This window comes from Humibacter soli (genome assembly GCF_054779035.1).
Genome location: NZ_BAAGYX010000001.1, coordinates 1,535,745 through 1,591,909, shown reverse-complemented (window position 1 = coordinate 1,591,909; position 56,165 = coordinate 1,535,745). Strand labels below are relative to the sequence as shown.

General features: G+C 67.2%; 55 protein-coding genes and 1 tRNA gene (2 of these 56 cut by a window edge). 38 read left to right on the top strand and 18 right to left on the bottom strand.

Features of this window, described 5'->3' with window-relative positions:
* Nucleotides 1-318, top strand: the 3' portion of a protein-coding gene (locus tag ACYVDN_RS07465; RefSeq protein ID WP_460569956.1) for a hypothetical protein. Its footprint begins 999 nt before the window's first position; the window shows 318 of its 1,317 coding nt (coding positions 1,000-1,317); its start codon lies off the left edge, out of view; the stop codon is at nt 316-318.
* An 18-nt stretch (nt 319-336) separates the two neighbouring features.
* Here ACYVDN_RS07465 and ACYVDN_RS07460 read toward each other — a convergent pair whose 3' ends face one another.
* On the bottom strand, nt 337-1,347 hold the full coding sequence (locus tag ACYVDN_RS07460) for a hypothetical protein (RefSeq protein WP_460569954.1): 1,011 nt from the start codon (nt 1,345-1,347) through the stop codon (nt 337-339).
* Nucleotides 1,344-1,727: a PadR family transcriptional regulator gene (locus ACYVDN_RS07455; RefSeq protein WP_460569952.1), complete on the bottom strand. Its 384-nt coding sequence runs from the start codon at nt 1,725-1,727 to the stop codon at nt 1,344-1,346. The genes ACYVDN_RS07460 and ACYVDN_RS07455 overlap by 4 nt, the downstream gene beginning before the upstream one ends.
* Before the next feature lie 207 nt (nt 1,728-1,934).
* On the opposite strand from ACYVDN_RS07455, the gene ACYVDN_RS07450 reads away from it, so the two are divergent.
* The 6 genes from ACYVDN_RS07450 (at nt 1,935) to ACYVDN_RS07425 (ending at nt 9,302) form a co-directional block, all read left to right on the top strand.
* The gene (locus ACYVDN_RS07450) at nt 1,935-3,575 is read left to right on the top strand and encodes a fibronectin type III domain-containing protein (protein WP_460569950.1); all 1,641 of its coding nucleotides are present in this window, start codon (nt 1,935-1,937) and stop codon (nt 3,573-3,575) included.
* The gene (locus ACYVDN_RS07445) at nt 3,572-5,524 is read left to right on the top strand and encodes a gamma-glutamyltransferase family protein (protein WP_460569948.1); all 1,953 of its coding nucleotides are present in this window, start codon (nt 3,572-3,574) and stop codon (nt 5,522-5,524) included. Before ACYVDN_RS07450 ends, ACYVDN_RS07445 begins: the two co-directional genes overlap by 4 nt.
* A 49-nt stretch (nt 5,525-5,573) precedes the next feature.
* Nucleotides 5,574-6,572, top strand: a complete 999-nt coding sequence (locus ACYVDN_RS07440) for an aldo/keto reductase (protein ID WP_460569946.1) — start codon at nt 5,574-5,576, stop codon at nt 6,570-6,572.
* Between the two features lie 140 nt (nt 6,573-6,712).
* Nucleotides 6,713-7,141 (top strand): GntR family transcriptional regulator, encoded by a 429-nt coding sequence (locus tag ACYVDN_RS07435; protein ID WP_460569943.1) that lies wholly within the window; start codon nt 6,713-6,715, stop codon nt 7,139-7,141.
* Nucleotides 7,141-8,253, top strand: coding sequence for a DUF1648 domain-containing protein (locus tag ACYVDN_RS07430; RefSeq protein ID WP_460569941.1), 1,113 nt, complete (start codon nt 7,141-7,143; stop codon nt 8,251-8,253). The genes ACYVDN_RS07435 and ACYVDN_RS07430 overlap by 1 nt, the downstream gene beginning before the upstream one ends.
* Complete coding sequence (locus ACYVDN_RS07425) at nt 8,250-9,302, top strand: lysostaphin resistance A-like protein (RefSeq protein ID WP_460569939.1); 1,053 nt, start codon at nt 8,250-8,252, stop codon at nt 9,300-9,302. Before ACYVDN_RS07430 ends, ACYVDN_RS07425 begins: the two co-directional genes overlap by 4 nt.
* A gap of 52 nt (nt 9,303-9,354) precedes the next feature.
* Here ACYVDN_RS07425 and ACYVDN_RS07420 read toward each other — a convergent pair whose 3' ends face one another.
* Nucleotides 9,355-10,560: a Na+/H+ antiporter NhaA gene (locus tag ACYVDN_RS07420; protein ID WP_460569937.1), complete on the bottom strand. Its 1,206-nt coding sequence runs from the start codon at nt 10,558-10,560 to the stop codon at nt 9,355-9,357.
* A complete protein-coding gene (locus ACYVDN_RS07415) occupies nt 10,557-10,910 on the bottom strand; it encodes a VOC family protein (protein ID WP_460569935.1) in 354 nt (117 codons plus the stop codon). Before ACYVDN_RS07415 ends, ACYVDN_RS07420 begins: the two co-directional genes overlap by 4 nt.
* 67 nt (nt 10,911-10,977) lie before the next feature.
* Here ACYVDN_RS07415 and ACYVDN_RS07410 point away from each other — a divergent pair, with 67 nt between their 5' ends.
* Complete coding sequence (locus tag ACYVDN_RS07410; RefSeq protein ID WP_460569933.1) at nt 10,978-11,637, top strand: nucleoside triphosphate pyrophosphohydrolase; 660 nt, start codon at nt 10,978-10,980, stop codon at nt 11,635-11,637.
* Nucleotides 11,638-11,657: 20 nt separating this feature from the next.
* On the opposite strand, the gene ACYVDN_RS07405 is transcribed toward ACYVDN_RS07410, so the two are convergent.
* Nucleotides 11,658-13,136, bottom strand: coding sequence for an MDR family MFS transporter (locus ACYVDN_RS07405; protein ID WP_460569931.1), 1,479 nt, complete (start codon nt 13,134-13,136; stop codon nt 11,658-11,660).
* A 147-nt stretch (nt 13,137-13,283) separates the two neighbouring features.
* Between ACYVDN_RS07405 and hisS the strand changes: the two genes are divergently transcribed.
* Nucleotides 13,284-14,567 carry a histidine--tRNA ligase gene (hisS, locus tag ACYVDN_RS07400; RefSeq protein ID WP_460569929.1) on the top strand — a complete coding sequence of 428 codons (1,284 nt, stop codon included), beginning with the start codon at nt 13,284-13,286 and terminating at the stop codon, nt 14,565-14,567.
* Between the two features lie 33 nt (nt 14,568-14,600).
* On the opposite strand, the gene ACYVDN_RS07395 is transcribed toward hisS, so the two are convergent.
* Entirely contained in the window at nt 14,601-15,578 is a 978-nt protein-coding gene (locus tag ACYVDN_RS07395; protein WP_460569927.1) for an N-acetylglucosamine kinase, read from the bottom strand.
* Between the two features lie 94 nt (nt 15,579-15,672).
* Between ACYVDN_RS07395 and ACYVDN_RS07390 the strand changes: the two genes are divergently transcribed.
* The 10 genes from ACYVDN_RS07390 (at nt 15,673) to ACYVDN_RS07345 (ending at nt 24,928) form a co-directional block, all read left to right on the top strand.
* On the top strand, nt 15,673-16,701 hold the full coding sequence (locus ACYVDN_RS07390; protein ID WP_460569925.1) for a MurR/RpiR family transcriptional regulator: 1,029 nt from the start codon (nt 15,673-15,675) through the stop codon (nt 16,699-16,701).
* The gene (locus ACYVDN_RS07385) at nt 16,698-17,456 is read left to right on the top strand and encodes a sugar isomerase domain-containing protein (RefSeq protein ID WP_460569923.1); all 759 of its coding nucleotides are present in this window, start codon (nt 16,698-16,700) and stop codon (nt 17,454-17,456) included. The genes ACYVDN_RS07390 and ACYVDN_RS07385 overlap by 4 nt, the downstream gene beginning before the upstream one ends.
* 66 nt (nt 17,457-17,522) lie before the next feature.
* Complete coding sequence (gene ngcE / locus ACYVDN_RS07380; RefSeq protein WP_460569921.1) at nt 17,523-18,899, top strand: type 2 periplasmic-binding domain-containing protein; 1,377 nt, start codon at nt 17,523-17,525, stop codon at nt 18,897-18,899.
* Nucleotides 18,900-18,991: 92 nt separating this feature from the next.
* Nucleotides 18,992-19,894 carry a carbohydrate ABC transporter permease gene (locus ACYVDN_RS07375; RefSeq protein WP_460569919.1) on the top strand — a complete coding sequence of 301 codons (903 nt, stop codon included), beginning with the start codon at nt 18,992-18,994 and terminating at the stop codon, nt 19,892-19,894.
* Nucleotides 19,891-20,793, top strand: a complete 903-nt coding sequence (locus tag ACYVDN_RS07370; RefSeq protein ID WP_460569917.1) for a carbohydrate ABC transporter permease — start codon at nt 19,891-19,893, stop codon at nt 20,791-20,793. The genes ACYVDN_RS07375 and ACYVDN_RS07370 overlap by 4 nt, the downstream gene beginning before the upstream one ends.
* Nucleotides 20,794-20,970: 177 nt before the next feature.
* Nucleotides 20,971-22,251, top strand: a complete 1,281-nt coding sequence (gene eno / locus ACYVDN_RS07365; protein WP_460569915.1) for a phosphopyruvate hydratase — start codon at nt 20,971-20,973, stop codon at nt 22,249-22,251.
* 39 nt (nt 22,252-22,290) lie between these two features.
* Complete coding sequence (locus ACYVDN_RS07360; RefSeq protein ID WP_460569913.1) at nt 22,291-22,740, top strand: FtsB family cell division protein; 450 nt, start codon at nt 22,291-22,293, stop codon at nt 22,738-22,740.
* Between the two features lie 4 nt (nt 22,741-22,744).
* Nucleotides 22,745-23,260 carry a DUF501 domain-containing protein gene (locus tag ACYVDN_RS07355; RefSeq protein WP_460569911.1) on the top strand — a complete coding sequence of 172 codons (516 nt, stop codon included), beginning with the start codon at nt 22,745-22,747 and terminating at the stop codon, nt 23,258-23,260.
* Nucleotides 23,261-23,299: 39 nt separating this feature from the next.
* Nucleotides 23,300-24,691, top strand: a complete 1,392-nt coding sequence (locus ACYVDN_RS07350) for an NAD(P)/FAD-dependent oxidoreductase (RefSeq protein WP_460569909.1) — start codon at nt 23,300-23,302, stop codon at nt 24,689-24,691.
* Nucleotides 24,692-24,854: 163 nt separating this feature from the next.
* Nucleotides 24,855-24,928: transfer RNA gene (locus tag ACYVDN_RS07345), tRNA-Leu, on the top strand.
* A gap of 5 nt (nt 24,929-24,933) precedes the next feature.
* On the opposite strand, the gene ACYVDN_RS07340 is transcribed toward ACYVDN_RS07345, so the two are convergent.
* Both ACYVDN_RS07340 and ACYVDN_RS07335 read right to left on the bottom strand, forming a co-directional pair.
* Entirely contained in the window at nt 24,934-25,692 is a 759-nt protein-coding gene (locus ACYVDN_RS07340; protein WP_460569907.1) for a potassium channel family protein, read from the bottom strand.
* 90 nt (nt 25,693-25,782) lie between these two features.
* Nucleotides 25,783-26,460, bottom strand: a complete 678-nt coding sequence (locus ACYVDN_RS07335; RefSeq protein ID WP_460569905.1) for an amidase domain-containing protein — start codon at nt 26,458-26,460, stop codon at nt 25,783-25,785.
* A gap of 161 nt (nt 26,461-26,621) precedes the next feature.
* Between ACYVDN_RS07335 and ACYVDN_RS07330 the strand changes: the two genes are divergently transcribed.
* From ACYVDN_RS07330 to ACYVDN_RS07295, 8 genes are all read left to right on the top strand, one after another.
* Nucleotides 26,622-28,022, top strand: coding sequence for a DUF2252 domain-containing protein (locus ACYVDN_RS07330; RefSeq protein WP_460569903.1), 1,401 nt, complete (start codon nt 26,622-26,624; stop codon nt 28,020-28,022).
* A 2-nt stretch (nt 28,023-28,024) separates the two neighbouring features.
* The gene (locus ACYVDN_RS07325; RefSeq protein ID WP_460569901.1) at nt 28,025-29,611 is read left to right on the top strand and encodes an efflux MFS transporter permease; all 1,587 of its coding nucleotides are present in this window, start codon (nt 28,025-28,027) and stop codon (nt 29,609-29,611) included.
* Between the two features lie 138 nt (nt 29,612-29,749).
* Nucleotides 29,750-30,430: a TetR/AcrR family transcriptional regulator gene (locus ACYVDN_RS07320; RefSeq protein ID WP_460569899.1), complete on the top strand. Its 681-nt coding sequence runs from the start codon at nt 29,750-29,752 to the stop codon at nt 30,428-30,430.
* On the top strand, nt 30,427-31,704 hold the full coding sequence (locus tag ACYVDN_RS07315; protein WP_460569897.1) for an MFS transporter: 1,278 nt from the start codon (nt 30,427-30,429) through the stop codon (nt 31,702-31,704). Before ACYVDN_RS07320 ends, ACYVDN_RS07315 begins: the two co-directional genes overlap by 4 nt.
* A complete protein-coding gene (locus tag ACYVDN_RS07310) occupies nt 31,704-32,975 on the top strand; it encodes a type III PLP-dependent enzyme domain-containing protein (RefSeq protein WP_460569895.1) in 1,272 nt (423 codons plus the stop codon). Before ACYVDN_RS07315 ends, ACYVDN_RS07310 begins: the two co-directional genes overlap by 1 nt.
* Nucleotides 32,972-34,303, top strand: coding sequence for an FAD-binding oxidoreductase (locus tag ACYVDN_RS07305; RefSeq protein WP_460569893.1), 1,332 nt, complete (start codon nt 32,972-32,974; stop codon nt 34,301-34,303). The genes ACYVDN_RS07310 and ACYVDN_RS07305 overlap by 4 nt, the downstream gene beginning before the upstream one ends.
* A gap of 176 nt (nt 34,304-34,479) precedes the next feature.
* Complete coding sequence (locus ACYVDN_RS07300) at nt 34,480-35,046, top strand: LemA family protein (RefSeq protein WP_460569891.1); 567 nt, start codon at nt 34,480-34,482, stop codon at nt 35,044-35,046.
* A gap of 69 nt (nt 35,047-35,115) precedes the next feature.
* A complete protein-coding gene (locus ACYVDN_RS07295; RefSeq protein ID WP_460569889.1) occupies nt 35,116-36,024 on the top strand; it encodes a M48 family metallopeptidase in 909 nt (302 codons plus the stop codon).
* 170 nt (nt 36,025-36,194) lie between these two features.
* Here ACYVDN_RS07295 and ACYVDN_RS07290 read toward each other — a convergent pair whose 3' ends face one another.
* Nucleotides 36,195-37,418: a winged helix-turn-helix domain-containing protein gene (locus tag ACYVDN_RS07290; protein WP_460569887.1), complete on the bottom strand. Its 1,224-nt coding sequence runs from the start codon at nt 37,416-37,418 to the stop codon at nt 36,195-36,197.
* Nucleotides 37,419-37,459: 41 nt separating this feature from the next.
* Between ACYVDN_RS07290 and ACYVDN_RS07285 the strand changes: the two genes are divergently transcribed.
* Together ACYVDN_RS07285 and ilvA are read left to right on the top strand one after the other, a co-directional pair.
* Nucleotides 37,460-38,704: an AI-2E family transporter gene (locus ACYVDN_RS07285; protein WP_460569885.1), complete on the top strand. Its 1,245-nt coding sequence runs from the start codon at nt 37,460-37,462 to the stop codon at nt 38,702-38,704.
* Nucleotides 38,705-38,785: 81 nt separating this feature from the next.
* On the top strand, nt 38,786-40,051 hold the full coding sequence (gene ilvA, locus ACYVDN_RS07280) for a threonine ammonia-lyase (protein ID WP_460569883.1): 1,266 nt from the start codon (nt 38,786-38,788) through the stop codon (nt 40,049-40,051).
* Nucleotides 40,052-40,054: 3 nt separating this feature from the next.
* Here ilvA and greA read toward each other — a convergent pair whose 3' ends face one another.
* Together greA and ACYVDN_RS07270 are read right to left on the bottom strand one after the other, a co-directional pair.
* The gene (greA, locus tag ACYVDN_RS07275) at nt 40,055-40,546 is read right to left on the bottom strand and encodes a GreA/GreB family elongation factor (RefSeq protein ID WP_460569881.1); all 492 of its coding nucleotides are present in this window, start codon (nt 40,544-40,546) and stop codon (nt 40,055-40,057) included.
* A gap of 133 nt (nt 40,547-40,679) precedes the next feature.
* Nucleotides 40,680-41,141 (bottom strand): DUF4307 domain-containing protein, encoded by a 462-nt coding sequence (locus ACYVDN_RS07270; RefSeq protein ID WP_460569880.1) that lies wholly within the window; start codon nt 41,139-41,141, stop codon nt 40,680-40,682.
* 133 nt (nt 41,142-41,274) lie between these two features.
* Between ACYVDN_RS07270 and mca the strand changes: the two genes are divergently transcribed.
* Both mca and ACYVDN_RS07260 read left to right on the top strand, forming a co-directional pair.
* The gene (mca, locus tag ACYVDN_RS07265) at nt 41,275-42,138 is read left to right on the top strand and encodes a PIG-L family deacetylase (protein WP_460569878.1); all 864 of its coding nucleotides are present in this window, start codon (nt 41,275-41,277) and stop codon (nt 42,136-42,138) included.
* Nucleotides 42,139-42,399 (top strand): hypothetical protein, encoded by a 261-nt coding sequence (locus ACYVDN_RS07260; RefSeq protein ID WP_460569876.1) that lies wholly within the window; start codon nt 42,139-42,141, stop codon nt 42,397-42,399.
* Between the two features lie 35 nt (nt 42,400-42,434).
* Here the strand turns inward: ACYVDN_RS07260 and trhA are convergent, their stop codons facing one another.
* Complete coding sequence (trhA, locus tag ACYVDN_RS07255; protein WP_460569874.1) at nt 42,435-43,238, bottom strand: PAQR family membrane homeostasis protein; 804 nt, start codon at nt 43,236-43,238, stop codon at nt 42,435-42,437.
* Between the two features lie 234 nt (nt 43,239-43,472).
* On the opposite strand from trhA, the gene ACYVDN_RS07250 reads away from it, so the two are divergent.
* The 4 genes from ACYVDN_RS07250 (at nt 43,473) to ACYVDN_RS07235 (ending at nt 47,839) form a co-directional block, all read left to right on the top strand.
* Complete coding sequence (locus tag ACYVDN_RS07250; RefSeq protein WP_460569872.1) at nt 43,473-44,261, top strand: isoprenyl transferase; 789 nt, start codon at nt 43,473-43,475, stop codon at nt 44,259-44,261.
* Nucleotides 44,262-44,393: 132 nt separating this feature from the next.
* Nucleotides 44,394-45,506: an aminotransferase class V-fold PLP-dependent enzyme gene (locus ACYVDN_RS07245; RefSeq protein ID WP_460569870.1), complete on the top strand. Its 1,113-nt coding sequence runs from the start codon at nt 44,394-44,396 to the stop codon at nt 45,504-45,506.
* A gap of 265 nt (nt 45,507-45,771) precedes the next feature.
* Nucleotides 45,772-47,139 carry a PhoH family protein gene (locus tag ACYVDN_RS07240; protein WP_460572285.1) on the top strand — a complete coding sequence of 456 codons (1,368 nt, stop codon included), beginning with the start codon at nt 45,772-45,774 and terminating at the stop codon, nt 47,137-47,139.
* Between the two features lie 133 nt (nt 47,140-47,272).
* Nucleotides 47,273-47,839: an A24 family peptidase gene (locus ACYVDN_RS07235; protein ID WP_460569868.1), complete on the top strand. Its 567-nt coding sequence runs from the start codon at nt 47,273-47,275 to the stop codon at nt 47,837-47,839.
* A gap of 125 nt (nt 47,840-47,964) precedes the next feature.
* Here ACYVDN_RS07235 and ACYVDN_RS07230 read toward each other — a convergent pair whose 3' ends face one another.
* From ACYVDN_RS07230 to xseA, 5 genes are all read right to left on the bottom strand, one after another.
* Nucleotides 47,965-49,383 (bottom strand): class II fumarate hydratase, encoded by a 1,419-nt coding sequence (locus ACYVDN_RS07230; protein ID WP_460569866.1) that lies wholly within the window; start codon nt 49,381-49,383, stop codon nt 47,965-47,967.
* A 92-nt stretch (nt 49,384-49,475) separates the two neighbouring features.
* On the bottom strand, nt 49,476-50,102 hold the full coding sequence (locus ACYVDN_RS07225; RefSeq protein WP_460569864.1) for a carbonic anhydrase: 627 nt from the start codon (nt 50,100-50,102) through the stop codon (nt 49,476-49,478).
* The gene (locus ACYVDN_RS07220; protein WP_460569862.1) at nt 50,099-50,749 is read right to left on the bottom strand and encodes a DUF4245 domain-containing protein; all 651 of its coding nucleotides are present in this window, start codon (nt 50,747-50,749) and stop codon (nt 50,099-50,101) included. Before ACYVDN_RS07220 ends, ACYVDN_RS07225 begins: the two co-directional genes overlap by 4 nt.
* A gap of 3 nt (nt 50,750-50,752) precedes the next feature.
* Complete coding sequence (locus tag ACYVDN_RS07215; protein WP_460569860.1) at nt 50,753-51,037, bottom strand: exodeoxyribonuclease VII small subunit; 285 nt, start codon at nt 51,035-51,037, stop codon at nt 50,753-50,755.
* A 33-nt stretch (nt 51,038-51,070) separates the two neighbouring features.
* Entirely contained in the window at nt 51,071-52,303 is a 1,233-nt protein-coding gene (xseA, locus tag ACYVDN_RS07210; RefSeq protein WP_460572283.1) for an exodeoxyribonuclease VII large subunit, read from the bottom strand.
* 58 nt (nt 52,304-52,361) lie between these two features.
* Between xseA and ACYVDN_RS07205 the strand changes: the two genes are divergently transcribed.
* Together ACYVDN_RS07205 and ACYVDN_RS07200 are read left to right on the top strand one after the other, a co-directional pair.
* Nucleotides 52,362-53,393 (top strand): 4-hydroxy-3-methylbut-2-enyl diphosphate reductase, encoded by a 1,032-nt coding sequence (locus ACYVDN_RS07205; protein ID WP_460572281.1) that lies wholly within the window; start codon nt 52,362-52,364, stop codon nt 53,391-53,393.
* Entirely contained in the window at nt 53,390-54,043 is a 654-nt protein-coding gene (locus tag ACYVDN_RS07200; RefSeq protein ID WP_460569859.1) for a DUF6264 family protein, read from the top strand. The genes ACYVDN_RS07205 and ACYVDN_RS07200 overlap by 4 nt, the downstream gene beginning before the upstream one ends.
* Nucleotides 54,044-54,112: 69 nt before the next feature.
* Here ACYVDN_RS07200 and fbaA read toward each other — a convergent pair whose 3' ends face one another.
* Nucleotides 54,113-55,141 carry a class II fructose-bisphosphate aldolase gene (fbaA, locus tag ACYVDN_RS07195; RefSeq protein WP_460569857.1) on the bottom strand — a complete coding sequence of 343 codons (1,029 nt, stop codon included), beginning with the start codon at nt 55,139-55,141 and terminating at the stop codon, nt 54,113-54,115.
* A 254-nt stretch (nt 55,142-55,395) separates the two neighbouring features.
* On the opposite strand from fbaA, the gene glpX reads away from it, so the two are divergent.
* A protein-coding gene (gene glpX / locus ACYVDN_RS07190; RefSeq protein WP_460572279.1) for a class II fructose-bisphosphatase crosses the window boundary here: on the top strand, nt 55,396-56,165 show its 5' portion. It continues 187 nt past the right edge of the window; the window shows 770 of its 957 coding nt (coding positions 1-770); its start codon is at nt 55,396-55,398; its stop codon lies beyond the right edge, outside the window.

Here is a 56,165-nt window from a genome sequence, read left to right as displayed (position 1 = left end):
GTCTCGGCTGCAGCGCTCGGTGTGGAGCGGCGGCGCTCGGCGGATGACCGGGCATCGGTGGTCGCCACGGCACGGGCATCCGCGTCCCTGCCGGCCCGTGCCGTCGCCGCCCTCGCAGTCCTCGGCGTCGTCGCCAGCCTCGTGGCCTTCTACGTTCCGTCGTCGACGCGCAGGTCCGACGGGCCGGCCTGGTCGCCCCAGGTCGCCGCCGGGACCCAGACGTGCGAGCTGAATCCCCAGTTGCCGGCTGTCGACCTGCACGAAACCCTCGGCTGGTTGGTGCCCGTGCAGTGCGACCGGCTCGCCGCGGACGACTGAGTTGCTGCCGCGGGAGAATTACCCCTGGACTCGCTCGGGTTGCCGTGACCCCCGCATCCCTAATGCGAACGCGATCGCCGCCGCATAGCACCCGGAGAGCAGGATCAGTCCCGCTCCTGATCGGAACTCGGATTCGCCCAGCAACGCCACGACTGACCAAGGCAGAGTGCTGACGACGATAGTGGCGGCGGTTGAACGTCGTCGCGCGATTCGCACTCCGGTGGCGACAAGCAACGCGACGAGCACACCGTAGTAAGCCATCGACGCGGGAACGACGCGGAAGAAGAAGTCAGAGACCGTGGCGAACCCATCGAAAACCTTTGTCGGGTCCCACCAGTGCGGGCCGCCGAAGCCCACCGCGCTAGCGAAGACGAACGATGCGGTGAAGGCGAGCATCCAGAGCACTGTGCTGATGCCCGTGCGACGCGGGGTCGGCCGCGGCGCCATCAGCGCCATCGCGCCGACGATCGCGATGAAGAGGCACGGCAGAGGGCGCATCCATGGGGTCGGGGGAGCGAAATGCGCAATCAGACCGATTACGATCGCGGCAACGATGGTCGCGCCGAGCATGCTCCGGTACAGCAACGTAGGGCCGGCGAAACATGTCACGCAGCAGGCGAGCGCCAGCACCGCGACAATCACGTATGGGCTCAAGAACGGCCCGAAGGTCAGGTCGCGCAGCGTCGCACCGGGTGCGTCGGAAAGCTGCAAAAAATATCGGGCCCGGGCGGATGCCGCCCACGGGGCCCATTCAAAGCACACTGCGGAGACCAGGCCGAATGCCCCGAGTAGTCCGATCATGACGGTGGCGGCTCGGGCGCGTATCTCCCCGGGCACGACTGCGTCGAGTCGAGCGTTGAGTCCACCTCCGAGCAGTGCAGCCTTCTCTGCCGTACTGAGCTGTTCGTGGCCCTCCTCTTCAGCAACGTCGAGGTAGGTGCCCAGCATGGCGCTGTTGTTCCGCTCACGGAATTGCTTCGGGTACCACCGAGACCAGCGCTGGAACTCTAACCGCAGTTTCTGGCTCATGCGATGACACCTGTCGCGACGGTGCGAGCCCTTGCATGAGCGACCGCCTGCACGGCCGCATGTCGAAGCGCGAGCCGCTCATGGGCAATCCTTGCTCGGGCCTCTAACCGGTCGGCCTCCACGCGGAGCGCATCCTCTCCGGCATCCGTGATCTCGAAGTAACGACGCAACCGGCCGTCGACCGCCTCGTCGCCGGCGCGTTCGACAAGGCCATCAGCCTCCAAACGATCGAGAGCGGCATAGAGAGAGCTGACCTTCAGCGTCACCCGTCCGGTCGTGAGGTCAGCCGCCTCCTTGATGATCGCGTAGCCGTGACGTCGTCCGCCGGCGAGCACAGTGAGGATTGAAAGGGCCGGATCGCGCAGTTCGGAAGATGCCATGTCTCCAGTTATATTCCGACAAATGGAATATAACAAGCGAGTTGGGTTCGGAAACGTCAGCCTGGGTCGGGCTCCCGACATCGTGGCTGGCGACCACGCGGAGCGTCATTGTTCCGGCGATTCGCGGCGGAGTAGCCTCGACGCGGCGTCGCGCGCCGCCGGTTCGGGGCCGGTGGTCGCGACGGCGCACTACGGGTGGGGTTGGTCGTGAACAGAGCATTCACTCGGGGTCGGGTGTTCGGGGGAAGACTTCTCGCCGGGATGGCGGTCATCGGCGCCATCCTCGCGGCGGGTACCGGGTTCGGTGCAACGCCCCAGGCGCATGCCGCTGAGCCCCCGGCCGCGACCGCTCCGACGATTCCGGTGGACATCATCTCCGCCGTCGACGGCGGCTACCTGCCGACGGTCGAGGTGTCGATCAACGGGAGCACTCCCGTGCGGATGATGATCGACGAGGGCACGAGCTTTCTCGTCACCTTTCCCGGATCGATCATCGATCCGACCACTCCGATCGACCAGACCGGCATACCGCAGAGCATCCAATACGACGGCACCGCTGCCTCCGGCCAGATCGGTCTCGCGACCGTGACCGTGACGACCACGACGGGCAGCGTCTCGACCCCGCAACCGACGGCCTTCCTCGATGCATCCTCGTGCACGCCGCAATGCCTGGGCTACAAGGACGACATCCAGGGTGTCATCGGCATCTCCCAGTCCAAGGATGCGACGAAGAACATCGAACCCGTCGACGGCATCTATTCGGTGCTGGCGCAACTCGGACAGCCGCTGTCGAGCGGGTACACGATCGACTTCACGTCGAGCCAGCCGAACATCCAGCTCGGCGAGCCCACCCCGGGTTCCGCCGGTGACACCAGCATCCAGCGGGCCGATCAAGACGGACTGACGTATCCGAACGGACAGTCCATCTTCAAGCCTCCCGTCATCTGCTGGTCGATCAGCCTCGGGTCCGCCGCGGGTACCAAGTGCGAGAACACCGTGCTCGATACCGGGCAGAGCTCAGGCATCCTCAACGGCGACGTCTTCGATCCCGTGGTGACGCCGCTTTCGCCGCCACCCAGCAACGGCGCCATCGCGCGGGTGGCCGACGGGGCGGTGATCGGCTTCAGCACGTCGAAGACCGCAATCCCGTTCGCGCGACTGGTCTCAACGGCAATGGTGCCGCATCTGTACAACCAATTCACCGTCAAGCCGAACAAGGCGGTGGCCAACTACTTCAATGCGGGCAACGACTTCTACCTCAGCCACGTGATCGGTTTCGACAACCAGGCGGGTGCGGTCATCATCCATGCTGCGGTCGGCGCTCCGGCGCCCACACCCGGCGTGAACGCGGCGGCGGGCGACGGCACGATCTTCGTCGCGTGGGCCCGACCTGCCGGCGGTGGGCCGAAGCGGGTCGGCTACCTGGTCACGATCCGGACCGCCGACGGAGCCATGGTCTCGACCACAACAGTCGGCGCCGATGCCACGGAGGCGACCATCGGCGGACTCACGAACGGCACACCGTACGACGTGGCTGTCGCCACGATCAACGAGCTCACCATCGGACCGGACGCGTCCGTTCCCGGCACGATCACCCCGGAAGGGCCGGTCTCGACCGGAACGCCGACGCCCAGCCCCGGCGCAGGAGGATCGTCAACGACGAGCGGCGTGCCGGACCCAGACGCGAGCGCTCGCGCGACCGGGGCGCTTGCAGCTACCGGTTCGGATGTCCCGCCCGAACTGATCCTCGCTGCGGGGCTCGTCGCGCTGGGCGTCGCCGTGCTGGCCATCCGAGCCGGCGGAAGGCGCACCAAGCCTCTTCGGCGTGAGGCTAGCGTGGGGGAGTGACCTTCGCCGCAGCCCCCGCCTTCACAACCCGTCCCACCCTCCGCGGCACCTTCGGCGTCGCGGCATCGACGCACTGGCTCGCCACCGCTGCGGCTCAGTCCGTGCTCGAGCGCGGCGGCAACGCCTTCGACGCCGCGGCAGCAGCGGGCTTCGTGCTGCACATCGTCGAGCCGCATCTGAACGGGCCGGGCGGCGACCTCACCGGGCTGTTCCGCACGGCAGGGGGAGACGTGCGGGTGCTGATGGGCCAGGGCCCAGCTCCGGCCGGTGCGACGCTCGAGCACTACCGTGACGTCGAGGGGCTCACCGAGGTCCCCGGTGCCGGTGCGCTCGCTGCAGCCATCCCCGGATCGGTGGATGCCTGGCTCTGGCTGCTCGCCGAGCACGGCACGTGGGAGCTGAGGGACGTACTGGCCTACGCGATCGGATACGCCGAACACGGGCATCCGGTGCACCAGGGTGTCGTCGTGACGCTGGAGCGCATTCGCGAGCACTTCCTCGAGCACTGGCCGACGTCTGCGGCGCTCTGGCTGGACGACGAGGGCAACGCGCCCAACCCGGGCGACCTGATCGTGAATCCCGCCTACGCCGCCGTCTTGGCGCGGCTGGTGGTGGCGAGTGAGGGCCGCGACTGGGTGGCCCCGGCCGACGGCACCGACCGCAAGGAGCACGTGCCGAGCACCCGTGAGGAGCGCATCCAGGCGGCACGGCGCGAGTGGAAGAGCGGCTTCGTCGCGCAGACGGTCGACGCCTTCGTGCGCATGCCGCACCGGCACAGCGACGGGCGCGACCACGCCGGCGTGCTGCGGGCATCCGACTTCGGATCTTTCGACGCAGGAACCGAGGATGTCGCCGCTTACGACTTCCGTGGGTTCAGGATCGCCAAGACGGGGCCGTGGGGGCAGGGTCCCGTGCTGCTGCAGATGCTCGCCATCCTCGACGCCTACGGGCGGCTCCATGGACTGACCGACGAGCATCTCGATCCGTCGACCTCGTTCGGCATCCACGTGATCGTCGAGGCCGTGAAGCTCGCGCTCGCCGACCGGGATGCCTGGTACGCCGACCCTCGATTCGCCGATGTTCCGCTCGCAACGCTGCTGTCACCCGCCTACGCGGACGAGCGTGCCGCCCTGATCGGCGACACGGCCAGCGCCGAGCTGCGCCCGGGGTCGCCGGACGGTCGCGCTCCCTATCTGCCGACAGTGGGCACCGGAACCGGAAAGGACGGCCTCACCGACCTCGACGACGCAGAGCACGGCGAGGACGCGGGGGCCGCCGACACCCCAGGCGCCACGCCGCTGCCCGCCGGCATCGGCGAGCCGACCGTCGACCGCAACGGCCAGACCCGCGGCGACACCTGCCACCTCGACGTCGCGGACCGGTGGGGCAATGTCGTGACCGTGACGCCGTCCGGTGGATGGCTGCAGTCGTCACCGACCGTCCCCGAACTCGGATTCTGCCTCGGCACCCGACTGCAGATGGCATGGCTCGACGAGTCGTCGCCCTCGATGCTGCGGCCGGGCGCCCGCCCTCGCACGACACTCTCGGCGACGCTCGTCACGGCATCCGACGGTCGCGTCTTCTCCCTCGGCACCCCGGGAGGCGACCAGCAGGACCAGTGGCAACTGCCCGCTCTGCTGAGGATGCTCGTGGGCGGCTGGGACCCGCAGGCGGCGATCGACGCTCCCGCGTTCCACACCACGAGCCACGTCTCGAGCTTCTGGCCCCGCATCTGGGAGCCGGCAGGGCTCGTGATCGAGGACCGTGTCGGTGACGACGTGATCGCGGAGCTGGAACGACGAGGACACCGCGTCACGGTCTCCGGGCCGTGGACCCTCGGCCGGCTCAGCGGCGTCGGCATCGAGCTGGACTCGACCGGCACCGAACCGAGGCTCCTGTGGTCAGCAGCCAATCCGCGCGGCATGCAGGGTTACGCGTCCGGGCGCTGAACGGGCGCAGCAGTCCGCGCACACCCGGCATGCCCGGTAGCGTCGAGGCATGGCGAAAATCGATGACCGCACCGTCGGCAACCACACCGTGAACTACCGCACCCTGGGGCCATCCGGCCTCGTCGTCTCGACGGTCGGCCTCGGCTGCAACAACTTCGGCAGGGCCGGAACTCTCACCGAGACTCAGGAGGGCACCAACGCGGTCATCGACGCCGCCATCGACGCGGGGATCACGTTCTTCGACACCGCCGACATCTACGGCAAGGAGCGCGGACTGAGCGAGACCCTGATGGGCGTCGCGCTGCAGGGCAAGCGCGACGGCATCGTGCTCGCCTCGAAGTTCGGCATGGACATGGGCGGCGCGAACGGTCCCGACTGGGGTGTTCGGGCGTCGCGTCGGTACGTGCGGCTCGCTGTGGAGGCGTCGCTCCGTCGGCTGCAGACCGACTGGATCGACCTCTACCAGCTGCACACGCCCGACCCGGTGACGCCGATCGAGGAGACCCTCGATGTGCTCGACGACCTCATCTCCGAGGGCAAGGTGCGCTACATCGGCCACTCCAATCTCGCCGGCTGGCAGATCGCCGAGGCGGAGTACACCGCCGTGCTGCACGGGCACCCCAAGTTCGTCTCCGCCCAGAACCGCTACAACCTGGTGAACCGCGAGGCCGAGGCGGAGGTGCTGCCGGCCGTGAACGCCTACGGTCTCGGCTTCCTGCCGTTCTTCCCTCTCAACAACGGGCTCTTCACCGGCGCCTACACGCGTGATGGCGGCCCGGACGGCCGCATTCTTCGTGAGCGCCGTCACGTGCTCGACAACGCCCCGTGGGACGCGATGGATGCCTACCAGCGGTTCTGCGACGACCGCGGCATCTCCATGCTGGAGGCCACCTTCGGCTGGCTCCTCGCACAGCCGGGGATGACGAGCGTCATCGCCGGCGCCACCAAGCCGGAGCAGGTGACGGCCAACGCCGCGGCCGGCTCGGCTTGGAGTCCGACGGAGGCCGAGGTCGCGGAGATCTCCGACCTGTTCCCCGTCGCAGGCTGAACCGTCCCCGCAGGTCGAGAGGCTCGCGAAGCGCGAGCCGTTCTCGCGGGTCGAGGAGCCCGCGAAGCGCGCGTCTCGAAACCCCACCATTGTGTCGCTTGTGCTATAACTACTGATACAAGCGACACAAGGGGTGAGCGATGCAGATCGAGATCGATCCGGCCTCCGAGATCCCGCTGTACCAACAGCTGCGTGATCGCGTCGTCGAGGGGATCGCCGCGGGACATCTGCGTCCCGGCGACAAGCTCGCGCCCGTTCGAACGCTCGCCGGGCAGTTCGGCATCAACGTCGCGACGGTCGTCAAGGGGTACGACCTGCTGCGCGCGGAGGGGCTCGCGAGGAGCAATCGCACGGCGGGCTCGGTGATCGCGCGCGGCCCACTCAGCGATCGGGCTGCAGTCGACTCCTCGGGCGAGAGTCGATGGGATGCCGCAGCCATGGCCGGCTGGACGGCACGGCTGAGAACCGTGCTCGCTGAGGGTGTCGCACAGGGGGAGAGCGACGACGACCTGGAGAACATCGCGCGTGACATCCTCGCGACGTTCGCAGCGGAACGGAAGGGCTCCTGATGGACGCCGCGGTCTTCGTCACCATGCTGCTGACACTCGTGGTCGTCGCGGCGATAGTCTTCACGCTGCCGAGTCTCATGCCTCGCACGGTGCCGCTCGGGGTCAACGTGCCTGCGGCGCACATCGACGAGCCGATCATCCGCACGTCGCTGCGTCGGTTCCGACTGCTGGTCGGCGCCTCCTGGCTGCTCGCCGTCATCCTGCTCGTGATCCTCGTCTTCATCGCGCCACTCGCCGCCGCGCTCGTGAGCATGCTGTTGTTCATCGCTGGCAGCACCATCGCCTACATCGTCGCCAGGCAGGGCATCGTGCGAGCCAAACACGAGGGCAAGTGGTATTCGGGAGCGACGGTGCGGCTCGCGGGCAACGTCACCGCCGAACCGGTCCGCACGCCAATCCCGGTCGGCTGGTTCGCCGTCTCCATGCTGCTGCTGGGGCTCGTCACGGTGATCGGGGCAGCGGTCTATCCGACGCTGCCGGCGAGCATCCCCGTTCACTGGGGCGCCACCGGCGTCGCCGACCGCTACGAGCCGAAGAGCGTGTGGGCGGTCTTCGGGCAGCTCATCATCATCGCGATCGTGGTGGTCGGCCTCTTCGCCGTCTCGTTCGTAGGTCGCATCGTCTCGATCCGCGCGATTCCCTCCGCAAGCGCCGAGCAGAACGCGGCTCGTGAGCGGGGTATCCGGTCGGTCATGTCGTCTCTGCTGGGCTGGATGATGTTCGCGATCACGCTCGGCCTGTGCTGGCTGACGCTGGTGTCGTGGTTCCTTCCGAGCGATCGCGTGCTCATCACCCTCGGCGTCGTCGTGCTGCTCGTGATGCTCTTCGGAGGGATCGTCGTCTTCATCGTCAGGTGGCGCCGCGCCGCAGGCCGGGGTGCCGCGATCACCGGCGGTGATACGGGAGCGGATGCCCCCGACGACGACCGCTTCTGGAAAGCGGGCATCTTATACGTGAACCGAGACGATCCCGCCATCATGGTTCCGCGCCGCTTCGGCGCAGGATGGACCATGAACCTCGGACATCCCGCCGGCATCGCGATCGGCGTCGTGCTCCTGTTGATCATCGTCGGAGCGCTGATCTTCGCATTCACAGCAAGGGCGAACCGATGAGTACCGAACCGATGAGCACCGAACCGATGAGCAGCGCGTCGACCAACACCGAACCGAGCCCCTTCCCGACCCGGGTGCCATGGCCCGCGGTGGCCGTGTTCATCGTCATCGCCTTCGGACTCTCCTGGCTCGTCACTCTGCCGCTCTGGCTCAGCGGCAAGGGGCTGGCGACACCCGGTGCGATCTTCTTCATCGTGCTCATGATGTACACCCCGGGAGCCGCCGCGCTGGTCGTGTCGTTCTTCGTGCAGCGCCCGCGTCCCCGCCCGCTTCCGGAGTATCTCGGACTCTGGCCCCTGCGGCCGGCGAAGCGCGTGATCTGGATGACCGTGATCGGGCTCCTCGGCAGCATCCTGCTGGTCATCGTTGCAGTGTTCGTCAGCGCGGCGCTGGGCTTGGTCCCGCTCGACCTGGTGCACTTCTCCGGCTTCGAGCAGACCCTGCGTGCTGCATCCGGCGGCGTCGCCATCCCGATCCCCACCACGCTGCTCGTCGTCATCGAGGTTGTGTCGTTGCCGTTCGGGTCGCTCTTCAACGCCTTCGCCACGATCGGCGAGGAGCTGGGGTGGCGCGGTTGGCTGCTGCCGAGCCTGCGCCCGCTCGGAACCTGGCCGGCCCTGATCGTGACGGGGGCCGTCTGGGGGCTCTGGCACAGCCCGATCATCCTGCTCGGCTATGACTTCGGCCAGCCGAACGTGTTCGGTGTGCTGATGATGGTCGGCGGATGCGTGTTCCTGGGCATCCTGATCGGGTGGCTGCGACTGCGCTCGGGCTCGATCTGGCCGAGCGTGTTCGCTCACGCCGGGTTCAACGGCGCGGCCGGCTTCCTTGCACTGGTCATCGCAGCAGGCGCGAAGCCGAACCTCGTCGTCGTCGGCGCGCTGGGGCTCGTACCGTGGGCGGTGATGGCCGTCATCATCGTGGTCCTCGCGGTGACCGGCCAATTCCGAAAGCAGCCTCGGCTGGAGAGGCGCCGACGTCCAGCGCTGGACTTCCCGCCTCCCGCGTCGCCGCCTGTCGGGCCTCCGACCGCCACGTCAGCAGACTGACGCTCCACAGGCTGACGCTCTCTGAAGACTGACGCTCGCGGCAGACGGGCGCTCACAGACTGACGTCACCGTGCGGACGGCGAGGAATGCCACCCTGCGGATGGGAGCCTCCGTGCGGATGCCTGCGGCGATTCCGTCGCGCCAGGAGAGCGACGGCGATGGACCCCGCGACGATGGCGATCGCCGAGCCGAGAAGCACGGCGATCGTGCCCTCGTCGCGCACCGTCGCGCTGCTCCTGAACGCCAGCTCGTTCATCAGCAGTGAGACGGTGAACCCCACTCCACCGAGCGCCGCGACCGCGAGGGTGCTCGCGATTCCCGTCTTCGCGCGCGAGCTCTTCGGCCCCACCTTGCCGCCGAGCCAACCGCCGAAGGTGATGCCGATGAACTTGCCGACGGGAAGTGCGACGAGGATGCCCCAGAAGGCCGGAGACAGCTGATCGATCGGCACGGCCGGGATGACCACGAGGGCCGCGGAGAAGGCGAACAACGGCAGCACGACCCCGTTCGACCACGGCTCGAGCGCGTGGGTCGTCTTTCTGGCCGGTGCTCGCGACATCACCAGTCCGAGCGCCACGCCGGCGATCGTCGCGTGCACGCCGGAATCGTGAACGAGCGCCCAGGTCAGGATGGCGAGCAGCACCATCAACACGGCGATCGGTCCGCGCATCCTGCCGCGCAACAGTCTGCTCAGCAGCCCGAAGGCCGTGGTCGTGACCGCGGCGAGCCCCAGGTCGAGAAAGTTGGGATCGGCGGTGAAGAACACCGCGATGATGATGATCGCGATCAGGTCGTCGAGCACGGCGAGAGCGAGCAGGAACACCCTGATGCGCTTCGGCAGTCCCCGTCCGAAGATGGCGAGCACCCCGAGGGCGAACGCGATGTCGGTCGCAGTCGGAATCGGCCAGCCCTCTTCCAGGCCGCTTCCCGCCGTGAACGCGAGATAGATCCCGGCGGGAACGAGCACGCCGAAGACCGCCGCGATCGCCGGGTGCAGCGCCTTGTGGAGCGAGTCGAGCTCGCCCACGGTCAGCTCGTGCCTGAGCTCGACGGCAACGATGAAGAAGAAGATCGCCAGAAGGCCGTCACTGATCCAGTGGCCGATCGACAGGTCGAGATGCAGGGCCGCCGGACCGATATGAGTCTCCTGCAGTCCGAGCAGTGCGGGGCCGATCGGCGTGTTGGCGAGCACCAGACCGAGCACGGCAGCGCCGAGCAGTATGCCGGCGGCCGCCCGCTCCGACCTGATCAGGCTCACGGCGTGTTCGCTCTCGGCCCGACGATGCAGACGACGTGCCCGTCGGGGTCGTGCAGCACGGACTGCCGCTCGCCCCACGGCTCGTCGCCTGGACCGCGAACGATGCTGCAGCCCGCGGCGACAGCCTCGGCTGTCGCCCTGTCGACATCCTCGACGGCGAACGAGGCCGTGACGCCGAACTCGCCGGGCGTGGGCTGGCGCTGGTGCAGCATCAGCTCGACGCCGCCGGCATCGAGCCTGGCGAGCTCGTCGTTCGACCAGGTGACGGGGAGGCTCAGACTGCCCGAGTACACCGCGAGTGAACGTTGCAGATCTGAAACCGACACGATGATCCGTCGCACACTGGTCACCGTCCAAGCCTAGGGGCCGGGCGTGACACGATGAAGGCGAACGATGAGCCCGGCGAGGGGAGACGCGATGTCCGATGAGCGACACGACGAGCCGGGGATGTCGCGACTCGACGCCTTCGCCGACGCCATGGCCTCCGTGCTCGATCGATGCGTGTGGTCGCAGACCATGACGCACGAGACGCTGGTGCCGTACCTCATCGAGGAGACGTACGAGCTGGTCGACGCGATCGAGGCGGGGACCACCGACGAGATCATCGAGGAGCTCGGCGACGTGCTGTGGCAGGTGGCGTTCCACTCGGAGATCGCCTCCCGTACGGCGGGCGAGCGGTTCGACATCCAGGATGTCGCGGCACGCGTCACGGCGAAGATGGTGCGCAGGCACCCGCACGTCTTCGGTGACGAGGTGGCTGAAACCCCTGAGGAGGTTCTGCGGCTGTGGACCGCAGCGAAGGCCGCGGAGAAGACGCAGCGGCGCAGCGTGCTCGACGGCATTCCCCAGGGGATGCCGGCACTCGCGCTGGCCGACAAGGTGATCGGCCGCGCCAACCGTGTCGGTGTTGCGGTCGTCGCGACGGACGCCGGCCCGACGTTCGACGACGAGGACGAGCTCGGCGCACAGCTGCTCGCCATGGTCGCCGCAGCGCGCGCCAAGGGGATCGACGCCGAACGATCACTGCGGGTCGCGGTTCGTGCGCTCCAGTCCGACATTCGAGTCGCCGAGGCCTGATCGCGCGGAACGCGCCAGGCTCACTGCGCCGGAACGGCCCCTGTCGACGCCGCGATGCCGCTCAGCTGCTGGGCGCGTCTCGTCGGCATCAGCAGCACGGCGAACAGGAGGACCACCGCGACGATCGCGATCGCGAGGAACACGAGGTGCGTTGCGACCGCCAGCTGGGGTCCATGCGGTGCGCCATCCGCACCGATCGTCGCGTTCGCGTTCACGATGGCACCGAACACGGCGACACCCACGGCAGACCCGATCGACCTGGCGAACATGTTCGTGCCGGTCACCAGGCCGCGCTCCTGCCACTCGACCGAGCTCTGCGCGGCGATCAGCGTCGGCACGGCCGTGAGCCCCATCCCGGCACCGATGACGAAGCAGAACAGGCCGACCAGCCAGATGTTGCTCCCCGCGCCGAGCAACAGCAGCAGTGCAGTGCCGAGCACGACGATCGATGAGCCGATCACGGCGGTCATCCTGAACCCGATGCTCAAGTAGAACCGGCCGGCGATCGACGCGGTGAGCGGCCATCCGACGGTCAGCGCGGCGACGGCGAAGCCGGCGATCAGCGCGCTCACCCCGAGCACGTCCTGGGCGTAGATCGGCACGTAGGTCGTGAGCCCCAGCACGATCGCACCGATGATCAACGAGGCGATGGTCGAGGCCCAGATCACCCGGCGCTTCAGAACGCCGAGCGGAATGATCGGATGCCTCGCCTTGCGCTCAACGAGCACGAAGGCCACCAGCGAGGCCGCCCCGAGGGCGAAGATGACGATCGACGTCGGCGAGTTCCACGCCCACGCCGTTCCACCCTCGAGCAGCCCGAGGATGACGAGCCCCGTTCCCACCGTCAGCAGGAGTGCGCCCGCGTAGTCGATGCTGGGCTTGACCCGCTCGCCCTGGCGCTTCTCCGTGAAGTTGCGCCACAGCATCCATGCGGCGATCAGCGAGAGCGGAATGTTGATGAAGAAGATCCACCGCCAGCTCAGGAACTCGCTGAACACTCCGCCGAGGGTCGGTCCGACAACGGCCGAGATGCCCCACACGCTGGCGAGATACCCCTGGGTCTTCGCGCGCTCCTGAAGTGTGTAGATGTCGCTGGCGATCGTCATGCTCATCGGCAGCACCGCGCCGGCGCCGAGACCCTGCACGACGCGCGACGCGATCAGCACGGGCATCGACCATGCGAACCCGCACAGGACGGAGCCGAGGAGGAAGAGGCCGATCCCGATCAGCATCAGGTGCTTGCGGCCGAAGAAGTCGGCAAGGCGGCCGTAGATCGGCACGGAGACCGCCTGCGCCAGCACGTAGATGGAGAACAGCCACGGGATCTGCGCGAAGTGGCCCAGCTCGCGCGCGATCGACGTCGACGCAGTCGCGATGATCGTGGAGTCCAGGGCGACCAACGAGGTCGCGAGCATCAGGGCGAGTAGAATCGGCCCGCGTTCGGAACGGAGACCGACACTGCTGCGGGTCACGGTCGGGTTCGGCGAATCGTCAGACATCCCTCACTGCAATCCCGAGCCGGCTGCGGCTATTCCCGCTGGGCGTTTCGCCCCCGTTGGTTGAGGAGCTCGCGGCGTAGCCGCGCGCGTCTCGAAACCCGCGGGGGCGTGCGCCGGAGCGCGAAAAGCCCTGGAAGAATGACAGGCATGGCCCAACAGGTGAACCCGCCCCGCGGCATGCGAGACTTCCTCCCAGCAGACAAGGCCCGACGCGAGCACGCGCTGGGCGTCATCCGCGGCAGCTATTCCGCACAGGGCTTCGACGAGATCGAGACCCCGGTCATGGAGGATGCCTCGCGCCTGCACTCCGGTCTCGGCGGCGACAACGAGAAGCTCGCGTTCGGCATCCTGCGAAGGGGTCTCAGCCCCGAGGCCGTCGCCGAGTTCGCGGCGGTGGGGGATCTCGAGTCCCTCACCGATCTCGGGCTGCGCTTCGACCTCACCGTGCCGCTCGCCAGGTTCTACGCGAGTCACCGCGCCGCGTTGCCCAACGTGTTCAAGGCCATCCAGATCGCGCCGGTGTGGCGTGCTGAGCGGCCCCAGAAGGGCCGATACCGGCAGTTCGTGCAGTGCGACATCGACATCATCGGCGAATCGGGCACGGCGGCCGAGATCGAGCTCCTCGTCGCGACGATCGCGACCCTCGAGGCTCTCGGCCTCACGGGGTGTGCCATCCGCATCAACCACAGGGCGATCCTGCGCGGGCTCATCGCGTCGTGGGGAATCGCGGAATCCGACTACGAGCGCGCGATGATCACCATCGACAAGGAAGACAAGATCGGCGTCGAGGGCGTCGTCGCCGAGCTCGTCGACCTCGGACTCGTCGACGCCTCCACGTCGGCCGTCGTGGCCGAGAGTCTCTCCGGGCTGCCGGACGACGGCTGGAACCTCGACAGGGGAGTTGTGCCACCTCCCGCGTGGCTCGACACGGATGCCTACCGCAGCCTGCACGACATCCGCGACGCCGTGCACGCGGTCGCTCCCGGCACCCCGCTGGTGTTCTCGCACAACCTGGTGCGTGGCATGGGCTACTACACGGGCGCCATCTTCGAGATCCAGCACCCCGAGCTGGGATACTCGCTCGGCGGAGGCGGACGCTACGACGGCATGATCGGGCGCTTCCTCGGAACGGACGTTCCCGCTGTCGGGTTCTCGCTCGGCTTCGAGCGCATCGTCGACCTCGTCGAGGTACCCGAGCAAAGCGCAGCCGACTCCGTCGTGCTCGTCTACGACCGTGAGGTCGAACCCGCGATCCTCTTCCGACTGAAGCGCGACCTGGTGACCGGAGGCGCGCGTGTGCGCGTCGAGAAGCGCGTGAAGAACCTCAAACCGCTGCTCGAACGGCTCGCGGATGCCGGCTACACCCAATTCGCGACGGTCGGCGCCGGCCTCGAGCACGTCTCCGAGCTGCAGTTCCGCGACCTGGGCTGATCCCGGCGGTCTACCCGGGCGTCGACAAGCGCATCATCGAGCCGGCTGCGAGCGCAGCGCGATCAGCGTGGCGTTCACGCGGTCGAACACCGCGCGATCAACGGTGACACCACCGAGACGGAGCGCGAGCACAGCGGCGCCCGCGGTCCCGTCGCTCACCGAGCGAACCTCGGTGACTCCGGCGAGCCCATCGACATCGAGACCCAGCGAGCTCAGCACGCCTCCTCCGCAGACCACGGGCCCCGGCACCTGCGCGGAGGCCACCGCTCGCAGCGTCGTCTTCAGCGCAGCGCGTCCGTCACGGATGATCGCCGCCGCGACGTCATCCCCTGCCGCGGCGAAGACGAGCGGGGCGAAGCGGGCCAGCTCGATGGTGCGGAGGGAGTACACGGCGTCGAGCAGGAATCGCAGCGACTCCGGGCGGCCGTCCGTGGCCACCGTGTAGTCGGGCGCGATGCCGAGCATGTCGAGCAGCAGCGGCGTCAGCGCCGTCCGCGGCCCGCGCCCGTCGAGCTCGGCGGCGATAGCTCGCACGACGCGTCGTCCGAGCCAGAAACCCGAGCCGCCGTCGCCGAGGATCCAGCCGAGGCCGTCTGCTGCGACATCCGCCTTCCCGTCGCGCACCCGGAGAGCTGCAGCACCGGTGCCCGCCACGATCGCGTAGCCGTCGGGCTCCCATGCCCCAGAGCAGAACGTGGCGAGCAGGTCGGACTCGAGCTCGACGGGTCCGGTGATGCCGATCCCGTTCAGCGCCGAGATGATCCAGTCCGTCGAGGTGTGCGCGCGAGAGCCCGCCATCGCCAGCACGGCGACGTCGACGTCATCGTGCGAGGAGGCGCGAGAGAGCGCCGCGGACACCGCGGAGACGACCTCACGAGAGGCGTGCTCCGTGCCGGAGGAGATCGGATTGCCCGACCCCGCAACGCCGTAGCCGAGGCAGTTTCCGTCGCGCGTGAGCACGACTGCTCTGGTCGACGTGCCGCCAGCATCGACGGCGATCAGATTTCCCATAGATCACTTTTCTGTTTCAGGACTTGAATTCCGGCTCGTGCAGTCCTGATAATACTTTTCAACCATCCCCCGATGAAGTGAGACGGATTTTCACGTGAACGTTGCTTCAGACCTGACGAGCGCGGCTGACGCGACTGCGTTGTCGGTCCCCGCAGCCGTCACCGGACCGGGGGTAGGCATGCGCATCCAGTCTCGACTTCCGCAGATGTCGCAGGCAATGGCCAAGATCGCGGCCGTGCTGCTCGACTCGCCGGATGCCCCGCTGCGGCTCTCGATCACCGAGCTCGCCGAGTCTGCCGGCACGTCGCCCGCGACGGTGACGCGCTTCTGCCGCACCATCGGATTCTCCGGCTACGTTCCGCTGCGCGTCGCGGTGGCGTCGGATGTCGGCAGGGAGCGCGCGCGAGAGACCTGGAGCGAAGACATCGGCCGCGAATTCGGCCCTGACGACTCGCCCACCGAGGTGATGAGCACCCTGCTCGCGGCGCACACCCGGTCGCTGCACGAGACCGCCGAGCTCGTCGACCTCGCCCGCCTCGAGCGGATCGCGTCGCACATCGCGACGTGCGAGCACGTCGACCTGTACGGCATCGGCGGTAGCGCCACCATGGCGGAGGAGATGCAATCGCGGCTCTACCGCATCGGCATCAACTCGCACGCGTGGCCCGAGGTGCACACCGGGCTCACGAGCGCTGCGCTCCAAGACGAGCACTGCGTCGCCATCGCCATCTCCAACACCGGCCGCACCGAGGAGACCATCCAGATGCTCGAGTGCGCCAAGTCGACAGGCGCACTCACTGTCGCGATCACGAACTCGCCCGACTCGCCGCTGGCGAAGCTCGCGGACGAGCACATCGTGACCCTTGCGCTCGAACAGTTCCTGCAGCCCGACGACTTGTCGGCAAAGCACTCGCAGCTGTTCGTGCTCGATCTGCTCTACCTGCTGGTCGCCCAGAAGAACTTCGGTCGCACGACGACAACGCTGTCGGCTTCGGCGCTCGCGGTCGCTCCCCATCGCCGGTCGGCACGACCGCGGCGTGGACAGGAGCCCGCTCAGAACGACCCCGCGCAGAACGTCTCGGCGGGGCACGAGCCCACCCAGCACGAGAAGGAGCATGCATGACCCGCCTCTACGACGACTTCCTCGCCGAAGCCACCGTCCGGTTGAACGCACTGGCTGCCGAGGCGAACGCCGGCGCCCTCGACCCGGCGATCGACCTCCTGGTCGACGCGATCAACGCCGGGGGAGTGCTGCAGGCATTCGGGACCGGACACTCGGAGGCCTTCGCCATGGAGATCGCAGGTCGCGCGGGCGGCCTCATCCCCACGAACCGCATCGCCCTGCGCGACGCCGTTCTGCGTGGGGACCGCAGCGCCGACATCCTCGGCTCCGGCAGCAAACTCGAGCGCGACCCCGGCATCGTCGACGAGCTGTTCCGCATCTCGCCGATCGGTCCGGAGGATGTTTTCCTGATCGCCTCGAACTCCGGCGTGAACGGATCGATCGTCGGCATGGCGCTCAAGGCGAAGGAGACCGGACACAAGGTCATCGCCGTCACGAGCCTGCTGCACACCGATGCCGTCGAGCCGAAGCACCCGAGCGGGCTGAAGCTTCGAGACATCGCTGACGTCGTCATCGACAACAAGGCGCCATATGGCGACGCGACGCTCGAGCTGGGCGACGGGGTGGGGGTCGGCGCCATCTCGTCGATCACCGCGGCCTTCATCGCCCAGCTGCTCACGATCGCGGTCGCCGAGCGCATCGCCGCGTCGGGCACAACCCCACCGGTCTACATCTCCGCCAACATCCCCGGCGGTGACGAGCACAACAAGGCACTCGAAGACCTGTACCAAGACCGCATCAGCCGTACCGCCTGACGGGCGGACGGGCGGTCATCCGAAAAGCACCACCTAACACCGAGAAAATGGAAAGGCAGCAATCGAATGAGCACAGAAAGTAGGGGACTCGACCGGCGCAACTTCTTGCGCGGCGCGTTCGCGGCGGCGGTCGCCGTTCCGATCACCGTCTCGCTCGCATCCTGCTCGTCAGGCGGCGGCAGCACCGGTGGCGGCGGCACGAAGTCGGCCAAGAACCCGTTCGGACTCAAGAACGGCTCCGCAATCGAAGCCGTGATCTTCAACGGCGGTTACGGCTACGACTACGTCACGTTCGCCTCGAAGGTCGTCGACAAGCAGTTCGGCACCAAGTCGAAGGTCACCCCGCAGACCAACATCGCGCAGTCGCTGCAGCCCCGCTTCGTCGCCGGCAACCCGCCGGACCTCATCGACAACTCGGGTGCGAACCAGATCGGGTTCAACACGATCCTGAAGAGCCTCGAGACCCTCGACGACGTGTTCGAGGCGAACAACTACGAGGGCACGAAGATCAACGACACGCTGTACCCGAACGTGAAGACACCTGGCACGTTCGACAACAAGTTCGTGGCGATGAACTACGTGATGACCGTCTACGCGATCTGGTATTCGGCCAGCCTGTTCGAGGCCAACGGCTGGACTCCGCCGAAGACCTACGACGAGGCAATCGACCTGGGTGCCAAGGCGAAGGCCAAGGGCAAGTACCTGTTCGTCTGGGGCAAGGAAGCCGCAACATACTACCTCACGATGGCGATCGACTCTGCGGTGAAGGAGGGCGGCCTCGATGTCATGAACGCTCTCAACAACCTGGAGAAGAACGCCTGGTCGCAGAAGCCGGTGCAGGACGTCTTCGCCAAGCTCGAGACCATCGTCAAGAACGGGTACTTCGTTCCTGGTGGTGCAGGCACCCAGTTCACGGCGGCTCAGGCCAAGTGGAGCCAGGACCAGCAGGCGCTGCTCTACCCGTCCGGTGGCTGGATCGAGAACGAGATGAAGAACGCCACTGCGTCGGGCTTCAAGATGACAGGCGCGCCGGAGCCCACGGTCACCGACGCGCCGAAGCTGCCCTACGAGGCACTTCGTGCGGCTGCAGGTGAGCCGTACATCGTGCCGTCCCAGGGCAAGAACGTGGCGGGCGGCAAGGAGATCCTGCGCGCCATGCTGTCGAAGGAAGCGGCGACCAACTTCACCAAGACGCGCCTGGCCCCGACCATCGTCAAGGGCCTGGTTCCGGCGGACGGCTTCGGCTCGACCGCCCTCGTGTCGCAGGCGAAGATGCTCTCGGATGCCGGCAACAACATCTTCGACTACGAGTTCTCCAGCCTGTACGGCCTCAACACCGACCAGCTCGTGATCTGGAACTCGTTCCTGTCAGGGCAGGCCACGGCCGCACAGCTGACGGCTCAGATGCAGAAGATCTCGGACAACGCTGCGGCATCCAAGTGACAACTACAACCAGCACAACGACGTCGGGGGGGCGGGTCGCCCCGCCTCCCCGGCGGCGCCGCAAGAAGCTGACCTTCGACAAGGTCAGCTTCATGGCGGTGTTTCTGATCCTCCCCCTTGCGGTCTTTTTGCTCTTCGTGATCTGGCCGTTCATCCAGGCGGTGTACTACTCGCTCACCGACTGGAACGGCTTCACGCCGAACATGAACTTCATCGGGTTCCAGAACTTCGTGAAGCTCTCGCAGGACAGCACCTTCATCCAGGCGGTGATCAACTGCATCCAACTGGGCATCATCGTTCCCCTGGTGACCATCGTGGTCGCGCTCATCATCGCGAGCATCGTCACCGTCGCCGGACCGAGCAAGGGCCAGATCCGCGGAGTCAAGGGTTCCGGCTTCTACCGAACGGTCTCCTTCTTCCCGTACTGCATCCCGGCGATCGTGATCGGCCTGATCTGGGCCGAGGTGTACGACCCGAGCGCCGGTCTGCTGAACGGCTTCCTCACGGCCATCGGTCTGCAGCAATTCACCAACTTCGCCTGGCTGGGTGAGGTCGCGACAGCCATGCCCGCGTCGATGTTCGTCATCATCTGGGGCTTCATCGGCTTCTACACGGTGCTGTTCGTCGCGGCGATCAAGAGCATCCCGGCCGAGATCTACGAAGCCGTGCGTCTCGACGGCGCGAGTCGCTTCCGCACTGCCGTCTCGATCACCATCCCGTCGATCCGCGACAACGTGCAGACCGCGTACATCTACCTCGGCATCGCGGCACTCGACTCCTTCGTCTACATGTCGGCGCTGTTCCCGAACGCCGGCGGCCCCAACAACACGACCCTGGTGATCAGCCAGGACCTGTTCAACACGGCGTTCCGCAAGGGCCAGTTCGGCTACGCGACTGCCATGGGTGTCGTGCTCGCGGTGATCACGCTGATCTTCGCGGCCATCGTGTTCGGGGTCAACCGACTCAGCAAGGGACGAGAGGAGGGCAGGTCATGACCGCAACGGCTCAGACCACGCAGCCCACTGCAGGCAAGATTCGTCCCCGCGGCAGGAAGCAGAAGCTCACCGGCGGCGACGTCGCCGTCGGTACGGCTTCGCATGTGCTTCTCGTCGCATGGTCGCTGATCGTCGGAATCCCGCTGCTGTGGGTCTTCATGTCGTCGTTCAAGACGACGAAGCAGATCCTCGCGTCGCCGTTCGGGCTGCCGACGAAACTCGACTTCTCGAACTACGTGAACGCGTGGAACGGGTCGGGTATCGGCAGCTACTTCGCGAACACTCTGATCGTTGTCGGATGCGCGCTGGTGATCGTGATGATCCTCGGTGCGATGTGCGCCTACGTGCTCGCCAGGTTCAAGTTCTTCGGCGCGAGGGCGATCTACTGGCTCATGCTCGCTGGACTGACGTTCCCGCCGTTCCTCGCGATCGTGCCACTGTTCAAGATCCTGCAGAGCATCTTCCTGCTGAACACGCTGCCCGGCCTGATCCTGACCTACGTGGCTTTCGCGCTGCCGTTCACCGTGTTCTTCCTGTACGCCTTCTTCCAGAACCTGCCCGATGAGATCTACGAGGCGGCGCAGGTCGACGGGGCGAGCGAGTGGCGCACGTTCTTCCAGGTCATGCTTCCCATGGCGGGTCCTGGCATGGCAGCGATCGCGATCTTCAACTTCCTCGGTCTGTGGAACCAGTACCTCCTGCCCGTCGCGTTGAACTCCGACCAGAGCAACTACGTGTTGACGCAGGGGATGGCGCAGTTCGCCTCTCAGGCCGGATACGCGGTCGACTTCGGTGCTCTGTACGCCGCAGTGGTGATCACGGTCATCCCGGTGCTGATCGTCTACATCTTCTTCCAGCGTCAGCTGCAGGGCTCGGTGAGCCAGGGAACGATGAAGTAAGAGGCATCACTCGACGAGGTCGTCGATCTCGAACGGACCATGTTCTCGGAGTGAAGAGGGCGGTCGCGCACAGCGACCGCCCTCTTCTTGCGTGCGATCGGGGGTGCACTGGCCCGCCACTAGACTGACCTCGGACAGTCGTCCGTCCCCCTTTTCCAGATCCCTAAGGAGATCGTTGTGGCTCTGATCGAGGCTGTAGGCGCTCGCGAGATTCTCGACTCCCGTGGCAACCCGACCGTTGAGGTCGAGGTGCTGCTCGACGACGGCACGGTGTCACGTGCCGCTGTTCCGTCAGGTGCATCCACAGGCGCTTTCGAGGCCTATGAGCTCCGAGATGGCGACAAGTCCCGCTACAGCGGCAAGGGCGTGCAGAAGGCCGTCGACGCTGTGCTCGACGAGCTCGGCCCGGAGATCGAGGGCTTCGAGGCATCCGACCAGCGCGGAATCGACGCCACGCTCCTCGAGGTCGACGGCACCGAGAACAAGAGCCGCGTCGGCGCGAACGCCATCCTCGGCGTGAGCCTGGCCGTCGCGCGCGCCGCTGCCGACGCCGCCGACCTTCCCCTTTTCCGCTACATCGGCGGGCCGAACGCCCACGTTCTGCCCGTTCCGCTGTTCAACGTCATCAACGGCGGGGAGCACGCAGACAACGGCATCGACATGCAGGAGTTCTTCCTCGCGCCGATCGGTGCCTCGAGCTTCCGCGAGGCGCTTCGCTGGGGCGCGGAGACCTACCACGTGCTCAAGTCGGAGCTGAAGGCAGCAGGCTTCAGCACCGGGCTGGGCGACGAAGGTGGATTCGCACCTGACCTTCCGAGCAACCGCGAGGGCCTCGACTTCCTCGTCAAGGCGATCGAGAAGGCGGGCTTCACGCCGGGCTCCGACATCGCGCTCGGACTGGATGCCGCCGCGACCGAGTTCTTCGAGGACGGCGTCTACACCCTCGACAAGAAGCCGTGGTCGGCTCCCGAGCTCATCGACTACTACGCAGACCTCGTGGACTCGTACCCCATCGTGACCATCGAGGATGCCCTCGCCGAGGACGACTGGGAGAACTGGAAGCTGCTCACCGACAAGCTCGGCTCGAAGATCCAGCTCGTCGGCGACGACCTGTTCGTCACCAACCCGAAGCGTCTCGCGAAGGGCATCGAACTCGGTGTCGCGAACTCGCTCCTGGTCAAGGTCAACCAGATCGGCACGCTGTCCGAGACCCTCGACGCCGTCGAGCTCGCACATCGCTCCGGCTACACGACGATGTTCTCGCACCGCTCCGGCGAGACCGAGGACACCACGATCGCCGACCTCGTCGTCGCGGTGAACTCCGGTCAGATCAAGAGCGGCGCTCCTGCGCGCAGCGAGCGCGTGGCGAAGTACAACCAGCTGCTGCGCATCGAGGAGGAGCTCGACACGGCCGCCGTCTACGCGGGCCGCAGCGCGTTCCCCCGCTTCACGGCGTAGTTGGACGGTCTCGGGGCGGTCATGCGAGAAGCTTGATCAATGGCCGCCCCGAACCGACGCGTTTCCGCGAAATGGCTGCGCGGCATCCGATTCTCCTGGTTCAGCTTCGTGATGCTGGGCCTCGTCGTGATGGGAGTGTTGGTGATCGCGCCGACGCTGCACCTGTACATCGATCAGCGTCACGAGATCGCGGCGCTGGAGAAGAGCAACTCCGACACGGCCGGCAAGGTCTCCAACCTCACGAAGCAGCAGTCGGACTGGCAGAATCCCGACTACATCAGAACTCAGGCCAGAGACCGGTTGTTGTTCGTGATGCCGGGGGAGACCAGCTATCTTGTCATCGACGATCGCCCGCCGGCACCGAAGAAGAAGGCCGCAGACGTGAGCACCGACATCCAGACGACCAAGAGCGACTGGCTGGACTCGCTCGCCGGGTCGTTCTTGACGGCGGGACTGACCGATCAGACCGCCGATCAGCTCACGAAGTGAGGTCATGACAACACCACCGTTCGACCCGGTGTCCGACCGCGACATCGAGATCGTCTCCGCCCAGCTCGGTCGTCCGGCGCGCGGTGTCGTCGGCATCGCCGCCCGCTGCGTGTGCGGTGCGCCGACAGTGGTCGCCACCGCGCCGAGGCTGCCGGATGGCACGCCGTTCCCCACGCTCTATTACCTGAGCCATCCGGCCGCGACAGCAGCGATGTCGCGACTCGAGGCGACGGGCGTGATGGCCGAGTTCGCGGAGCTGCTCCAAGAGGACGAAGATGTGAGGGCGGCATACGAGGCCGCTCATCGCACGTATCTCGCCGATCGCGACCGCATCGATCATGTGGAAGAGATCGCCGGGTTCTCCGCCGGCGGCATGCCGACGCGCGTGAAGTGCCTGCACGCCCTGGCCGCCCACGCATTGGCAGCAGGACCGGGCGTGAACCCCATCGGCGACCTCGCACTGGCGAGGGGCGATTGGTCGCCGGATGCCTGTGAATGTGCTGACTACCCGGTGCGGTAGATTAATACCAAACTTTTTGTTTCAAGGAGACGCTGTACTGTGCCCAAAATCCTGATCGTCGGCGGTGGCTACGCCGGCTTCTACACTGCCTGGAAGCTCGAGAAGTGGCTGCGCAAGGGCGAGGCCGAGGTCACGCTGGTCGACCCGCTTCCCTACATGACCTACCAGCCGTTCCTGCCCGAGGTGTCGGCGGGCGAGATCGAGCCGCGTCACGCGGTGGTCTCCCACCGTCGTCACCTGAAGAAGACGAGGATCATCGGCGCGAAGGTCACGTACGTGAACCATGCCGAGAAGAAGGCCACGATCACGCCGCCTGTCGGCGAGCCGTGGGACTTCGAGTACGACCAGATCGTGATCACCGCGGGTGCCGTGAGCCGCACGTTCCCGATCCCGGGTGTCGCGGACCAGGCCATCGGCCTCAAGAACATCGAGGAGGCCGTCGCGATCCGCGACCGCGTGCTCGACAACTTCGCCAAGGCCGCCGTGCTCCCCGCCGGCCCCGAGCGAGAGCGCCTGCTCACGTTCGTCGTCGTCGGCGGCGGATTCGCGGGCATCGAGGTGTTCGCCGAACTGCGCGCCTTCGCCAGCGCGCTGCTCAAGCAGTACCCCGAGATCACCTTCGAAGAGACGCACTTCCACCTCATCGAGGCGATGGGCCGCATCATGCCCGAGGTCTCGCTCGAGACGAGCCACTGGGTCATCAAGAACCTGGCCGAGCGCGGAGCCCAGATCCACCTAGAGACGCAGCTGCAGAGCGCCGTCGACGGCGTCATCCAGCTCAGCACGGGGGAGAGCTTCGAGTCCGACCTCATCGTCTGGACCGCCGGCGTCATGGCCACCCCGCAGATCGTGCGTCACACCGACCTCCCGATCGAGGAGCGCGGCCGTGTGAAGACCCGTGCCGACCTGCGCGTCACGACGGACGGCGAAGACGTCGTCGCCGACGCTTGGGCGTGCGGTGACGTCGCTGCCGTTCCCGACCTGTCCGGCTTCGGCGTCGGCGGCAACACGGTTCCGAACGCGCAGCACGCTGTGCGCCAGGCCAAGCTGCTTGCGAAGAACATCGTCGCGACGCTGCGCGGCGAGGGCATCAAGGACTACTTCCACAAGCCGCTCGGCGCTGTGGCCGGCCTCGGTCTCGGCATCGGTGTCTACCAGTGGCGCAAGATCGCCATCAAGGGATGGCCGGCCTGGTTCATGCACCGCGGTTACCACGGTCTTGCCATGCCGAGCTGGGAGCGCAAGTGGCGCGTGCTCGGTGACTGGTGGCTCGACTTCTGGCTCGGACGCGACAACGTGTCGCTCTCGAAGATCCAGCAGCCGCGCGAGGCGTTCGAGGAGTTCGCCGCCCGCCCGAAGCCGCCGGTCGAGGCCGCGGCTCCGAAGGCGGAAGAGACGAAGGAGCCTGCGAAGGCTGCAGTCGCCGGCTGAGTGAGTCGTATCGAACGGCCGCACGGGAAGGTCTCCGTGCGGCCGTTCTGCGCGTTCACCGTTGGCGGCGCGTTATAGCCTGCAGGTAACCGCGCGAGCGTAGCTCGCGCGGCGCTGGCGTCGCGGCAGAGGCCCACCGGGCCTCTGCTCCTAGCTCCAGCGCGCCCCTATAGCCCAATCGGCAGAGGCAGGCGACTTAAAATCGCTTCAGTCTGGGTTCGAGTCCCAGTGGGGGCACGGGATCATTTCGCGTCGCTCGGCGGATGATCGACCTGCGGACCTGCGGCACCGCTGTCGCGTCTTCCTTCGATGACAGCCGTCAGCGCGTCGATCTTGTCCATGAGAGCACGCACCTGCGCGCGGGTCGCCGGCTCATGGTCATCCCTGTTCCGCGACGCGCTCTCCACGATGAGCGACGCGAGCGTCGCAGTGATGACGCCGGCCAGCACGATCCCGCCGAACATCAGCCCGACGCCGACCAGACGACCGGTCTCCGTGACCGGCGTGTAGTCGCCGTACCCCGTCGTCGTCACCGTCACGCACGCCCACCACACAGCGATGCCGAAAGTGGTGATGTTCGCGTCGGGGGCGTGGCGCTCGGCCTGCAGCACCGCGAGCGACGCGATATAGATCAGGATGACCGTGACGCCGGCACCGTACACGGAGATCTCCGTGCGCATGCGGTTGCCCGGGGTCGATCTCACGCCGGGCATGGGCGTCAGAACCCGCAGCAGCCGAACGAGCCGGAGCACGGGGACGAGCGCGAACGCGAGGATGGCCAGGTGGGTGCGGAACCACGTCCACTTGTGTTCGGCCAGGCTGAGCCGAACGAGGTAGTCGACGATGAACAGGGCCCAGGTGACCAGCACGACGGTCACTGCGACGGCCTCCGCCGCGCCGGTGAGATCGGCGATGACCCACCATGAGTACGCGATGAGATAGGCGAAGCCCGCGATCATCAAGGGCAGCTCGGTGCGCCTTCGCCAGGTGGTCTCCTCCACACGCGAATCATGACGCAGCCGAGCCCGCGTGGTGGGAGGGCGCGCCCTTGGCATCACCTTCTGCGACCGCGAGATGAACGGCGTCGAGAATCACGCGTCATCCAGGTGCCAGAAGTGCCCACTGGCATCCGGGTACCTCGCGAGGATGTCGTCCAGGCTCATGTCGAGCTCGTCCAGGTTGTGACCGCTCAGATACACGTCGACATGATCGGCGCCGTTCTCCTCGTTGTGGTCGACGCCCGTCACGACCATCACATGGTCGAGGTCTCCGCCCTCCCAGCTGAACATCGCGACATCGCCGACGGCGACTTTCGAGCGGTCGCTCAGGTCGAACTCCTGCAGACCGAGGTCGTCCTCGTCTTCGGCGAAGTACGAGTCCATGGAGGGAACGTAACTCCAGGAGAGCGTGTGACCCTTGCCGGGGCCGTCATTGTGCCAGGCGTCGGTCATCGGCCATCCTCGGGCCACCAGCGTCTGGTTGACGAAGTTCGCACAGTCTCCGCCGACAGCATTCATGTCGCCGTATCGGGCGGTGTTGTAGGACTTCCAGTACTCGTCCACATAGCGAAGCTGATTCTGAACAGGGGTCGGCAGCGACATCATGCCGGCGTGCTCGAACTGTTCGCCCGCACCGTCGATGCTCGCGGCACGTGTGCACCCGCTGAGGCCTACCGTCGCCAGAAATGCGACGCAGAACGCGACGAGGACTCGTGCGAGCCGCCCTCGGATTGGGGCTTCTCTGCCGTGCTGATCGGTCGTGGAACGCATTGGAGTCACGTATCGATCCCATCAAGACGCCCGTATCGCCGGCGTACTGCGTTTTCGATACGCGGGCGATAGGTTCCCCCGTCAGCTCGCCGGCCGCGCCGAGGGGCGCCGCGAGCCCAGGTGATCTTCCCCTGCGCAATTCCTGGTGCGACACTGAGCGTATGCCGACAATCAATGTCGATCCGATCGGTAGTTCATGGGCTCTCCCCGCCTCGCTCGAGGACGAGCTCGCCGAAGGACGAGAAGCGCGTGATCGCGTTCCGCGTGAGTCTCTCGCGGAACTTCCTGGCGGGGCTCGCGACCCCATGGCCATCCTTGATGCGCAGGACGCGACTCGCGTTCCCGAGCTCGTGCCCATCCGCACGCAGCGCATGGCCGAGACCCCCTTCACGTTCTACCGAGGCACGGCCGCTCTGATGGCGGCGGATCTGGCGCGGTGCCCGAGCACCGACCTGCTCGTCGGGTCGTGCGGTGACGCACACGTATCGAACTTCGGGCTCTATGCATCACCGCAGCGCACGCTCGTGTTCGACCTCAACGACTTCGACGAAGCGGCGTGGGCGCCCTGGGAGTGGGATCTCAAGCGTCTGATCACAAGCGTCGTCATCGCGGGGCAGTCAACGTCTCGAGATGACAGCGTGATCCGGGATGCCGCGCTGGAGGCCGTGCGCACCTATGCGCGCTCGATGGAGACGGGCGCGCGGCGCAGCCCTCTCAAGCGCTACTACGAACGATTCGACGCGGTCGCGGCGGCGCGCACAACCGACGACAAGACTCGAGAGATCATCGATCAGGCCATCAAGAGCGCCGAGAAGCGGACGGGTGCGCGCGCCGCACGCAAGCTGACGAGACGCAACGAGGCTGGTCGTCTGCTGTTCGAGGAGATGCCGCCGACGATGACCCACGTCAGCCCTGTCGTCGAAAACCGTGTACTGCAGGTGTTCAACGACTACGTGCTCTCGGCGAACGTCGACATCCGCATCCTGCTTCAGAAATACGTGCTCGCGGATGTCGCACTTCGGGTCGTCGGCGTGGGAAGCGTCGGCACCCGTTGCTACGTCATCGCAATGCAGGACGGCGACGGTGGAGCCCTGATGCTGCAGGCCAAAGAGGCTGGACGCAGCGTCCTCATCGAGCACGGCAAGGTGAAGCAACCGGAGCTGGTGGCGCGGTACATCGAGCTTCACGGCGAGGGTGGTCGCGTCGTCGCCATGCAGCGGGGCCTCCAAGCTGTCTCCGATCCATTCCTCGGACATCTGATGGGGATCGACCCCGACACCGGAGACCACCGCTACTTCTATGTGCGGCAGCTCCACGACAAGAAGGGCGGCTTCGAGATCGACGAGCTCGACGACTCGTCCTTCCGTTGGTACGCGGAGGCATGCGCCGCGACGCTCGCCCGCGCGCACGGACAATCTCCGCATTCATCGCCCGTCGCCGGATATGTCGGCGGCGGACGGGTCGTCGGCGAAGCGATCCTCGAGTGGGCGTACTCCTACGCCAAGCTCTCCTATGCGGACTGGGAGCTCTTCCGCCGCCACCGTGAGGTCGCTGAGGCCTGACCATGACCGCCGGGTCCGGCGCCACTGCTCGCACTGCGAAGTTCAACGGTCGGCTCGCCATCCTGTTGGCGATGGCGATGTTCGTGCTCGTCGTGGACACGTCCCTGATGAACGTGTCCATCTCGGCCGTCGTGCACGATCTCGACACGACGGCGAGCGGCGTGCAGGGCGCAATCGCCCTCGAGGCGCTGGTCTCCGCCGCGTTCATCCTCATCGGCGGCAAGACCGGCGACCTCATCGGCCGCAAGAGGGCATACACCCTTGGCCTTCTCGGCTACGCGATCGGTGCCATTGCGATGACGCTCGCGAACAGCCTCACGGCGATCATCGTGTTCTGGGCGGTCATCGGCGGCATCGGGGCCTCGCTGCTCCTTCCCGCGATGCAGTCACTCATCCACGGCAACTTCGAGGGCGACCACCAGAAGCGCGTCTACGCACTTGTCGGGGCGTCCGCGGCGATCGCCGCTGCGCTCGGCCCGCTGCTCGGAGGCTTTCTCACGACGTTCCTCTCCTGGCGCGTCGGCTTCCTGCTCGAGGCCGTCGTGATCGGCATCGTGCTCCTCGGCCTTCCCATGGTCAAGGACGTGCCCTACACCGGCGAGCGCTCGATCGATCTCGTCGGCGCCGCGCTCTCGGTCGTCGGCATGGGCGGGGTGGTGCTGGGCATCCTGATCTGGCAGGAGGGCGGCGAATACGTCGCGATCGTGATCGCATTCGGCGTCGTCGCGCTCGGCGGCCTCATGATCTGGCTGCGGGCACGCAAGCGCTCGGGCAAGCCGACGCTGCTGGATCCGACTCTCTTCTCGTCGAAGCCGTTCCGTACCGGTGTCGGCGGTCAGCTGACACAGCAGATCGCCCTCGGCGGCACGATGATCGTGCTGCCGCTGTACCTCCAGATGGTTCTCGAGTACAACGCTCTACTCGCCGGCCTGTCGATCGCGCCGCTGTCGCTCAGCATGTTCGTCGTCGCGTTGCTGGCGGGACGCATCGCCAAGGGTCGCCCGGCCAATCTGATCCTGTGGGGATTCGTGCTCGCGGTGGCGGGGCTCGTCATCCTCGAGCCGATCGTTCCCATCGCGACGTCGGGCTGGTACCTGCTCGTGCCGCTCATCATCACCGGCTCCGGCCTCGGACTCCTCGTGTCGCAGCTCAACAACTTCACCCTGTCACCCATTACGGACGAGCGAGTGAGCGAGGCGGCGGGCGTCAACTCGGCGGCGGGATCGTTCGGCCTGTCGTTCGGGCTGGCCTTCGCGGGCGCGATCATGCTCGCGACGCTCGCCGCGACCTTCACCTCGCTCACCGAGTCGTCTAAGGTACTCACCTCCGAGCAGAAGCAGCAGGTCTCGACGGTGCTCGAGCAGGATGCCCAACTCATGTCGAACACGGGATTCAAAGAACTCCTCGCTGACGAGCCACCGGAGGCGGCGGCCGAGGTCATCCGCATCAACACCGAGGCGCGGCCGTTCGCGCTGCAGATCGCCTTGCTCGTGCCGATCCTCGCCGGAGGTGTCGGCATCGTCAACGGCTTCCGCATGCGGCGCCTGCCGGATCCGAGGCCGTCGGGTGCCGAGACGATGTTGGGCTGATCTGCTCGGCCGAACAGCGAAGATGGTGTCGGATCCGGACTTCATCGTGCATACTTGGTCAATTGACCCAGTTCCGCCCGATGGAGAGCAGGAGCGACACGTGAGCCTATTCGGAACACAGCGCGAACGGACGAGCGCATGACGCGCATGTCCGTCGCCGAGCGCCGCGTCGCCCTCGTGGCGGCCGCCCTGCGCGTGATCGCCAGACAGGGCATGTCCGCGGCGACCACCCGCGCGATCGCTGCAGAGGCAGGGATGCCCCAGGCATCGTTCCACTACGCGTTCGAATCCCGCGACGAGCTGATGCGCGAGGTCGTACGGCACGTCGTCGAGCGCGAGGAGACCTCGATCCTCCCCGCCATCGCCCCCGAGGCGGCCCCGGCCGGCATGCGGGATGCGTTGCGCAGCGGTCTTCAGCACTACTTCGCGGGCGTGAAGTCCGACCCCGATCACGAACGAGCGATGTTCGAGCTTGCGCAGTACTCGCAGCGCACACCCGGCTCGGAGCAGCTGGCGGCACAGCAGTACGAGAGCTACTTCGAGCTCGCGGAAGCGTCGCTCACCGCGGCCGAGCAGCTCGTCGGCGCCCGATGGACGGTGCCTGTCGATCAGGTTGCCAAGGTGCTCGTCGGCTTCACCGACGGACTCACCACCACATGGCTCGCGACCCGTGACGACGAAGCCGCTGCGCGTTTCATCGAGATCGCCGCGGATTCGCTGGCGCGCCTGAGCGAACCGCTCTCCGGCTCGACGACGGAGGAGAGCGAGCTCGGTGACGCCACGCCTCAAGACGCCTCGGTGGGCGGAGCGGGCGCATGACCGCCGAGAACACCGCCATGCCGGGTGCCCCGATGACCGTCGCCGTCTTCGCGGAGCCGGTCCGTCGCGTCGGCGGGCGCTGGATCGCCGCGTTCGCGCTCGCCTGGTTCGGCGTCTGGATGGCGCAGCTCACCCCGGTGCAGCTGTTGCTGCCCTCGCAGATCCAGGAACAGCTGAAGACCGACGACTGGGTGCAGAACGTCGTCGCATTCGGCGTCATCTCGGGCATCTCGGCTCTGTTCGCCATCGTCGCGTTCCCCGTCACGGGCGCCCTCTCGGACCGCACGACAAGTCGTTTCGGCAGGCGTCGCCCATGGATCCTCGCGGGCGCCCTGCTCTTCGCGCTGTCCCTGCTCGTACTCGGTGTGCAGACCACGATGCTGGGCATCGGCATCTTCTGGTGTCTCGCCCTCACCGGATTCTGCGTGCTGACGGCGGCTCTCACCGCGACCATCAGCGACCAGGTGCCCGTCGACCAGCGCGGTTACGTCTCCGGGTGGCTCTCGGCGCCTCAGGCGATCGGCATCATCGGGGGCATCCTGCTCGTCACGCTTCTCGGGCTCGGCACGTTCATGGGCTACGCGGCGATGGCGGTGCTGCTCGTCGTGCTGGTCGTGCCGTTCCTGTTCATCCCGGATGCCGTGCTCCTGCCGAGCCAGCGTGCGCCGTGGTCTCTGCGTGCCATGATCGACTCCCTGTGGATCAGCCCCAAGCGCTACCCGGACTTCGGCTGGACGCTGCTCAGCCGCGTTCTCGTGAACTTCGGAAACGCCTTCGGCACGAGCCTGCTGCTGTACTTCCTCGAGTTCGGGCTGCACGACAAGCACGCGCAGGATGACCTGATCGTTCTGGTGCTGATCTACATGGTCTTCGTGATCGTGGCCGCCCTCGCACTCGGCAAGCTTTCCGACGTGCTCGGCAGGCGCAAGTCGTTCGTGTTCCTGTCCTCGGCGTTGCAAGCGGTCGCGGCGATCATCCTCGCCTTCGTCCCGACGTTCGGCATCACGATGGTGGCAGCCGGCCTGCTCGGTCTCGGCTACGGATGCTTCCTCGCCGTCGACCAGGCGCTGGCGACCCAGGTGCTCCCCGACCCGGAGACCAGGGGCAAAGACCTCGGCATCATGAACATCGCCACCGCGGTTCCGCAGGCCGCGGCTCCGCTGCTCGGTGCGTTCATGGTCTTCCTGACCGGGTTCATGGGTCTGTTCATCCTCTCGGCCGTGTTCGCCTTCGCCGGCGCGGTCGCCGTCTCACGAGTGAAAGCGGTGCGCTGATGGCCGCCCTGACATCCACGATCGACCTGGCCCTGCCGCCGGAGGCTTCCCGTCGCCGATGGGGCAACGCCGCACTGTACTGGCCGTCGCTGACCACGGCGACGGCTCACCTCGACGCCCCCGTCGCCGTGCTCGAGCTCGACGCGCTGCGCGCCAACACCCACGACATGCTGGGACGTGCGGCCGGCAAGCCCATCCGCGTCGCATCGAAGTCCGTGCGCGTGCGCTCCGTGGTCGATGCGGTGCTGGCGCTGCCCGGCTACCACGGCGTGCTCGCCTACACGCTCGCCGAGGGACTCTGGCTGGCGGAGGGCGACGCCGAGCACGCCCCGATCGACGACGTCGTCATCGGCTACCCGAGCACCGACCGCTCCGCACTGCGCCGTCTCGCATCCTCGGCGGAGCTCGCATCGCGCGTGACGATCATGGTCGACTCCGTCGATCACCTCGATCTCATCGACCACCTCGTCGCCCCTGGCGAGCGCGAGACGATCAGGGTCGCCATCGAGCTGGATGCTTCGTGGTACGGACCTGCGGGACGCATCGGCGTCTTCCGCTCGCCGGTGCACACCGCTGAGCAAGCGGCGAGCCTGGCGCGTGCCGTCGCGGACCGTCCCGGGTTCTCACTGGTCGGGATGATGGCGTACGAGGCGCAGATCGCAGGCCAGGGTGACGCTCCGCGCGGCCGGCCGGGGTACGCCGTCACAGTGCGCTGGATGCAGCGCAACTCGAAGGCAGAGCTCGCGGAGCGCAGGGCCGCAGCCGTCGACGCCGTTCGCGCCATCGCGGACCTCGAGTTCGTGAACGGAGGCGGGACGGGATCGCTCGAGTTCACGTCATCCGACCCCTCCGTCACCGAGATCGCCGCCGGCAGCGGACTGCTCGGCGGCCACCTGTTCGACAACTACCGTTCGTTCCGTCCGGCGCCCGCCGCCGCCTTCGCGCTCGACGTCGTGCGCAAGGCGGAGCCGAGCAGCGCGACGATGCTCGGCGGGGGATGGGTGGCGTCCGGCCCGCCGGCGGTCGACCGGCTGCCCCGCATCACCTGGCCGACCGGACTGCGCATGGCGCCGCGCGAGATGGCGGGCGAGGTGCAGACCCCTGTGAGCGGACCGAACGCGGCCGCTCTGCGCGTCGGCGACCGCGTGTGGTTCCGGCACACCAAGTCGGGTGAGTTGAGCGAGCACGTGAACGATTTCACGCTCGTCGTGGGCGGTGAGGTCGTCGGCACCGTGCCGACCTATCGCGGTGAGGGAAAGGCGTTCCTGTGACCGCCACCGGTGCGACGTGGCGCAACTGGGGACGCAGTCAGAAGATCCGCCCGGCTCACGTCGAGCGGCCGAGGGACACCGCTGCGGTGCAGCGAGCCGTGTCATCCGCTGCCGACCGAGGCCTGCACGTCAAGGCCGTCGGCGCAGGGCACAGCTTCTCGGGCATCGCGGTCGCGCCCGGCGTGCTGCTCGACCTCTACGAGCTGAGCGGCGTCGTCGGCGTCGACGAGGCATCCTGCCGCGTCACCCTCGGTGCGGGAACCAATCTCTACCGGCTTCCCGAGCTTCTGGCGCCATACGGGCTCGCCCTGCAGAACATGGGCGACATCGACAGGCAGACGATCGCGGGCGCCACCTCGACGGGCACGCACGGCACCGGCGGACGGTTCGGCGGCCTCGCGACGCAGATCGTCGGTGTGACGCTCGTCACAGGTGACGGCTCGGTGCTGCGCGTCGACGAAACGGAGAACGCCGACTTGCTTCCCGCGGTGCGGCTCGGACTCGGGGCGCTCGGAGTGCTCGTCGACATCACCATCCAGTGCGTTCCCGCGTTCCTGCTGCACGCCGTGGAGGCGTCGGAACCCCTCGGAGACGTGCTGGATGCCTACCTCGACCGTTCGCAGCGTGAGGACCACTTCGAGTTCTACTGGTTCCCCCACACCGACGTCGCGGTGACCAAGACGAACACCAGGCTCCCACTCGATGCGCCGCGGAATCCCCGAGGTGGCTTCCGTGCCTGGCTCGGTGACGAGCTGATCGCCAACGGCCTCTACCGGGGCGTCTGCGCGCTCGGAACCGCCGTGCCCGCCATGGTGCCTCCGGTGAACCGGATCGCCGGCCGGCTGATGGGCAACGGCGAGTTCACCGACCTGTCTCCGCGCGTCTTCGTGACGAACCGCGGCGTGCGATTCCGCGAGATGGAGTACGCGCTGCCACGAGAGGCGGTGCCATCCGCGCTGCGCGAGGTCGACTCGCTCATCCGCCGAAGAGGCTGGTGCGTCTCGTTCCCCGTCGAGGTGCGCTCTGCCGCCGCCGACGAGAACTGGATGTCGACCGCATACGGCCGCGACACCGGATACATCGCCGTGCATCGCTACTTCCGCGAGAACCCGACCGAATACTTCGCCGCGGTCGAGGCGATCATGCGCGCGCACGACGGTCGCCCGCACTGGGGAAAGATGCACACCAGAACGGCCGAGGACCTTCGGCCGGCGTACCCGCGCTTCGACGACTTCGTCGCCGCACGGGACAGGCTCGACCCGGCCGGAGTCTTCGAGAACAAGTACCTGAGGACCGTGCTCGGACCCGTTCGAGTCGCCACGACCTGAGGCCTCAGCTGGTGCATCCGTCGTGCCGCTGTCGTCCAGCGTTCGCCACGGTGAGCCTTGGCTGATCCGTAGCTTCGAGTGTCGTGGGAACGCCGGGTTCGCCACGACCCGGCCGGTAGGATGACCGGGTGTCGTCCTTCGACACGCCCACACGGTTCCCCTAGGAGTTGCCTGCCATGGAATGGCTGATCCCCGTCATCATCATCGTCGTGATTCTGGTGATCATCGGCATCTACTTCTGGGCGACGTACAACTCTCTTGTCACGCTCAACGTGCGGGTGGACGAGGCCTGGAGCGACATCACGGTCCAGCTCAAGCGGCGTGCCGACCTCATCCCGAACCTCATCGAGACGGTCAAGGGCTACGCCGCACACGAGAAGACCGTGTTCGAAGACGTCACGAAGGCGCGCGCAGAGACCCTCTCTGCGCAAGGACCGGCAGAGGCGTCAGCGGCTGAAGGACACATCCAGTCAGCCCTGAAGAGCATCTTCGCCGTCGCGGAGGCCTACCCGCAGCTGCAGGCGAGCCAGAACTTCCTGCGACTGCAGTCCGACCTGGTCGACACCGAAGACAAGATCCAGGCCGCGCGTCGCTTCTACAACGGGGGAGTGCGCGAGTTCAACACGAAGATCAAGGTCTTCCCGAACAACATCTTCGCCAAGCGACTCGGCTTCTCGGCCCGCGACTTCTTCGAGGTGGCAGACGCCAACGCGATCGCCGAGCCGCCGCGCGTTCAGTTCTAGTCGGCGCCATCTCGGTCAAGACCGGAACATCCGAACGCAGCACATCCGTGGAGCACAGGGGACCCGTCTATGTATAGGGCCATCGCCGCGAACAAGCGGAACACCGTCTTCATCATCTTCGTCTTCCTGGTGATCATCGGCCTGATCGGTTGGCTCGCGAGCTACCTCTTTCACAGCTGGGCGATCCTCATCATCGTGATGGTCGTCGCCGTCGCGTATGCGCTCATCCAGTACTTCGCGGCATCGGGACAAGCGGTAGTGGCATCCGGCGCGGTCGAGATTCAGAAGTCCGACAACCCCCGGCTCTGGAACACCGTCGAGAACCTCTCGATCGCCACCGGCATGCCGATGCCCAAGGTGTACATCATCAACGACCCGGCACCCAACGCGTTCGCAACCGGCCGCGACCCTCAGCACGCCATCGTCGCTGCGACCACAGGACTCCTCGACATCATGGATGACCGCGAGCTCGAAGGCGTCATGGCGCACGAGCTCGGTCACGTGCGCAACTACGACATCCGGGTCTCGATGATCGTGTTCGGACTCACCGTCGCGATCGGCCTCATCGCCGACATCCTGCTGCGCATGAGCCTCTTCGGCGGCTTCGCCGGCGGCAACAACCGCAATAACAACAGCGGAGGCGGCGGAGGCGGAAACCCGATCCTCCTGGTCATCGGCATCGTCGCCCTGGTGCTCGCCCCGATCATGGCATCGCTCGTGCAGCTCGCCGTCTCGCGGCAGCGCGAATACCTCGCCGACGCCACCAGCGCCATGACCACCCGAGACCCCGACGAGCTCGTCAGCGCCCTGCAGAAACTCGACGAATACGGTCGCCCGCTGCGCAGGCAGAACTCCTCGATGGCACACCTCTGGATCGCCAGCCCGCTCAAGCCCACCCTCATGAGCCGCCTCTTCTCCACCCACCCGCCGATCGAGCAGCGCATCGAGCGCCTGCAGAAGATGAGCGGGCAGTTTTGAGGCGACATCTTCTTGCGCGCCGGTCCCCGCCCGGCGCGCCGCTGTCGGCTTGAGCGTCTGGTAGCTTTCGGCGCCGGCACAGCCGCCGCCTCGTAAAGCGTGTTGCCCCACCCCGTGGGTTGAGGAGCACGCCGCAGGCGAGCGTCTCGAAACCCTCATGCCGAAGTCGATCAGGCGTCGGCGACCTCGGCGGCCAGCGGGCCCGCAAGGGTGCCTCGCGGGCGCACCTCGATGGCGGAGAGTCCCTGCCACTCTGCGGCGTCCCTGAGCAGGGCGGCCAGCCTGGCGGGAGTGTCCGCGTCGGCGGCGGGCTGAGCCCAGGCCGACTGCACGATGAGCACACCCGACTTGCGGTCGCTCTTGAGGTCGACCCTGCCGACGATCGTGTCGTCCTGCAGCACGGGAAGCACGTAGTAGCCGTACACCCGGCGAGCGGCAGGAGTGTAGATCTCGATGCGGTAGTCCAGGTCGAACATCCGCAACGCACGAGCACGCTCCCACACCACAGGGTCGAACGGGGAGAGCAGCGCGGATGTCCGCATCGCACGCGGCATCCGTGCTCCGGTGGCCAGCCAGGCAGGCGTCGGACGCCCGGAACGCTCCCATCCGGCGACGCTGACCGGTTCGACCTCGCCCGCGTCCTCGAGCTGGCGCAGCGCGGCGGCAGTCGGAACACTCTTCAGTCGGTAGTAGTCCGCGATGTCGCTCAGCGTGCCGACGCCCAGCGCGCGTACCGAACGGAGCACCAGCTCACGCACGGCGTCATCCTTCGGAACCGTGCGGTCGATGGCCTCCGGTGGCAGCACCTGCTCCGGAAGCGCGTAGCGGCGTTCGAAGCGGTTGCGGCCGGCGGTCGCGACGTCACCGAACCGGAAGAGCAGCTCCAGGGTGTGCTTCACCTCGGACCAGCCCCACCACGGGCCCTTCCGCACGTTCTCCTCGTGTTCGATCTCGCTGGCCGCGAGCGGGCCGCGGTCCGCCAGCTCATCCAGTAGCCAGCGAGCCGTGCGGCCGTTGCGCTGCTCCCAGTCGTCGCCCGCGTACTTCTGACGCAGCTCGTGCATGCGCCAACCGAACAGGGGAAGGTCGTGGCCGCGCACGAACGCCGCCTCGTGTGCGACGTACTCGGTGTAGGGAGCGCGCGTGCGCAGGGTCAGGGCATCGAGCAGCGACTTGTCGTACGCCCCGAGCCGCGCGAAGACCGGCAGATAGTGACTGCGCTCGAACACGTTGACCGAGTCGATCTGCAGCAGCCGGATGCGGTCGATGAGGCCGTTCAGCTGCCGCGTTCCCACTCCGCCAGCGGCGCGCGGCTTGCCGAAGCCCTGGGCGGCGAGCGCGGTGCGCCTGGCCTGGGCTGCGGAGATCGTGGGAGTGCGGGTCGACGATGCCATCCGCACGAGGCTAGGGCATGCCGCCGACATAGACTGACCCGATGGCACGCCCACCGGAACCCGGCAGGACACCCGAGACGACCGAACCCGAGACCATCGACGAGACTCTGCCGCGAGGCGTTCGCGTCGCCGGCGCCTGGTCGTGGCGATTGCTGCTGATCGGTGCGGTGATCGCGGTTGTCGTCTTCCTCATCGTCGAGCTGCGCCTCATCGTCGTTCCGGTGCTCATCGCGGTGCTGCTCTCCGCATTGCTGGTGCCGCTCGTGCAGCTGATGACCAGGCACCGCTGGCCGCGTTGGCTGGCGATCGTGTTCGCGTTCGTGATCGTCACGCTGGTGATCGGCGGCCTGGTGCTGCTCGTGGTCTGGCAGATCAGGGAAGAGGCCCACGCGCTGCAGCACAGGAGCGTCGAGGCGTACAACGCGTTCCGCGACTGGCTCCACGGGCCGCCGCTCGCGCTGACCGACCAGCAGGTGGATGGATACCTGACGCAGGCCTGGAAGGCGCTGCAGCAGGACAGCCAGGTGCTCGTCTCCGGCGCCCTCTCGATCGGATCGACACTCGGCCACGTGCTGACGGGGGCCCTGCTCACGGCGTTCAGCACGTTGTTCATCCTGATCGACGGCAAGGGCATCTGGGGCTGGATCGTGCGGATCTTCCCTCGACGTGCGAGGGCCGCCGTCGATGGCGCCGGGCAGGCCGGCTGGATCACCCTCACCAACTTCGCGAGGGTGCAGGTGCTCGTGGCGTCGATCGACGCGGTCGGCATCGGTCTCGTCGCTTTCTTCCTCGGGCTGCCGCTCGTGATCCCTATCGCCGTTCTGGTGTTCCTCGGCTCGTTCATCCCGATCGTCGGCGCCGTGATCACCGGTGCGCTCGCCGTGGTGGTCGCGCTCGTCTACAACGGCTGGGTCGCGGCCGTCATCATGCTCATCGGCGTGCTCGCCGTCCAGCAGATCGAGGGACACATTCTGCAGCCCCTGATCATGGGGTCGGCCGTCAAGGTGCATCCGCTCGCCGTCGTGCTTGTGGTGGCGACCGGGTCGCTGCTCGCAGGCATCCCCGGAGCCCTCTTCGCCGTTCCGTTCGCCGCGGTGCTCAACGTGATGGTGAGGTACGTCTCAGGCGGCACCTGGAGATCGGCGACCGAAACCGCCTATACGACGGGGCCACCCGACATGCTCTGGCAGACGGTCCCGCGGCCACGCAGGCTCCGGGGCTCGAGGGTCGCCGGAGCGGACGACGACTCCGATTCCGACCACGAGAACGACGGTGACCGGAGCTGACGGCGACCGGGATCGATGGTGGCGAGGGATGACAGCGACGTCATTCCGGCCGGGGAATACACCCGAACATAAACTGTGCGGGTGGCAACAGTGAGCGCAACTCAACGTCCCTCAGCCGTCGCACCGAGCCTGGACGAAATCGAGGATGCCCACGCCGTGGTCTCCAGAGTGGCCAAACGGACCCCGGTCGAGACGTCCACCTACTTGACCGAGCTGCTCGGATCGCCGGTGCTCCTCAAGTGCGAGAACTTGCAGCGCACCGGCTCGTACAAGATCCGTGGCGCCTACTACATGATGTCGAAGCTGAGCGCGGAAGAGCGTGCGCGCGGCGTCGTCGCGGCATCCGCCGGCAATCATGCGCAGGGCGTCGCCTTCGCGGCGCGGGAGCTCGGCGTGAAGTCCACCATCTTCATGCCGCTGGGCGTCGCACTGCCGAAGCTGCAGGCGACCCGCGACTACGGCGCGCATGTCGTGCTCGGCGGCGCGACCGTCGACGAGCCGCTCCGCGCGGCCGCGGCATTCGCACGCGACACCGGCGCCGTGTTCGTTCCGCCGTTCGACCACCCCGACGTGATCGCCGGACAGGGGGCGCTCGGGCTCGACATCCTCGACGACGTACCCGACGTGGAGACGGTGATCGTGCCGATCGGCGGAGGCGGTCTGATCTCCGGCGTCGCGGCTGCCGTCAAGCAGCGGGCGAAGCGGGAAGGGCGTCAGATCCGCGTCATCGGCGTGCAGGCGGAGAACGCTGCGTCGTATCCGGTCTCGCTGCGTGCCGGAACGCCCACGGAGATCTCGATCGGCGCGACGATCGCCGACGGCATCGCGGTCAGCAAGCCGGGCATCCTGAACTTCGAGATCGTCAAAGACCTGGTCGACGAGGTCGTCACCGTGAGCGACGACGACACGGCGCGGGCGATCCTCGTGCTGCTGGAGCGCTCCAAGCTCGTCGTGGAGCCGGCCGGTGCGGTCGGGGTGGCTGCGATCGTCTCCGGCGCGGTGCAGGCTGCCGCAGGCAGCCTCGGGCGCACGGTCGTCATCCTCTCCGGGGGCAACATCGACCCGCTGCTCATGCAGCGCGTGGTGGCCGCAGGCCTCGCGATCTCGGACCGCTACCTGAACCTGCGCCTCATGCTGCCGGATCGTCCCGGCCAGCTCGCGCGAACCTCCGAGCTGATCGCCGCGGCGAACGCGAACGTCGTCGAGGTGATGCACACCAGGAACGGACACGGGCTCGAGATCAGCCAGGTCGAGTTGCAGGTCAGCGTCGAGACCCGCGGACCGGAGCACAAGGCCGAGGTCGTACGCATCCTGCGCGAGGCGGGATACGACCCGATCGTCGACTGACGGCTACTGGCCCGCCCAGGTCTCCACATTCTTGACGTCGACGGCGATCTGGCGGCCGTTGGGCGCCGTGTAGGTGGTGGACTCGCCGACCTTCAGGCCCAGGATGGCTGCGCCGAGGGGACTCGCCTCGCTGTACACCGACAGCTCGCTGCCGTCGCCGATCTCGCGGTTTCCGATGATGAAGGTGTCTTCGTCTCCGGCGATCACCGCGGTGACCACGGTTCCGGGCTCGACGACGCCCTTGCTCTCGGGAGCGGTTCCGACCTTGGCGTGACGCAGCAGATCCGTCAGCTGAACGATGCGGGCCTCCTGAACGCCCTGAGCGTCCTTGGCCGCGTGGTAGCCGCCGTTCTCCTTGAGGTCGCCCTCTTCGCGCGCGGCCTCGATGCGCTTGGCGATCTCGGTGCGGCCGACCGTGCTGAGGTGCTCGAGCTCCGCAGCGAGGCGGTCGTACGCCTCCTGGGTCAAGAACGTGACCTGCGTGTCCTGGGACATGGTGAACTCCTCGGGGGCCGATAAAAAGGGGCTAAAACTACATCGACGCCCCGACGTGTCCGTCAGGGCGTATCAGAGCATTGTAGAGCATCTCCGAGGGTTGCCGCGTTGAAGCGCGCGCAAGTGGGGGAGATCATCGGCTGCCTGCGGTACCGGATGCCCAGCACGAGTCCAGCGAGCCAGATACGCTCGGCTCGGTGGTGCGCACGGTGGCAGTGAACGACCGGGTCGTCTTCGACGACTTCGGAAGCTGGATGACCTTCCACCCCGTCACCGCGAACTCGACGTTCTGCGCTTCGACCGCACAGGCGACCGAGGCTCCGGCATCCGCCGACACGGTGAACGAGACCTTCACGTGCTGCGCGTCGACGACCTGGTCCGCGCCGGAATCCGCATTGATGCCCGTGCCGCTGACCTGGTCGAGGCCGGCCCAGAGCGTCCAGCACGCCATCACGACGACGATGAAGACGCCGAGCCCGATCAAGAGCCAGCGGTCTCGTCGCTTGCGCGCGGGGGTGCGTCCGTACCGCGCTCCGATGCCGGAGGCGATCGTCTCCTGAGCAGCCGCTGGGGCGGATGCCGATGGTTCGGGCACGAGACGTCCTTGCTCAGATCGAACGATTAAGATTGCCGTGCAAGCCTACGTGCTTCGGCTGAGCACGCTCCGCGCAGCTCACCGGGATCAGCCCACCCATACCCGAACCTCCAGAGATTGACGGTGACCGATAGTGACGCTTCGTCTGCTCGCCGTGCACGCGCATCCCGACGACGAGTCGAGCAAGGGTGCCGCAACGTACGCCTACTACGTGAGCCGCGGCGTCGAGGTGATGGTCGTGAGCTGCACCGGTGGTGAGCGCGGCGATATCCTCAACGAGGGGCTCGAGGCGAGGGCCATGGCCGAGCGCGATCTGCCGGGGCTGCGCCGCATCGAGATGGATGCCGCAGCACAGGTTCTCGGCATCCGCCACCGCTGGCTCGGCTACGTCGACTCCGGCATGCCGAGCGAGGACGGCAGTGTTCCGCCCAACTCGTTCGCCGCCATCCCGCTGGAGATCTCGGCGGAGCCGCTCGTCAAGGTCATCCGCGACTTCAAGCCGCAGGTGCTTATCACCTACGACGAGAACGGCGGATACCCGCATCCCGACCACATCAGGTGCCACGACGTCTCGGTGGCGGCGTACGACTGGGCTGCGGACCCCGAGCGCTACCCGACGGCAGGGGAGCCGTGGCAGATCGGCAAGCTGTATTACGAGCGCACCTTCAACGCGAAGCGCTTCACGAGCGTCTTCGATCAGGTGCGGGCAGATGACCCGGAGTCTCCGCTCATCGAGCACTTCGAGGGCATGCTGGAGCGCTTTGCGAACGCTCCCGAGCTCACGCTGACCAGCGTGCCTGCAGGGGACTTCTTCGACGCGAGGGATGCCGCACTTCGCTCGCACGCGAGCCAGGTGTCGCCCGAGAGCTCCTTCTTCTTCTGGCCGAACGACGTGCAGCGCAGGGCCTGGCCGTACGAGGACTTCCAGTTGGTCGACTCGAAGGTGCCGACCACGACGCCGGAGAACGATCTCTTCAGCGGAATCGAGGATGCATAGGTGATCTCCCTCTACGTGCTTGCGGCGTCGACCCCGACGCCGAAGGTGCCCAACGCCGATCTGGTGACCCCTGGCGTGTGGGGGTTCGTCATCACGCTCCTCGTCGGCGTGGCGACGATCCTGCTCATCATGGACATGGTGCGGCGGGTGCGGCGGGTGCGGTATCGGGCGGAGGTCAACGCCAAGCTCGACGCCGAGCAGGCGGCGGCAGGGCAACAGGTGGAGCGCCGCGAGAACGGGTCGAGCGACCGCAACTCCTGACGCGGCTCATCCGGTCTGGTCCGCCCTGATACCTCTCAGCCGGCGTGGTACGCGGGGTGCAGCGCGATCAGCAGCACGGCCGTCCAGTGGCACAGGAAAGCCAGCACGGTCAAGGTGTGGAAGATCTCGTGGAACCCGAACTTGCCGGGGAACGGATTCGGCCGCTTGAACCCGTAGGCGAGCGCCCCGAGCGTGTAGAGGCCGCCACCGACGAAGACGAGCACCATCATCGCCGCGTTGGCGTTGACCAGCGGCACGACGTACATGAGCGCCGCCCAGCCGAGCAGCACGTACAGCGGAACGTAGAGCCAGCGCGGCGCCATGATCCAGAACACCCGGAACGCGATGCCCAGGAGCGCTCCACCCCACACGATGGAGAGCAGGATGACGCCCTCTTGCGTCGGCAGTGCGAGCACGCCGAGCGGCGTGTAGGTGCCGGCGATCAGCAGGAATATGTTGGCGTGGTCGATGCGCTTCAGCAGGACCTTGGTACGCGGCTTCCAGTTGAAGCGGTGGTAGAGCGCCGAGTTGCCGAACAGCAGCATCGAGGTGAGCATGAACACCGCCGACGCCCACTTCGCGGGGGCGCCGTGCGCCAGGCAGATGAGCACGATGCCGGCGGCGATGGTGACGGGGAACGTGCCGGCGTGGATCCAGCCGCGCCAGGTGGGCTTGAGCTCCGTCGGGTCCGCTGCTGAGGCATCCACCAACGGAAGATTCGGGATGCCCCGTTCGAGCGCATCGTCGGCCTTCACGGCTGCGTCGGAAGCCGACAGCGACTCGGCCGGTTGCTCGAGCTGTTCGGCGACGTCGACGTAGTCGCGAGGGGTGCGTGACATCTTGCAAGCCTAGAGGCGATTGAGGTGAGAGCCATGTGAGCTTGCTGACATGGCCGAGCCGATTGAGTCTCTGAGCGGCGACGCCGCGATAGAGGTGATTGAGGTGAGAGCCATGTGAGCTTGCTGACATGGCCGAGCCGATTGGGCCCCTGAGAGGCACGGCCGCGATAGATGAGAGGGATGGCCGCCAGGCTGGGAGTGTGCCGGTCACCGGCCGGGCATTACCCTGTTGAGGTGACGTCACGCCGGATCCCTCGCCTTGGCCCGGGTTTCCTCTACACGCTGTACCAGAACCGGCTGAGACGCAGTCTCGATGCGGACGCGGTGCCGCAGCACGTCGCGATGATCATCGACGGCAATCGACGTTGGGCGAGGCAGCTCGGCTTGGAGACCGTCGCTCACGGCCATCGTGCGGGCGCTGCCAAGATGCGCGAGTTCCTGAGCTGGTGCGACGAGCTCGGGGTGAAGGTCGTCACCCTCTACCTGTTGTCATCCGACAACCTGAGCAACCGGGACAGCGGCGAGCTGGCCGATCTGATCGAGATCATCGCGGACCTGGCTCACCAGGTCTCGGCTCAGGGCGAGTGGCGCGTGCAGCACGTCGGAACCACCGTCGGGCTGCCCGGCAGGCTGGTGAAGGCGCTGGCCGACGCCGAATCCAGCACGGTGGACCACAAGGGAATGCACGTCAATCTCGCGGTGGGCTACGGAGGTCGTAAGGAGATCACGGATGCCATGCGCAGCATCGTCGCTGAGCATCACGCCGAAGGACGGAGCCTGGAGGATCTCGCGGAGCGTCTCACGCCGGACCTCATCGGCTCGCATCTGTACACGGGTGGGCAGCCGGACCCCGACCTGGTCATCCGCACCTCGGGGGAGCAGCGCTTGAGCGACTTCATGCTCTGGCAGAGTGCGCACAGCGAGTTCTATTTCGTGGAGGCGCTCGGGCCGGATCTGCGCGAGGTCGACTTTCTCCGCGCCGTGCGCGACTACTCGCGCAGGCACCGCCGCTACGGCGGGTGATCACCCGCCGCTCGATTTGCGCCACACCGGCACCCCGGCGCGAGACCGCCTCGTGGCAGCGCACTACATCGCCGCCGTGCGGCACCGCACGAAGCCGCCATGCGGCACAACAGCACCAGTCAGGGAGTTCGAGTGACAACAGTCGATGAGTTCGCCCAGGGTTTCCTCGAGGAGCCCGGGTACCTGGATTTCGCGCGGGTCGGCCCGCTCTCGGCATCCGTGGTCGCGGAGGCGCTCGGCGTCGACGAGGTTCTCTCGAAGGCGCGGTTCGGCGCTCTGGATGCACTGCGTGGCGAAGACGAGCGGATGCGTGTTGCTGCGTCGGAGCTGACGGGCATCCCGCCCGAGCAGGTGGTCTTCCAGCCGAACGTCGGCACCGGCCTGATGCACGCCATGTTCGGCCTGACCGGCGGCGTGCTGCTGTCTCGCGCCGAGTTCCCTTCGTTGACGTTCGCTGCGGCCAGGGCCGCGGAAGCGCTGCACGTGGCCGAGCCGATCTGGCTCGATGCCGCCCACGGCCGGGTCACCCCCGGCACGATGCGCGATCAGCTGTCGTCGAGCGTCTCCGCTGTGGCAGTGAGCCTTGTCGACTCCCGCACCGGCTACGTCGCCGATATCGACGGCATCCGCCAGGTCATCGGCGATCGGCTGTTGATCCTCGACGCCGTGCAGGGCTTCGGGGTCGTCGACGCGCCCTACGAGGTGGCCGATGTGGTGGTCGTCGGCGGTGAGAAGTGGTTGCGCGCGGGCTGGGGCGCCGCCTTCATGGCGTTGTCGGAGCGTGCGATCGACCACCTCACTCCCGTGTGGAGCGGCCACACCGGCGCCGGGGTGATCGACCCGTTCGACGAGGTGCTTCCGCCCATGTACGGTGCTGGGGCATTCTCGGTCGCTCGACCTGACAGCGTCGCGGAGGCACGGTTGGCTGCAGCACTCGAGGAGGTCGCGGCCGTCGGTGTCGACGTGATCGAGGCGGCCGTCGCCGATCGTGTCGACCGCGTCATCGACCTCGCCGACGAGTTCTCGATTCCCGTGGCGTCGGCTCGGGAGACACCTGAAAGGGCCGGCATCGTCCTGCTGGAGCCGCCGCAGGAGCGGCTCACCATTCTCACGGCCGCGCTGTTCAACCACGGAGTGACCGCGACGTCGCGAGCAGGAGGAGTACGGCTGAGCGCCCACGTCTCATGCGGCGACGAGACGGTGGACATGCTGCGCGCAGCGTTCACGTCGTACGCAACGGCCTAGCGCGGCGGGAACAGCGCGCGACGACACGCCCGAGCGCGGGTGTCGGAGAGTTCACCAACCGGTAACACTCGTCCATGCGTGTCGATCGAGCGGATGTCTGTGGCTGGGCCTAGCGTCATCCTTGTCGGGCACATCGCCCGACCGGGACGGCCGTGATGATCGTCTTGCAACGTGCGGCCGCTTCGTCGACAAGATCCGCGCAGTGCCTCTTCGAGGGCCGCGCGGGGTGGGAGTGGTTGTGACCGCGATGCAAACACGTGAACCGATGTCGGCGGCTTCGGCCCTGGTCTCGGACGCGCCCGCACTCGATCGCCAAGAAGACCAGACCGCACGGCAAGACCAGGCGGAGCGCACGTATGTGCTCGACACCTCGGTTCTTCTCTCGGACCCCAGGGCGGTGTTCCGGTTCGCCGAACACGCCGTCGTGATCCCGGTGGTCGTGATCAGTGAGCTCGAGGGCAAGCGCAACGATCCTGAGATCGGGTATTTCGCCCGTCAGGCGTTGCGGTTCCTCGACGAGATGCGAGTGCGCCATGGGCGTCTCGACTTCCCGGTTCCAGTCGGCGAGGGCGGCTCGCTCAGAGTCGAGCTCAACCACTCCAACATGTCCGTGCTCCCGAGCGGCCTGCAGCTCGGGGACAACGACTCGCGCATCCTCGCGGTCGCACAGAACCTCTCCAACGACGGTCTCGCCGTCACCGTGGTGTCCAAGGACCTGCCGCTTCGCGTCAAGGCGGCGTCGATCGGACTCACGGCCGAGGAGTACCGCGCGGAGCTCGCCCCCGAGTCGGGCTGGACGGGCGTCGCCGACATCGATCTCGGCTCGAACGACATGGCGAAGCTGTACGAGCACGAGCAGCTCGACACCGACGCCGTCGCCGACCTGCCGGTGAACACCGGCCTGATCGTGCACTCGGATCGTGGCTCTGCCCTCGGGCGGGTGACCGGCGAAGGCACCTTCAAGCTCGTCCGCGGCGACCGTGACGTGTTCGGTCTGCACGGACGCTCGGCCGAGCAGCGACTCGCGATCGAAATGCTGCTCGACCCCGAGATCGGCATCCTCTCCCTTGGCGGACGAGCCGGTACCGGCAAGTCGGCGTTGGCGCTCTGCGCCGGTCTGGAGTCCGTGCTGGAACGGCAGCAGCACAAGAAGATCATGGTATTCCGGCCGCTTTACGCTGTCGGCGGCCAAGAGCTCGGATACCTCCCCGGGGATCAGGGCGAGAAGATGACGCCGTGGGGACAGGCCGTGTTCGACACCCTCGGCGCCGTCGTCTCGCAGAACGTCATCGACGAGGTCGTGGAGCGCGGCATCCTCGAGGTGCTACCGCTCACCCACATCCGCGGGCGCTCACTGCACGACGCGTTCGTGATCGTCGACGAGGCGCAGTCGCTGGAGCGCAACGTGCTCCTCACGGTGCTCAGCCGCATCGGCCAGAATTCGAAGGTCGTGCTCACGCACGATGTCGCCCAGCGCGACAACCTCCGCGTCGGGCGGCACGACGGTGTGGCATCCGTGATCGAGACACTGAAGGGATACCCGCTCTTCGGACACGTCACGCTGACCCGCTCGGAGCGCTCGGCGATCGCGGCTCTCGTCACCGAGCTGCTCGAGTTCGGCGAGATCGCGTAGTCGCTTCTCCGGCACACGCCGCGTGAGGGGCGCTGCGTGTGCCGGAGGACGGTCACTACTTCAGCGGATCTCGTCGTAGGCCGCCTGTGGAGAACACCGGCGAGCGAGAGGCCCGCCGCACTACGGTCGCTCCGTGACCAACTCGCTCCTCCGACCCGTCACCGCACGGCCTGGTCTTGCGCGTCGACTTGCGTGGCAGGTGCCGGTTGCCACAGCCCTCGTCGCGTTGAGCGTCGCGGTTCTCGGGTTGCGCTTCGAGCTGGTCGGATTCGTGTACCTCGCTCTCGTCACGCCCGAACTGTGCAGGATCGACCTCGCCGAGCATCGTCTGCCGAACGTTCTCGTGATGCCGGGCTTCGCCGTCGCGGCCATCGGGGTGGTGTTCGGTGCCCTCGTCGAATGGCGGATGCCGGCGACGGCGATCGCTTCGACGGTAGTCGTTTGCGGGTTCTTCGCTCTTCTCGCCGTAGTGGGCGGGCTCGGGATGGGCGATGTGAAGTTGTCCGCGGTATTGGCGATGGCTGGCGGGGGAGTATCGGCCTTGATCGTGGTCGGCACGGTCGTCCTGGGATTCTTCGCAGCAGGGCTCGCGGCGCTCGGCACGATCGTCGCCCGCGGTGCGGGCGGGAGCATCGCCTTCGGGCCGTACCTGCTCGGCGGATTCTGGGCATCCCTCGGCGTGCTGCCGTTCGTCGGCTGATCCCGGCGGGTCGACTGGCGCGGGCCCATCGGCTGCGGCCCGCCCATCGGCTGAGGCTTCGATGCGGACGACGACGCCCCGCCGCGAAGGTCGAGGCGGGGCGTCGAGGAGAGATGTCTAGGGCGCTACTTCGCGCTGGGCGGAGTCGTCATGCTGAGCACGTCGAGGGCGGCATCCAGTTGCTCGAGGGTGATCTCGCCCCGCTCGACGAAACCGAGGTCGATGACCGCCTCGCGCACGGTGATGCCCTGAGCGACTGAGTGCTTCGCGATCTTGGCGGCCGCCTCGTACCCGACGATCTTGTTCAGTGGGGTGACGATCGAGGGCGATGACTCCGCAAGAGCCCTTGCACGCTCGATGTTCGCCTCGAGCCCGCGAACGGTCTTGTCGGCGAGCACCCGCGTGACGTTCGACAGCAACCGGATCGACTCCAGCAGGGCGGTTCCCATCACGGGGATGGCCACGTTCAGCTCGAACGCGCCCGAAGCACCGCTCCACGCGATCGTGGCGTCGTTGCCGATCACCCGTGCCGCGACCATGAGCGTCGCCTCCGGGATGACCGGGTTGACCTTGCCGGGCATGATCGACGAGCCGGGCTGCAGGTCGGGGATGTGAAGCTCGCCGAGCCCGGTGTTGGGGCCGGAGCCCATCCACCGCAGGTCGTTGCTGATCTTGGTGAGGCTCACGGCGATCGTGCGCAGCGCACCGGACGCCTCGACGAGCCCGTCGCGGTTGGCCTGCGCCTCGAAGTGGTTGCGCGCCTCGGTGATGGGCAGCTCGGTCTCGGCGGTGAGCAGCTGGATGACGAGCTGCGGGAACCCGGCGGGCGTGTTGATGCCTGTGCCGACCGCCGTGCCGCCGAGCGGAACCTCCGCGACGCGGGGGAGCGCAGCCTGCACGCGCTCGATGCCGAGACGCAGCTGCGCCGCATAGCCGCCGAACTCCTGGCCGAGTGTGACGGGCGTGGCATCCATCAGGTGGGTTCGCCCGGACTTGACGGCGTCTTTCCACAGCTCGGCCTTCTCCTCGAGCGCCACCGCGAGGTGGTCGAGAGCGGGGATCAGGTCGTCGATGAGGGCACCGGTGACGGCGATGTGCACCGAGGTCGGGAAGACGTCATTGGATGACTGCGACGCGTTGACGTGGTCGTTGGGGTGCACCTGCCGCCCGAGTCGACGCGACGCCAGCGTCGCGAGCACCTCGTTCATGTTCATGTTCGACGACGTGCCGCTGCCCGTCTGGTACACGTCGATGGGGAACTCGCCGTCGTGTACACCCGAGATCACCTCGTCGGCGCTTGCCGCGATCGCGTCGGCGATCTCGCCGTCGAGCACGCCGAGCTGCTTGTTCGCAAGCGCGGCCGACTTCTTGATGCGTGCGAGCGCCGCGATCTGGGTCGGCTCCAGTGTCGATCCCGAGATCGGGAAGTTCTCCACCGCGCGCTGCGTCTGCGCGCTGTACAGCGCGTCGCGGGGCACCCTCACCTCACCCATCGTGTCGTGTTCGATGCGATAGTCCGCAGCGTCGGGATGGTGGCTTTCCATTGTCTAGGTCCTCGCTCTTATCTGATGGTGATGAGGTGTCGGATGGGTGGAGGGTGATGGTGTCGATTGCGGTGGAGCCGCGAGAATCCCGCCTATGCCTCTCCGACCACGAGATCGGGGACGACGGTTCCGTCGCTGAGGCGGTAGTTCGCGCCGACGATGGCCAGCTCGCCGTCGGCGACGGCTTGTGCGGTCAGCTCGCTGCGACGCAGCAGCTCGCCGACCGTGTCGTGCAGGTGCTCGCGCCCGACCTCCGCCGGATCGAGCGTCGTGGGGTCTTTCGCCTCTCCCGCGACTCTCCGCACGGCGGGCACGATGGGCGCGATGAGGTCTGCGATGTGCGGCGGCAGCCTGTCGGCGCCCGGCGCGGTCGAGTCGATGGCGGCACGGACGGCGCCGCAGCTGTCGTGACCCAGCACGAGCAAGAGCGGAACGTGCAGCACGGCGACGGCGTACTCGATCGATCCGAGCACCGACTCCGAGATCACCTGGCCGGCGTTCCGGATGACGAAGGCATCGCCGAGCCCGAGGTCGAAGATGATCTCGGCGGCCAGTCTCGAGTCGCTGCATCCGAAGATGGCGGCGACAGGCGCCTGAGTGACCTCCGTCTGCGCCCTCCGCTCCGCGTCCTGGCGAGGATGCTGCGGAACCCCTTCGATGAAGCGCCTGTTGCCTGCTTGAAGCTGGGCCCAGGCATCCGCCGGCCTCTGGTCGGTCATCGAGTTCCCTTCGCATCTGCGGTGAGCTGCTTGCTGACCGAGCCGGCCAGCTTCGCGAAGTCACCGTTCGACGCCGTGCCGAAGAGCACGACGGTGCTGTCGCCCTGTTTCGTGACGAGCGCGTACTCGGCGTCACCCACGTTAGTGTTGCCGCGGTTGTCGTAGATACTCCAGGTGATGCCGTCGAGCGTCACCGTGCTCACCGGGTGGGTGTGCGCCACCTGTTCGGCGAGCCACGTGGAGTTGGCGCCGAAGCCCTGCATCAGGCCGATGTACTGGTTCGACGGCGTGATCAGGCCGATGTACCACTCGTCGACGCCGTCCGAGGTCTTCTGCCTCAGCTCTGCGGAGTTGGAGGTCCACGCCTTGGGCACCGTCGGCACCAGCAACGGATCGGGCTCGACGCCCGCGCCCTGCTCCGCGATGCGCGCGTAGTCGACGTTCTTCGCAGGTGCCGGGGACTGCCTCGGCACCATGAGGACGATCACTGCGACCAGGGCGACCGTCGCCAGGAGCGAATACACCAGGTTGTTGACGGTCTGGCGGCGTCTGTGGTCGGCGGAAGTCTGCGCCTTGCGTGCCGCAGTCTCCTGCGCGGTCTCCGGCCTGCCCAGTTCGGCGACGACCGGATGCTCATTCCTTGCCATCGCTCAGGCAACACTCCCTCGTGGGTCGCCGTCGTTGTCGTCATCGGCGGTGCGCTCTACGCCGGCACGCGCGGCGTCGAGCCGCGCCTTCGCGCCGATCAGCCATTCCTCGCAGCGGCGGGCGAGTGCCTCGCCGCGCTCCCACAGCGCGAGCGACTCCTCGAGAGTCGGCGTGCCCTGCTCCAGTCGGGAGACCACGCTGATCAGCTCGTCGCGGGCCTGCTCGTAGCTGAGCTCGGCGAGGCCGGGGTCGACGGGACTGGCGAGGTCGGGGGGCATGACATCCATTCTACGTAGCGGGCTCGTCGGTCGGCTGGGTGCTCAGACGGCTGGGGACGACCCGCCGTCGTGCACGCCTGTGGACACGGCGTCGATCGAGCCGTCGGCCACGGTGATGAGCAGAGGGGTCTGCGCCGGGGCGTCGGCGGCGGCCCGCACGATGCCGCTCGGGCCCTGCACGATGGCGTATCCGCGATCGAGCGTGCTTTGCGGGGACAGCGCGCGCAGGCGAACGGCGAGCTCTCGCGTCGCCGTCTCGGCACGCTCGAAGCGGCGCTCGACGAGCTCGGCGCCGCGGGCGACGTAACGAGTCAGGTCTTCGGCACGGGAGTCGACTATCCAGTGGTGCGAGGCGAGCGCCGGGCGTGAACGCAGCTGCGCGACGCGGTCGATCTCGTGGCCGAGCAGCGCCGTCACCCGCGCGCTCATGCGAAGCGAAGCCTGCCGCACGCGCAACAGCTCTTCTGCGACATCCGGTACGACGCGCTTCGCCGCGTCCGTCGGTGTCGAGGCGCGCAGGTCAGCGACGTCGTCGAGGATAGGACGATCGTTCTCGTGCCCGATGGCACTGACCAGGGGAGTCGAGCACGCGGCCGCGGTGCGCACCAGCGCCTCGTCGCTGAACGGCAGCAGGTTCTGGAAGTCGCCGCCACCCCTCGCGACGATGATCACGTCGACCTCGGGGTCGGCGTCGAGCTCTCGGATGCGTGCCGCGACATCGGCCGCCGACCTGGATCCCTGCACCGCAGCATGCCGCACGCGGAACCGCACAGCAGGCCAGCGCAGCTGCGCGTTGCGCAGCACGTCCTTCTCCGCGTCGGAGTCCTTGCCCGTGACGAGGCCGATGCAGTGAGGAAGGAACGGGAGAGGCTTCTTCCGGTCGAACAGGCCTTCTTCGCGAAGCTGCGTCCGCAGCCGTTCGAGTCGCTCGAGCAGGTCGCCGATGCCGACGTGACGCATGTCGTAGGCCTGCATCGACAGGGTGCCGCCCTTGAACCAGTAGTTCGGCTTGATCAGCGCGACGACGCGGTCACCCTGCTTCAGATCGGCAGGGATCTTGGCGCGCGTCGACGACCAGATGGTGAAGGAGATCGTCGCGTCGACCGCGACGTCCTTCAGCTTGCCGTAGACGTTCCCACCGCTGACGCCCCACTGCGTGATCTCGCCCTCGACCCACACGGTGCCCAGCCGATCGATGTAGTCGCGCAGCTTGCCGGCCAGGATGGCGACCGGCCACGGCGCCTCGAGGGTGGGTAGGGCATCCGGCACGCTCAGTTCCCTTCAGGCGCTCAACCATACAATTGGACGCGTGAGCGACACGATCGATCTGGCGATGCCGCGCGTGCCCAGCGTACGAGGCAGGCTCAAGGATAACCCGGGGGTCGGACCCAAACGGGTGCTCCTGGCCGCACCCCGTGGATACTGCGCGGGTGTGGATAGAGCCGTCGTCGCCGTCGAAAAAGCCCTCGAGCGCTACGGCGCTCCGGTGTATGTGCGCAAGCAGATCGTGCACAACATCCACGTGGTCTCGACGCTCGAGAAGCGCGGCGCGATCTTCGTCGACGAGGTCGACGAGGTTCCGGAGGGCGCCCACGTCGTTTTCAGCGCGCACGGTGTCGCACCGTCCGTCGTGCAGGCCGCTTCAGACCGCGGTCTTCGTGCGATCGACGCCACGTGTCCGCTGGTGACGAAGGTGCACCGTGAGGCGGTTCGGTTCGCCAGGGACGACTTCGAGATCCTTCTCATCGGCCACGCGGGCCACGAAGAAGTCGAGGGCACGGCGGGCGAGGCCCCCGGACACGTCACCCTGGTGAACGGTCCTGACGACGTCGACCGCATCGAGGTGCGCGACCCGGAGCGCGTCGTGTGGCTCTCGCAGACCACGCTGTCCGTCGACGAGACCATGGAGACGGTGCGCAGGCTGCGCGAGCGGTTCCCGTCGCTGGCCGACCCGCCGAGCGATGACATCTGCTACGCGACCCAGAACCGTCAGGTGGCGATCAAGAAGGTGGCGCAGGACGCCGACCTGGTCATCGTCGTCGGCTCCGCCAACTCGTCGAACTCCGTGCGACTCGTCGAGGTCGCGCTGGAGAACGGTGCGAAGGCCGCCCATCGCGTCGACTATGCGAACGAGGTGAGGCAGGACTGGCTCGATGGCGTGAGCACCATCGGCGTCACCAGCGGGGCATCCGTTCCCGAGGTCCTCGTGCAAGAGCTGCTTCGCGACCTGGCAGATGCCGGGTATGGCGAGGTCGAGATCGTCGAGACGGCAGAGGAAGACCTCGTGTTCTCACTGCCGAAGGAGCTGCGCCGCGACGAGTCAGGTACGCAGGATGCCCGTGCACTCGGTGGGAGAGCCCGATGAGCGATCCGCACTCACGCCCTCGTCCGCAGTTCGGCGAGTACGCCACCCCCGAGGAGCAGCGCGCCGCGATCAAGGCGCCGGAGACGAACCCGCATTACGCGCCGCCGCCGTCGCTCGATCCGGAGCAGGCGGGGCATCCCGGCGATCCTCAGCAGCCTGGCAATGCCACGCCGGGGCAGAGGGTGGATGCCGGCGGACAGCCTCCTGCCAACACGAACTGGTCGCACCCGCAGTACCCGGCGCCGACCGCTCAGGACCAACCCGTCGCGTCGCCCTTCATGCGGCATCCGTTCGATCGGGTCGCCACGATCACCCTGCTCGTGCTCGGCCTCTACAACGTCATCACGAACTTCGCGGGGCGCGGGCAGATCGCCGCCCAGATCGACCAGGCGTACCGGAGTTTCGGCCTGACCGGTGATTACGCGGTCACGGCGACCACCTCGACGGTTGCCGACGTCATCGCCGTGGTGTTCCTCGTGCTGTGGATCGTGGCCGCCGTGCTCTCGACTTGGACGATCACGCGAGGGCGCATCGCATTCTGGATTCCGCTCGTGGCCGGGGTGCTGGCGAGCCTGGCGAGCGGGATCGGCTACATGATCCTCTTCCTGCACGACCCGACGTTCCTGCACTACATGCAGGGTCTGGGCTGAGCGAGCTCGGTTCTCCGAGCCCGCTCGCCGGGGCGAGGTTCTGCTGCCTCTGAGACCCTTGTCGAGGTGCTACTTGCCGGACTGGCCGGCGGAGCCGAGCTGCTGCGTGGCCTCGACGACGCGCTGAGCCATCGCCGTCTCGGCGACCTTGCCCCAGGCGCGCGGGTCGTACGCCTTCTTGTTTCCGACCTCGCCGTCGACCTTGAGCACACCGTCGTAGTTCTCGAACATGTAGCCGGCGACCGAGCGGGTGAACGCGTACTGCGTGTCGGTGTCGATGTTCATCTTGACGACGCCGTTCGAGACAGCCTCGGCGATCTCCGCGGCGCTGGAACCCGACCCGCCGTGGAAGACCAGCTCGAGCGGCTTCGGACCGGTGCCGAACCTCTCGGCGATGCCGGCCTGGATCTCGCCCAGCAGTTCGGGGCGCAGCTTCACGTTGCCCGGCTTGTACACGCCGTGCACGTTGCCGAAGGTGAGGGCGGCGATGTAACGGCCGTTCTCGCCGAGACCGAGCGCCTCGACGGCCTTCGTCACGTCGCCGACGGTCGTGTAGAGGGCCTCGTTGGTGCCCTCGTGCTTGACGCCGTCCTCCTCGCCGCCGACGACGCCGATCTCGACCTCGAGGATGGCGTTGATGGCCTTCGTGCGCTTGAGCATCTCCTGCGCGATCTCGAGGTTCTCGTCGAGCGGAACCGCCGAGCCGTCCCACATGTGGGACTGGAAGATCGGGTTGCGACCCGCCTTCACCTCTTCTTCGGAAGCGGCGATGAGCGGCAGAACGAAGTCCTCGAGAGCGACCTTCGGGCAGTGGTCGGTGTGAAGCGCGACAGTGATCGGGTAGCTCTTGGCGACCTCCGTCGCGAACTTGGCGAATGCGAGAGCGCCGGTTGAGCGAGCCTTGACGCTCTGCCCGGCGAAGTAGTCGGCCCCGCCGGTGGTGACCTGGATGATGCCGTCGGAGCCGGCTTCGGTCAGTCCCTGCAGAATGGCGTTGATCGACTGCGACGAGGAAGCGTTGATCGCCGGGTAGGCGAAGCCGCCCTTCTTTGCGCGGTCGAGCATGTCTGCGTACTGTTCGGGGGTCGCGATGGGCATGGCGTCTCCAAGAAGGGCGTTGGCGGGAATCAGCACGATTCTAACGACGGGATGACTAGGGTCGGGCATCCCCCCTGCGACATGGTGAAGACGGCAACTTCACGCTGAGCGAAGAATCCTTGAATTTTCCCTGCTCTCGAGCGGAAGAATCAGCTCGTCCAGCGGAGAGTTGAGGTGTGACCAGCCTGAGCCCCGCCGCGACTGCGGCGCCGTTCCTCGACCACCGCGATCAGCCCGCCCAGGATGACGGCGCGCTGCATCCAGACCGCAACCTCGCCCTGGAGCTCGTCAGAGCGACGGAGGCTGCCGCCATCCGTGCGACTCCGTGGATCGGCAAAGGCCGGAAGAACGACGCCGACGGCGCGGCCGTGGATGCCATGCGTGCCTTCCTCGCGACCGTCGACTTCGACGGCGTGGTCGTCATCGGCGAGGGGGAGAAGGACAAGGCGCCGATGCTCTTCAACGGCGAGCACGTCGGCACCGGCAAGGGACCGGCGTGCGACATCGCGGTGGACCCGATCGACGGAACCTCCCTCACGGCGGCAGGCCGTCAGAATGCCCTGTCGGTGATCGCAGTGAGCGACCGCGGGACCATGCTCGACGCTTCGGGCGTGTTCTACATGGACAAGATCGTGACGGGGCCGGAGGGGCACGGTGTCGTTGACATCCGCCGACCGATCGGCGAGAACCTCAGAGCTTTCGCCGAGGCGACCGGCAAAGATGTCGGCGACCTGCGAGTCGCCGTGCTCGACCGCCCCCGCCACGCCGAGTTGATCGAACAGATCCGTGACGCGGGGGCCGGGACGCGACTGCTCCTGGACGGGGACGTCGCCGGTGGCATCAACGCGGCGCGCCACAGCACCCGCGTGGACCTCTGTGTGGGCATCGGCGGCAGCCCTGAGGGCATCACAACGGCGTGCGCGATCAAGGCGCTCGGCGGCTTCATGCAGGCGGTGCCCGCACCCCGCGACGAGGCGGAGGCCGAGCGCGCCGCCGCATCGGGTCTGGAACTGGGCCGCGTCTA

Excerpts from the sequence above, each read along its gene's own strand:
- ACYVDN_RS07460 (WP_460569954.1), bottom strand. The coding sequence starts at position 1,347 with ATGAGCCAGAAACTGCGGTTAGAGTTCCAGCGCTGGTCTCGGTGGTAC.
- ACYVDN_RS07455 (WP_460569952.1), bottom strand. The coding sequence starts at position 1,727 with ATGGCATCTTCCGAACTGCGCGATCCGGCCCTTTCAATCCTCACTGTG.
- ACYVDN_RS07440 (WP_460569946.1), top strand. The coding sequence starts at position 5,574 with ATGGCGAAAATCGATGACCGCACCGTCGGCAACCACACCGTGAACTAC.
- ACYVDN_RS07435 (WP_460569943.1), top strand. The coding sequence starts at position 6,713 with ATGCAGATCGAGATCGATCCGGCCTCCGAGATCCCGCTGTACCAACAG.
- ACYVDN_RS07430 (WP_460569941.1), top strand. The coding sequence starts at position 7,141 with ATGGACGCCGCGGTCTTCGTCACCATGCTGCTGACACTCGTGGTCGTC.
- ACYVDN_RS07425 (WP_460569939.1), top strand. The coding sequence starts at position 8,250 with ATGAGTACCGAACCGATGAGCACCGAACCGATGAGCAGCGCGTCGACC.
- ACYVDN_RS07410 (WP_460569933.1), top strand. The coding sequence starts at position 10,978 with ATGTCCGATGAGCGACACGACGAGCCGGGGATGTCGCGACTCGACGCC.
- ACYVDN_RS07405 (WP_460569931.1), bottom strand. The coding sequence starts at position 13,136 with ATGTCTGACGATTCGCCGAACCCGACCGTGACCCGCAGCAGTGTCGGT.
- hisS (WP_460569929.1), top strand. The coding sequence starts at position 13,284 with ATGGCCCAACAGGTGAACCCGCCCCGCGGCATGCGAGACTTCCTCCCA.
- ACYVDN_RS07395 (WP_460569927.1), bottom strand. The coding sequence starts at position 15,578 with ATGGGAAATCTGATCGCCGTCGATGCTGGCGGCACGTCGACCAGAGCA.
- ACYVDN_RS07385 (WP_460569923.1), top strand. The coding sequence starts at position 16,698 with ATGACCCGCCTCTACGACGACTTCCTCGCCGAAGCCACCGTCCGGTTG.
- ngcE (WP_460569921.1), top strand. The coding sequence starts at position 17,523 with ATGAGCACAGAAAGTAGGGGACTCGACCGGCGCAACTTCTTGCGCGGC.
- ACYVDN_RS07375 (WP_460569919.1), top strand. The coding sequence starts at position 18,992 with ATGGCGGTGTTTCTGATCCTCCCCCTTGCGGTCTTTTTGCTCTTCGTG.
- ACYVDN_RS07370 (WP_460569917.1), top strand. The coding sequence starts at position 19,891 with ATGACCGCAACGGCTCAGACCACGCAGCCCACTGCAGGCAAGATTCGT.
- ACYVDN_RS07360 (WP_460569913.1), top strand. The coding sequence starts at position 22,291 with ATGGCCGCCCCGAACCGACGCGTTTCCGCGAAATGGCTGCGCGGCATC.
- ACYVDN_RS07355 (WP_460569911.1), top strand. The coding sequence starts at position 22,745 with ATGACAACACCACCGTTCGACCCGGTGTCCGACCGCGACATCGAGATC.
- ACYVDN_RS07335 (WP_460569905.1), bottom strand. The coding sequence starts at position 26,460 with ATGCGTTCCACGACCGATCAGCACGGCAGAGAAGCCCCAATCCGAGGG.
- ACYVDN_RS07330 (WP_460569903.1), top strand. The coding sequence starts at position 26,622 with ATGCCGACAATCAATGTCGATCCGATCGGTAGTTCATGGGCTCTCCCC.
- ACYVDN_RS07325 (WP_460569901.1), top strand. The coding sequence starts at position 28,025 with ATGACCGCCGGGTCCGGCGCCACTGCTCGCACTGCGAAGTTCAACGGT.
- ACYVDN_RS07320 (WP_460569899.1), top strand. The coding sequence starts at position 29,750 with ATGACGCGCATGTCCGTCGCCGAGCGCCGCGTCGCCCTCGTGGCGGCC.
- ACYVDN_RS07315 (WP_460569897.1), top strand. The coding sequence starts at position 30,427 with ATGACCGCCGAGAACACCGCCATGCCGGGTGCCCCGATGACCGTCGCC.
- ACYVDN_RS07310 (WP_460569895.1), top strand. The coding sequence starts at position 31,704 with ATGGCCGCCCTGACATCCACGATCGACCTGGCCCTGCCGCCGGAGGCT.
- ACYVDN_RS07300 (WP_460569891.1), top strand. The coding sequence starts at position 34,480 with ATGGAATGGCTGATCCCCGTCATCATCATCGTCGTGATTCTGGTGATC.
- ACYVDN_RS07295 (WP_460569889.1), top strand. The coding sequence starts at position 35,116 with ATGTATAGGGCCATCGCCGCGAACAAGCGGAACACCGTCTTCATCATC.
- ACYVDN_RS07290 (WP_460569887.1), bottom strand. The coding sequence starts at position 37,418 with ATGGCATCGTCGACCCGCACTCCCACGATCTCCGCAGCCCAGGCCAGG.
- ACYVDN_RS07285 (WP_460569885.1), top strand. The coding sequence starts at position 37,460 with ATGGCACGCCCACCGGAACCCGGCAGGACACCCGAGACGACCGAACCC.
- greA (WP_460569881.1), bottom strand. The coding sequence starts at position 40,546 with ATGTCCCAGGACACGCAGGTCACGTTCTTGACCCAGGAGGCGTACGAC.
- trhA (WP_460569874.1), bottom strand. The coding sequence starts at position 43,238 with ATGTCACGCACCCCTCGCGACTACGTCGACGTCGCCGAACAGCTCGAG.
- ACYVDN_RS07240 (WP_460572285.1), top strand. The coding sequence starts at position 45,772 with ATGTCGGCGGCTTCGGCCCTGGTCTCGGACGCGCCCGCACTCGATCGC.
- ACYVDN_RS07230 (WP_460569866.1), bottom strand. The coding sequence starts at position 49,383 with ATGGAAAGCCACCATCCCGACGCTGCGGACTATCGCATCGAACACGAC.
- ACYVDN_RS07225 (WP_460569864.1), bottom strand. The coding sequence starts at position 50,102 with ATGACCGACCAGAGGCCGGCGGATGCCTGGGCCCAGCTTCAAGCAGGC.
- ACYVDN_RS07220 (WP_460569862.1), bottom strand. The coding sequence starts at position 50,749 with ATGGCAAGGAATGAGCATCCGGTCGTCGCCGAACTGGGCAGGCCGGAG.
- ACYVDN_RS07215 (WP_460569860.1), bottom strand. The coding sequence starts at position 51,037 with ATGGATGTCATGCCCCCCGACCTCGCCAGTCCCGTCGACCCCGGCCTC.
- ACYVDN_RS07205 (WP_460572281.1), top strand. The coding sequence starts at position 52,362 with ATGCCGCGCGTGCCCAGCGTACGAGGCAGGCTCAAGGATAACCCGGGG.
- ACYVDN_RS07200 (WP_460569859.1), top strand. The coding sequence starts at position 53,390 with ATGAGCGATCCGCACTCACGCCCTCGTCCGCAGTTCGGCGAGTACGCC.
- fbaA (WP_460569857.1), bottom strand. The coding sequence starts at position 55,141 with ATGCCCATCGCGACCCCCGAACAGTACGCAGACATGCTCGACCGCGCA.